We start from the raw sequence: 54690 nt of genomic DNA, 5'->3' as shown, positions 1-54690 counted from the left end.
TGATCGCATCCATGATGGCAATCGATGTGTGGGTCAGGGCGCCGGCGTTGATGATGACGCCGTCATATTGTCCGCGCGCATCGTGAAGCGCATCGATCAGAACGCCTTCGTGGTTCGATTGTAGAAACGCAACGGACGCATCTTTGCTTGCAACGTGCGCCTGACACATGTCCTCGATATCAGCAAGCGTCGTGTGACCGTAGACTTCGGGCTGGCGTGTCCCAAGCAGGTTCAGGTTCGGTCCGTTCAGGATCAGCAGGTTTTTCATAAAAGTCTCCACACGACGTAAAATGCAGAACGTCACGGCACGCATCGGCCAGTGATCATCTTGACGTTGGTTTTATTGATAGGCCTTGTCGGTGCAAGCGTATTCACGCATTTCGACTGTATAAGCGCTGATGGATACGAAAAACGTTATTTTGCTGGATGTAAATGGAACAATAATTTACATAATACTGATTATACGATTTACTGATACGCTGATTTAGCCATCAAGCATCACCAACCTTCTAACAATTTTAGACAATTCTTCACGCACCCATTTGTGCATTGGCGACTTGTGGGTTCGCTCTGTCCAATACGCCATCACATCAAATGGCGCTGGCAAAGGACACGGGATTGTTCTGACGTCGCTGCCCATCGCTGCGGCCACGCGTGCCGGCACTGTCGCGATCAGATCTGTGTCGCGGATCAAATCCGGGATCATCGCCGGACTTGGCACTTCGACAACCGAATTCAACACAAGCCCCTGATCCTCGATCTCAATCAAATACCGTGATCTCCACTGCGAACCATACGTGACAATGATCTGAGGCATCGCTGCATAGGTTTCCACATCCAGCATACCATCTTGCAGCGCGTGCCCTTCGGGAACAATTACGGTGTAATGGTCGGTCAAAAGCTTGCGCCCGAAAAAGCCGCTTTCAGGTACGCGCATCGGACCGATCAGAATGTCGCTTTCACCTTGGCTAAGCCTTTGTCTTCCCGATGAAAATGACGAGATGATCTTCAGCTTCAGATTGGGTGCTTTGGTCCTCATGACACGCACAAGATCGGGAATGATGACCGCGCGTTCATAGTAGTTACAGGCAATCGTGATGACGCCCGAGGCCGTCGAAGGATCAAAATCTGTCGGAAATGTCATACGATTGAACTCGGCCAGGATCATGGCTGCCTGCCCGGCAAGTTCATCGCATTTCTGCGTTGATACCACCTGCCCGCCTTGCCGCACAAACAGCGGATCGTCGAAGGCTTTCCTAAGTCTTTCAATGGTGTAGCTGACAGAACCTTGCGTAACACCCAAGGTTTCAGCCGCACGGCTGAACGAGCCATAGGAATGCACCAGTTCAAGCACGCGTAACGCGGAAAAATCTACGGAATATGGATCGACGTCTTTCATCGGTACAGCATCAGGGATTTTGATACAGCAAACAAGCCCCATCTAATTGCCAGATGCAAGCAGCGTGGCTAAATTCGCAGTCCGTCGATTGGGAGGATGAGATGACCGAAATGACACAAATGGCTGTGCCTGTAGACGACAGCACAACAATCCAGAACCTGTATCAGGATCCCTACCCGATCTACGCGAAGTTTCGGAAGCAAACCCCTGTTATCAAGGTAAATTCCGTCAATCGCATAATGCTGACCAAAGCGTCGGATACGAAGTATGTCAAAGACAATCCGGTTTTGTTCAGCTCGAACGATCCCAACACGCCGATGGAACGCGCATTCCGGGCCCACACGCTGATGCGCAAAGACGGCGAGGAACATTCGCGCGAACGGAACGCCATGGCTTCTGCATTTGGTGGCCGTTCGATCAAACAGTGCTGGGAGCCGATCTACAGGCAAATTGCCTACGATTACGTTACACGCTTGCCCAAGGGCGAAGTGGTTGATCTTTTCCCCGCCTTGGCCGGCCCCTTTGCCGCGCGCTGTCTGACCCACCTTCTGGGCATCACCGAGGCGAGCGACGAAGACATGCAGCGGTGGTCGCAGGTTTTGATCGACGGCGCCGGCAACTTCGGCTGGAAAGACGAGCTTTTCGCCCCCTGTGACGCCGCCAACATTGAGATGGATGAGTTGTTCCGCCTGAAAAGTACTGAGTACAAAAAAGAGCCGAATGCCAGCGCTTTGTCTGTCATGGTTAATGCGGATAATCCGATCCCCGAAAGCCAAATTTTTGCAAATATCAAGATCGCGATCGGTGGTGGTATCAACGAACCGCGCGACGCGTTGCTGACGATTTTGTACGGACTTTTGACCAACCCCGACCAAAAAACTGAAGTCGTTAAAAACGAACTTTGGGGACAAGCCTTCGAGGAAGGCGTCCGTTGGGTTGCGCCGATCCAGGTATCATCGCGTTTGGTGACCGAAGACACCGAAATTAGAGGCTACCACATCCCCAAAGGTGAAGTCGTTATGACTATTCAGGCCTCTGCCAATTGGGACGAAGACGAGGTAGAGGATGGGCATCTGTTCAACGCACTTCGGGACCGTATTGACCACCAGAGTTTTGGCAACGGTCCGCACTTCTGTCAGGGCAAACATGTGGCCCGCCGGATGATCGCCGAAATCATGCTTCCGCTGCTGTTCGAACGCTTCCCGAATATGCGGATAACCGACCCTGAAGAGGTCAAATTTTACGGGTTTGGGTTCCGCGGACCACTGAATTTACCCCTAATTTTAGAATGACTTAGCAATAGTTATTATGTATCATGACTACGATTCTGGTGGGGATGGTTTCTGCCAGTTTTCATCGATGAGGAGGAAAGATGAAAAAGCGCTTTTTCATGAAGACAGCTGCCGCTATCGCGCTTGCTGCTGGCATGGTTCCGGGCATGTTGACGGCCCAGGAAGTTACACTTCGCCTACACCAATTCTTGCCGCCGCCGGCCACAGTGCCGAAGCACATCCTGAAACCCTGGGCCGCCGCAGTTGAAGAAGCTGCCGGAGGCAAAGTGAAAATCGAGCATTACGATGCGATGGCTCTGGGTGGTCCGCCGCCCGCACTGTTCGATCAGGCTGTTGACGGCGTTGCCGATATCACCATGACGGTTGTTGGCTACACACCCGGCCGCTTCCCGCGCACCGAGGTTTTCGAACTTCCGTTCATGATGACGGATCCGGTCGCGACAGCAAAAGCATTCCAGGAAATGGTCGAAACAGACCTGCAGGAAAGCGAATACGGTGACGTGAAAGTTCTGGGCGCATGGGTTCATGGCCCTGGCGTGATCCACACCGAAAACGGTGTTTCCAAACTGGAAGACATGGAAGGTCTGAAACTGCGTGGTCCGACCCGCGTTATCACCGATATGTTGAACGAACTGGGCGCAACACCGGTTGGTATGCCCCTGCCCGCCATTCCGGAAGCACTTTCCAAAGGTGTAATCGACGGCACGGTTATCCCGTGGGAAGTTACACCTGCGATCAAACTGTCGGATCTCGTTTCCAACCACACCGAATTCTCGGGCGACGAAGCTTTGTACACGGCCACGATCATCATGGTCATGAACAAAGACAAATACGAAAGCCTTCCCGATGACGTCAAAGCGGCGATCGATCAGGAATCCGGTATGAAGCTGGCCGAAATGGCATCGCGTATCATGTATGAGTACGATGCACCCGGCCGCGCGATTGCGGAAGGCAAAGGCAACAACATCGTAACACTCGATGCGGCTGAAGTTGCCCGCTTCAAGGAAAAGGCTCAGCCGGTTATCGCGCGTTGGATTGCTGACATGGAATCCAAAGGCATTGATGGCGCAGCTCTGATCGAAGAAGCAAAGGCTCTGATCAAAAAGCACGGCGGCTAAGCCACTGGCAGAGAACAGAAAGCCCGCCAAGTTTCGAACTTGGCGGGCTTTTTATTGGCTGATTTCGAAGTTTTAAGTGGTTAAAGCCCCAAAATCTGACGCGCTTCTGCGCATGTCGCCACGGGGCGTTCGAATTTTTCGCAAAGCGCAACCGCGCGTTCGACCAAAGCCGCGTTCGACGGTGCAAGGTTATCGCGATCCAGACGAATGTTATCTTCCAGACCTGTTCGCGTATGGCCACCTTTGCGAATGCACCATTCATTCACTTCGATCTGATGACGTCCGATCCCTGCGCCACACCATTGTGCATCCGGCGCGAACCGCTTCAGGGTTTCGATGTAAAAATCGAAAACCCGTTCATCCGCGATCATCGCATTTTGAACGCCCATCACAAACTGCACGTACAGCGGGCCTTTCAGCTTGCCCGCTTTTTGAAGCCGCGTGGCTTGGATGATGTGGGACAAATCGAACGCTTCGATTTCAGGCTTCACGTTGTATTCCAGCATTTGGGAACACAGCCAATCAACCAGATCGGGCGAATTTTCATAAACGCGGGTCGGGAAATTGTTCGACCCCACAGACAGCGATGCCATGTCGGGTGACAATGGCAACATACCCCCGCGTTCCCTGCCCGCCCCCGACCGGCCACCGGTCGAAAGTTGCACGATCATGTCGGGGCAATGTTTTTCAATGCCTTCCTTCAAACGGGCAAACCGCTCTGGATCAGATGTGGGTTTGCCTTCGTCATCGCGCACGTGACAATGGGCGATCGAAGCACCGGCCTCATACGCGGCATGGGTGCTTTCGACTTGTTCAGAAATCGTGACCGGAACAGCGGGATTATCCGCTTGGGTCGGGACAGAACCGGTGATGGCGACGCAGATGATGCAAGGATCTGACATGTTTTTCTTTCCAGAGTTTGCTCTGTCCCAGAGTTACCAGTTTCAGATATCGAGGAAAACGGTTTCGCCTTCACCCTGAAGACGGACATCGAAACGGTATTTGCCGTCAGCCGTTTTCTTGGCGATCAGGGTGTCCACACGCTGACGCTGTTCGATCCGGTTCAGCAGCGGGTCATTGCTGTTGTCTTCATCTTCGAAATAGATGCGTGTTTGCAGACCGATGTTGATACCGCGCGCCACGATCCAAAGCGAGATGTGCGGCGCGTGAACCTGACCACCACGACCCGCCATTGATCCGGGTTTAACGGTTTTCAGCGTGTACTCACCAGTTTCGCCATCGGCGGCAAAACGGCAGTAGCCTGATACACCCGGATCGGCGCCGTCTTGGCCCGCGAATTTACCGGACCCATCTGCCTGCCAACTTTCGAACAACGCATCGCGCATTGCCCAACCGGTACCATCGTAAATAGAGCCCACGATCTCGATCACTTCGCCTTTTGCACCTTCGGCGATCGGGCTTTCACCCAGCTGGTTTTCGTAGATATCTGGGATACCTGCAAAGGACGGCATCAGACCGATATGGACGTAAGGGCCCGCTGTTTGCGACGGTGTTTCTTCGTGAATGTCCAGTGGCTGTACCATTGATCACATCCCTTCGAGTTTGTTTTCGAACATGGTCTGGCGACGGCCGCGCAGAACGATGTCGAATTTGTAGGCAAGGAAATCCAGCGGGCGCGAATTGGACATGTCCAACGGCGCAACCAGACGATCCAACTGGGACCGGTTTTTGATCGTCGCGGCAATCGGGCACAGATCGATCAGTGGGTCGCCTTGGAAATACATCTGCGTGATCAGGCGTTGACCAAAGCTGTGACCAAAGACCGAGATGTGGATGTGCATCGGACGCCAGTCATTGCCACGGTTCGGCCAAGGGTACGCGCCCGGGCGGATCGTCAGGAACTGGTAGTTGCCTTCGTCGTCTGTCAGCGTGCGGCCACAGCCGCCAAAGTTCGGATCAAGCGGCGCAAGGTAGCCGTCTTTCTTGTGGCGATAGCGGCCACCGGCGTTGGCCTGCCAAATCTCGACTAGCGTGTTGGGCACGCCGCGGCCACGTTCATCCAGAACCTTGCCGTGCATCAGGATGCGTTCGCCAATCGCAGGCGCCGTCCCTTTGGAGAAATTCATGATCAGGTTGTTGTCCAGCGCACCGAATGTGCCGTGGCCGAATGTCGGACCGGTTTCTTCGGATGCGCCACTTTCCATCGACAGCAGCGGCTGCGACGGAGAGCGCGCGACGCTGGTTTTATAACCCGGATCGTAAGGCACCGGATGAATATCGCGATTGCGCGGGATCAATGGACCAAGATCAGCCATTGCCGTTCTCCATTTCATCGTAGGTTTGTTTCGCAAGCTTCAGCGCATGGTTTGCACGCGGCACACCCGCATAAACCGCGACGTGCTGAAACACTTCGAGCACGTCCTGTTTGCTGGCACCTGTGTTGGCTGTCGCCCGAATATGCATCGGAATTTCTTCGAAATTGCCGCAGGCTGCCAATAGAGCCAGCGTAATCATGGACCGCTCGCGGCGCGAGATCCCGTCAGACGCCCATACAGTGCCCCAAGCACCTTCTGTGATCATTGTCTGGAACGCCTCGTCAAAGGGCGTTTTAGCGGCTTCTGCGCGGTCGACATGGGCATCGCCCAATACGGAACGGCGCACGGCCATTCCGTCATCATAACGTTTGGACATAGGGTATTGGTCCTTCTCCCCATAGTCATACACAAAGCGTAACCGGAAAAAATTATATTTATTCCTTCAATTCATAATCTATAAGTTATGAATGATTGATCGACGCATAAAACTCCGCCATCTTCAGTTGTTTCTGGAAACCGCCAATCTGCAAAGCCTGTCTTCGGCTGCGGATCGTTTGAGTATTTCCCAACCAGCCGCCTCGCAGACGTTAAAAGAGCTTGAAGAAATTCTGGGGGCCAAGCTGTTCAATCGCGAAGGCCGTTCCCTTCGGATCAACCAGCGTGGGCGCGTGTTCCAGCAATTCACAAGCACGGCCCTGCTTGATCTCGAGAAAGGTCAGGACATGGTGCGCGGGGCCAAGTCCCATTCCAAGCGAATTGCTGTTGGCTTGCTTCCCACAGTGGCCACCGACATTTTCCCCCGCGCCGCTATCGAATTTAGGAAGGCCCACCCGCAATGCCATTTGCGGATTTCCACAGGACCGAACTGGAGCCTGCTTCAACAATTGCGAGACGGGTCACTGGATATCGTTGTCGGGCGGATGTCCGCACCGGAACAAATGATGGGGTTGTCGTTCCGCGAACTGTTCACCGATCAAATTCTGGCTGTCGTCCGTCCAGACCACCCTTTGCTGGGCCAGGAACTCGATCCGGCGTCTTTGGCGAACTACCCGCTGATGCTGCCGCCAGCCGGCGCCGTCATTTCATCAGCGGTGCGCGCATGGTTGCTATCGAAAAACCTGCAAACCGTTGAACCCGCGTTCGAGAACGTATCACTCGCCTTCGGGCGTAAAACCGTGATGCTGTCAGACACGGTCTGGTTCATCTCGCGCTCGGTGATCGCTGATGAGTTGGCAAATGGAACGATCAGCGCACTTGATTTGGGCGATCCGCTGCTGGGCGGACCGGTGGGGGTATCGGTGCGCGATCAGTCCGCCATATCAAACGAACTGACCGCGCTAATCGATACGCTTGGCGCACTGGTTAAAAAGGCAACCCCACATAGTTCAGCGCCATAGTCGCGCGCGCCGATGGGATCGTCAGCATCTGGCGAAGTTCGCTTTCCTGCATGCGCTGATCAAAGTCCGACTGATCCGGGAAGCGGTGCAGCATGGACGTCATCCACCACGAGAAGCGCATAGCGCCCCAGATGCGCTGCAACGCAACCTCTGAGTAGGTGTCGAGCCCTGAGGCATCACCGTCCTTGTAAAAGGCAATCAGCCCCTCATAGAGGTAGTGTACGTCACTCATGGCAAGGTTCAGGCCCTTAGCCCCCGTCGGTGGCACAATGTGCGCTGCATCACCCACAAGGAACATCTGACCATAGCGCATGGGCTCGGTCACGAAGGACCGCAGCGGAGCGATGGATTTCTCGATGCTGGGGCCGGTTTCCATGCCCTCGGCCACTTCCTCGGGAAGGCGGCTTTTGAGTTCGTCCCAGAACGCGTCATCGGACCAGTCTTCGACCTTATCGGTCAGAGGCACCTGAATGTAGTATCGTGACAGGTTTTCGTTGCGCATCGACGCAAGCGCAAAGCCACGTGGGTGGTTGGCGTAGATCAGCTCTTCTGCGGCAGGTTTGGTTTCCGACAGGATCCCCAGCCAGCCGAACGGATAAACGCGCTCATAATCTTTGCGGATATCATCGGGGATCGATTTACGGCTGACCCCATGGAAGCCATCGCAGCCCGCAATGAAGTCGCAATCCACACGGTGCGTTTTACCGTCCTTTTCATAGGTCAGGTACGGCGCATCGCTGGTGATGTCATGGGGCGTCACGTTGTCGGCGTCATGGATAATCGTCGCGCCGATTTTGTCCTGCGCATCGTACAGGTCCTTGGTGACCTCGGTCTGGCCATAGACCATGACCTCTTCATCCACTTCATCGCGGAAGGACACGTTGAACATACCTTCGACGGTCGAGAAATAGCAGCCCTGATGCGGGTGCCCTTCCCGGTCCATCCTTTCAGCCGCGCCCGCCTTGCGCAGCATATCGACGGTGCCTCGTTCCAGAACACCAGCGCGAATGCGCGACAGGACATAATCCCGATCCTTGCGTTCCAGCACGACCGTAGAAACGCCCGCCATATTCAAAAGCTGCGACAGCATCAGCCCCGATGGACCGCCACCGATAATCCCGACTTGCGTTTTCATAAACGTCCAATCCTCATCCCGATTTGACGCCAAAATAGCGGACACCATGTCGGGAACAGAATGGACGGAGCCAAGAATGAATGGTACTTTTCGAACATGAATACATCTGCTCAGATCCCGTCCTTCTCGCTTTATGGCGAGGAAAAGGGCTTTCCCGATGTTCTGCATGTCGAACGGATCACCGACCGCGCCGCACTGCATGACTGGGTGATTTCCCCCCATCGCCACCCTGCGATGCATCAGGTCTTTCTGCTTCTCGACGGGATCATCCAAGCGAGTATTGATGGGAAAACGCTGGATTTTTCGAAGGCATACATCCTGTCCATCCCGCGCCAATCCGTGCATGGCTTCACCTTCAGCAAGGGCACCGAGGGTTTTGTTTTGTCCCTGCCGATTCAAGCCCATCCACATGTGTTTTCACCGGATACGGACCTGGGCCGCGCCTTGGTGGACCCTGTCACTTTCGAACCTGATCGAGCGATCATCAATCTGTTCCACCAGCTTGAAGAAGAGCACAAAGCCAATTCCGCTTTGCGCCTGCAAATGCTGCAATCCCTTAGCCAAACCTTGATGGTCCGCATTGCGCGGAACGCCGAAAGGGATCATCAGAAGCCCGGTAAGTCCCGTCATTTTGAAAAACTCGAAGCGCTGCTAACCAACCACATCAAAGACCGCTGGAGTGTCGCGCAATATGCGGCTGCGTTGTCGATCACATCAACACAGCTATCACGGATCACACGGGCCGAGGCCGGCGTGTCGGCGTCGAAATTGATCGACATGTGGCTGTTTCAGGAAGCACAGCGGTCGCTGGCCTATACCCGCATGTCAGTGGCCGAGGTCGGATATACTCTGGGCTTTGATGACCCCGCGTATTTCAGCCGCGCATTCCGCCGCCACTACGGACAAAGCCCCAGCGAATATCGCCAAGGCCTTGGGATCAGTTCAGACGCCTGAGTGTTTAATTATTCAGGAATCGCAAAGACTTGCCCTGGATAAATCAAGTCCGGATCACGGATCAGATCGCGGTTTGCTTCGAACAGACGGACATAGGCGACACCGTCGCCAAACTGTTCGCGCGCAATTGCCCAAAGGGTATTGCCCGGCTGAACCGTCACCGCCTTTGCCCGCGCCCCTTGCGTCTGGGGCGTCGCGGCGATCAGGGTTTGCTGATCATCGCGTCGGAACGGGCTTTCGATGCGTGCCAGCACCTTGCCAGTCACGTCCACGCTATCCATACGCAGCGTGTAGGTGCCAACGTCAACATCGTCCAAACGGACACTCCACGCCCCTGCCCTGTCTGCTTGCGCATTAGCCGACAAGGCATTGTTTAGATACACATTTACCTGACTTCGGGACGTCGCACGACCGGAAACTTCAACCGTGCCATCATCGCCGTAGGTGATCGCATCAAGCGCGACAAAGTCTTGGTCTGCAGGGCTCGTCTGACCACCGGACTGAAGAACTTTCACACCTTCGGGGCCAGACAAAATGACCGCGCCAAGTGCGGGTGCAGTGGCTGCCTGTTCGTTTGGAACTTCGGGAAGCGCGGCAACCTCTGTTGGTGTGTCAGCGTCGGCCGCTACATCGGATTCTGTGCTGACCGTCGCTTCGGCTACGGTCGAGGCCTCAATCTCTGGTGTCTTATCATGAGTTTCCAACATAGCGGTCGTCGTTTCAACGGCGACCTCTTCAGACACCTCTTCGGTGACTTGCGGAGCGGCCTCCTGCCCAGACGTTTGTTCCGGTTTCGCGTCGGCCACAACGGGCTGAGCAATAGGTGCGATGATCACTTCGGAAGGTCCTGTCACATCAGCCCCATCCAAAGAAGCGTTCAGCGTCATGACACGCGGCTCGCTGCTGCTTTCGAGAGTGACAAAGGCTGCGAACTTGCCTGAACGGTCTGCGCTGGCGGTTTCGATGACCTGTCCGTCCAGAAGGATCGAAATGGCCGCACCGGGCGCGGCCTGACCGGCGACCATGCCCGAACCGTTGGTTTCAATCCGCACCAGATCAAAGCTGGGCGCTGTCAACGCGGCTTCCGGTTCGGCTTGGGCGATTTCTTCGACCTCTGCCGGTGTCTCGGTTGCCGTTTCTTCTGCGGTACTCACGTCAGCCGTGGTATCGGCCTGTGTCGGCTCTTCCGTCACTTCGACCACGGCTGGCTCTGTGACCTCTTCTTCCGCCGAGGCCTCTTCAGTGGACGGCTCTTGAGATTGCTCTGCCGGTTGCTCCGCGACCTCGGGTTGATCGGATATAGGTTCTTCGGCTTCTGGCTCTGGCTCAACGACTGGTTCGGCCTGAGGCGCATCAGCCGCGACAGCGTCTGTGCTGGCTGGCTCACTGGCCGCAGCCTCTGGTGCCGGATCGGCAACCACAACAGGCGCCTCGACGATTTTCGCGGTCTCTGTTACAGCGACAGCAGTTTCCGTATTTTCGACTACTTGATCCTTCGTGATGTGCTGTAGGACCAACACACCGCCCACGACAGCAACAATGGCGACAGCTCCCCCAAGAACCGTGCCTGTGGCCCCATTGGCCCACACAAATTTCGACATTCCGTACCTTCCCTGACACCGACCCAAGGACTTTTTCCCCATACGCCCAAGTGGTCTGTTGAGCGTGTATATCAACGGCGCTATCACGGGTCAAAACCCACGTTGAGATTGGACCGGTCATGACAACAACAAAATCTGTATGTGTGTATTGCGGCTCACGTTCAGGCAAAAATTCAGCGTTCGCCGAACAAGCTGATCGTCTTGGCCGTGTCATCGCCGAAGAAAACTGGCGATTGGTTTACGGCGCGGGTGATGTTGGTCTTATGGGCATTGTTGCACGGGCGGCTCAGGAAGCTGGTGCTGATACCTTTGGCGTTATTCCGACCCACCTGATGCGTTGGGAAGTGGGCAAGACAGACCTGACCCGTTTCATCATCACCGAAACCATGCACGAGCGTAAAAAAGTCATGGTGATGAACGCTGATGCGATTGTCGTTATGCCCGGTGGTGCCGGTTCAATGGATGAGTTCTTCGAGGTGCTGACATGGCGTCAGCTTGGCTTGCACGACAAACCCATTATCCTGATGAACGTCGATAATTATTGGGGTCCGCTGGTTGGGCTGATTGACCACATCATCGTCAATGAATTCGCAGACGCCAGCCTGCGGGACTTCATTCAGATTTGTGAGGGTGCCGATGCAGCCGCCGACGCTTTGCGTCGCGCGTTTTCCTGACGCAGCCCGGACAATGTAAAGACCGCCAACGCGATCCAGATTAGAACAAAGGCCATAAACTGCCCGGACCCGAAGGGTTCGCGGAACAATAGCGTGGCCACGAGGAACTGCAGTGTCGGGTTCAGGTATTGGATGATCCCCATTGTCCCAAGCGCGACTCGTTTGGATGCATAGGAAAACAAAATCAGGGGCGTCGCCGTCAGCGGCCCAGACAACACCAGCAAAATCGTCGTGCCGGCACTTTGTGTGAAGTGCGACGAACCTGTGCTGACCAAATACAGCAACCAGATGATTGCAAAAGGCACGAGCATCACGACCTCGGCCGTAACAGAAACCACGGGACCAAGCTCAAGCCGTTTCTTCGTCACGCCGTAAAGCCCGAAGGTCAGCGCCAATGTCAGGGAAATCCACGGCAGATGGCCCAATTGGCTGGACAGGATCAAAACCGCCAGCGTGGCTATCATCACCGCCGCGATCTGCATTCGGGCCATGCGTTCCTTGAATACGATGACACCCAATACCACCGCCACCAGAGGGAAAATGTAGTACCCCAAACTGGCCTCGGTCGCGCGCCCCACCGAAATCGACCAGATGAACAAGAACCAGTTAACAGAGATCATCAGCGCCGCGATGACGACCTTCCATATGTTGTCCGGCAGAAAGGCCGCACGCACGGTGCCGATCCGCCCCTGCACGGCCAGCACGACGGCAAAGAACACAAGCGACCAGATGGTGCGATGCGCCAGAACTTCGTCAGACGGAACATGCGACAACTGCTTGTAATAGATCGAGGACAAGCCCCAGATCACACAGGCCGCAACAACCGCCAGAATTCCCGATTTCATTGAAGCACCGACTTATTGGAAAATGCGCATACCGCGCGTTCAGGTCAGCTAATCATGTGGCCCGACACAATAAAAGCCCCGCCAGTCTGACGGGGCTTTTTTCGTTTGCAACGGCGCGTTTGCGCCAAGCCTGATTAGGCTTTGGACAGACGCTCTGCCACGTTTTCCCAGTTTACCAGTGTGTCCAGGAAGTTGGACAGGTACGCGGGGCGCTTGTTGCGGAAGTCGATGTAGTAGGAGTGTTCCCAAACATCACAGCCCAGCAGAGCTGTCTGACCGAAGCACAGCGGGTTCACGCCGTTTTCTGTCTTTGTCACTTTCAGGCCACCGTCGGTGTCTTTGACCAGCCACGCCCAGCCCGAACCGAACTGGCCCGCGCCTGCTGCTGCGAAGTCTTCTTTGAATTTGTCGACCGAACCAAAGCTCTCAACAATCGCGGCTTCCAGCTCGGAAGGCATCGCGCTGTCGTTCGGTGTCATCATTTCCCAGAACTGGTTGTGGTTCCACAACTGAGAGATGTTGTTGAAGATACCGTTCTGGGCGACTGCGTTGGCGTCGTATGTGCCCTTGATGATCTCTTCCATGGACTTGCCGTCCCACTCGGTGCCGGCGATCAGCTTGTTGCCATTGTCGACGTAGGCTTTGTGGTGGATGTCGTGGTGAAACTCGAGCGTTTCAGCAGACATGCCTTTCGCGGCAAGCGCGTCGTGTGCATACGGAAGATCAGGAAGTTCAAAAGCCATGTTAGACCCCTCTTGGATAAAATTAGCTGGTTCGTTAGGTGATCCGTGATCACCCATACGTCAAGGCCAGTTTTGTGAGAACCGGCCCTTTCAATAACAGAACGCAGCCAAATGGCGCGAGTTCCGGCAATCCTGATAAAAATTAACGGATTTTTCCGTTCTCAGAATACGCCAACCTCGCCGCCGGACTTGGCCCTGTTTCCCGATAGAGTTCTCTTTCTTCTTCGAGATCGCCCGGTTTAGCCCCAGATCCTGCCGGATCACCGGCCAGTGTGCCATCGACCAATTCGATTCCAAAAGTGCGATGCACAATCACGCCGTTCTATTCTTAATCTCGGCCAGAATATCGGCAGGCGGTTCGGCCGATTGGGCCGGATAGGTGCCGTAGATTTCCATCGTCACAGTATGGCGCCAACGTTCAAAGTGCACACCATTGATGCCCTCACGCGTGAACAGATAGGCTTTAACGTCTTCGTCCTACGACGCGGGCCCAAACCGTTTCAGATGAGCCTCACCACCGGGAGACAGCTCGGTTTTTTCGGCTTTCACGCCACAATACTGGCATTCAAACGTCAGCATGGCGTACTTCGGATCCGTCGTTGTGTTCAGGCATTGTGCCCAAAGAAAAACCGCCCTCTGTAAATGCCTGCAAAAGGCCCAGAGAGCGGTTCTGTAATATCGGTTGCGCCACGCCCGAACGGGCAAGGCGCGAGAGCGTATTAGTTGGTTGCGTCTTCGACTGCACCTTCTACAGCTTGGCCGGCTTCCTGGGCTGCTTCACCCGCGCCTTCAATGCTGATTGTAACGTCGTCAGACGAGCCGCCTGTTTCGGCGCCCGAGAAGAACGCCCAGCCAAGAACGGCGACGGCAACGACAAGCGCGCCAACGATGAATGCAAGGCCGGAATTCGAATTGCTGGAATTTGTTTCGTGTGCAGACATGGTGTGTCTCCTGTGTAAATGTTTCTTACACAGACAACACCGTCAGCCTTGGTTTGGTTCCCGAAAATCAATGCGCTACCCCTGCCGCAACACTTTCATAGACAAACCGGCCCCCTTTAAAACGGTCGAGCGAGAGTGCATCTGTCAGCGGTGAATGACTTATAGCGATCAGTTCCGTCATGCCCCTAGCCAGAGCCCGAAATAGCGCGTGATACCAACGTTCTTGCCCAGATAATACGCCGTCGCGAGACCATGGCCACCAGCGCCCACGATAATGACATCGTACTTATTTTTCCGAGTAGCTTTCTTTCAAGCACGTTCCCAGCCGCTGTGATACCGTGCGGCTCCTCAGGCAACTGCGAAACCGGAATAGCGTTTCATACACAAACCCAACCTTAATTTTGCTTCTATCAGTCCAAATCAGCCTGCCCTTGCCATAGTCACGACTGTCATTTCAGACACCACTTGCGACACGCCGCCCCTCACGCAGATTTGCCCTTTTGTCTCAACCCCTGTCGGGCTAGGTGTTGGTGACCTAAAAACGAAAGGCATCGGGCATGGTTTTCTGGCTGACCACCGGCATTCTCGCACTTGCAGTCGCGGCAATTCTCGCATCCGCACTGCTGCGCAATCGAGAGACCGAAGTCGCTCCTGAAAAATATGATCTGAATGTCTACAAAGACCAGCTTCGCGAAATCGAACAGGATGCGGCACGTGGCGTTATCGCCGCGGACGAAGCGGAGCGCCTGAGAACCGAAGTTTCCCGTCGCATCCTTGCGATCGACGCCAAGATGGCTGCCAGCACCCAATCCGAAGGCGGCCCGCACGGCGTTGGTCGCGTAGCGGCCGGTGTCTCGGCAGTGGTTCTGTTGGGCGGCGCGTTTGCGCTTTATTCGGAACTCGGCGCCCCCGGCTACGGGGATTTGTCGCTGAAAACGCGCATTGATGCAGCAGAACAAGCGCGATTAAACCGTCCGTCGCAGGCCGACGCTGAAGCTCAAATTCCGCCCTCGACATCGCTTGAAGCATCTTCAGAATACTCTGATCTTGTCCAGAAATTACGTGGCGCGGTGGCTGAACGCCCCAACGATCTGCAAGGTTTCATGCTACTGGCCCGTTCCGAAGCCGCCTTGGGTAATTTCACGGCGGCCTATGCAGCCCAAGAACGCGTTATTTCGCTGAAGGCTGACAGCGCAACCGCTGAAGATTACGCAGACCTTGCCGACATGATGGTCCTAGCAGCCGGTGGGTATGTATCGCCCGAGGCCGAGCGCGTTCTGCAGGCGGCCTTTGTGCGGGATGAAAACAACAATGTTGTCGCTTATTACCGTGGTTTGCTGATGGCGCAGACCGGTCGTCCTGACGTGGCGCTGCGCATCTGGGACCGTCTGTTGCGCAACTCTGAAGCCACGGACCCTTGGGTCACCCCCATCCTAGAAGCGATCCCTGAAATCGCGGTGCGAGCGGGCGTGACCGATTACTCTCCGCCTGCCTTGGCAAACGCGCCGCTGCGGGGCCCGACCCAGCAAGATATGGAATCCGCGGCAAACATGTCAGCCGAAGATCGCGCCCAGATGATCGAAGGAATGGTTGCCCAACTGGCCGAACGCCTATCGACCGAAGGCGGTTCGCCAGAAGAATGGGCGCGTCTGATCGGGGCGCTTGCCGTATTGGGCCGCGCAGAAGAGGCCATGAAGGTCTATGCGGACGGCCAAGAGGTTTTCAGCGACAACGACGCGGCCCTGCGCACTTTGCGTGATGCAGCGACCGGCGCGGGGATCGGCCAGTGATCTTTGAAACCATAGACGAAGCTGCTGGCGCCCTGCTCCAGTTCACTGCCATCGCTGGTCTGGATCTTGGTACAAAAACCATCGGTGTCGCGGTGTCTGACCGGATGATGTCGGTGGCCACGCCCTTGGAAACGGTAAAGCGGAAGAAATTCACGCTCGACGCCGAGGCCGTTCTGAAAATCCTGAAAGACCGCGACATCGGCGTTGTTGTTCTTGGCCTGCCGCGAAACATGGATGGCTCGGAAGGGCCACGCTGCCAATCGACACGCGCATTTGCCCGCAATTTCGACCGGCTTTGGGACGGGGTCATCACATTCTGGGACGAACGCCTGTCGACAGTAGCCGCTGAACGGGCCCTGTTAGAGGCGGATACGTCCCGAAAGCGTCGTTCCGAGGTCATCGATCACGTGGCCGCGTCGTATATCCTTCAAGGTGCGCTGGACCGAATGGCGCATATCCGCAGGGAACATCAGGAATAGCACACCACATGTCTAACTCTGACGCCGTCTGGAAACGCGACGAAATCGAAAGTCCCTGCGTGAAACTCTGCTCGATCCATCCCGAGGCAAAGCTGTGCGTGGGATGCTTTCGCTCGATTGCCGAGATCACCGAATGGTCACGCATGAATCCCGTGGATCGCCATCGCATCATGGCTGAACTGCCTGATCGTAAAGGTCTGGTCATGAAGCGCCGCGGCGGTATCCACAAAAGAAAAGAGCGGGCCTAACCCGCTCTGTTCCGCTAACAAGTAGATTTTAAAGATCAGAGTGCTTCGGACTGTGCGACCGGAGCCTCAACAATCACGACGTTATCCAACGTAAAGCCGTTGGTTGCTCCATCGGTGATTTCCGCCAGAACAGTGGACGTCGCACCTTGGGTCAGAACCAGTTGCACGTTGGTGGTGCCAGTCACCGGAACAACAGACAGTTCGTCCGCCGCATCACCATCATCCAACAGAACCTGCAACACGTCTGCTTCGTCGCCAGCGACAGTGAAATCGCGGATCACCGAACCGGTCAAAAGCGCATCACCGCTGTCACGGGTCAGATCCAGCGTGAATTCATCACTGCCTTCGCCGCCTGTCATCGTCGATGCGTTTTCGATCAGAACAGCCGTGATGCTGTCATCGCCCAAGCCACCGTCAACAACCTCTGCGCCCGAGATCACATCGTTGCCCTCGTCACCCAGAACCGTATCTGTGCCTTCGCCGCCCGTCAGGAAGTCATCGCCAAGACCGCCGAACAGTTCATCATCGCCTGCACCGCCGGACACGACGTCATTGCCGTCACCACCCAGAGCAGTGTCGTCACCGTCGCCGCCGCTGATCACGTCACGACCACCGACACCGTAAATCAGGTCGTCGCCCGCGCCACCGATCAGCGTGTCGTCATTGGAACCACCATCCAGATAGTCGCCGCCAAGACCGCCTTCGAGCACATCTTCACCAAGACCACCCAGCATAAGGTCAGCGCCGTCGCCACCCAAAAGCGAGTCATTGCCGATGTTGCCGATCAGATCGTCATTTCCAGCAAGACCAACCAGCGTGTCGTCGCCGCCTTCACCGAACAAGGTGTCGTTGCCGTCACCACCGTTGGCATCGTCATCGCCAGGGCCTGCACGGAACAGATCGTTGCCGCCAAAGCCGAAGAGAATGTCGTTGCCCTCGCCGCCCAACAGTTCGTCGTCACCGGACGATCCGACCAGCGTGTCATCACCATCAAGGCCGCGCACCGTGTCGTCGCCACCAGTCGAGTCGTACAGATCGGCGCCATCGGTCAACCGGACCAGATCGTTCGTTTCTTCAGGTGTTTCGGGGGTTTCAGGGTTTGACGAATTGTTATCGTCGTCGCCGTCATCGTCGTCGTTCAGAAGACCTATGGTTCCACCAATCAACAAAAACGGCAAAAGCGTCCAAAGCCAAATCATAACTAAACCTCACAATCCTGCCGCATTTCCTCACGAATTTATGGAGAATTACAAACAAATTCTTTCACTGTTATATGAACTGGAAACAATGCCTTTCCTTCGACACAATTAAGCTCATCTAAAGTTAAAATTAACCACGTCTCCGCACCAGAATTCTCTGGACCTGCACGACCTTGGCCAGCCGCACAGCTGCGAATCCCGGAATGAAAAAGCGCATTTCTAGACGGCTGCAGCCACGCGCATATCGTCCAATGCGCGATCGATCAGGCTTTCGTCGGCACCGTTTTTCACGCCATCCTCGGAAAGCCTGCGACGCCAGTGTCGTGCGCCCGGGCGGCCAGCAAAAAGACCCAACATATGGCGTGTGATCTGATGCAAACGACCGCCTTGCTTCAGGTGTTGCTGGATGTAGGGCTTCATGGCCAAGGCCACTGAAACCGGATCGGGAACGTCGGTATCCATGCCAAAAATCTGACTATCGACCTTGGCAAGAATATCCCATGGCTGATGGTAGGCGGCGCGCCCGATCATCACCCCGTCCAACCCGCGATCCAGAAGATCACAGGCCGTATCGATATCCGTTATGCCCCCGTTTATGGAAATGTGCAGCGCAGGGAACAGTCCCTTCATTTCAGTCACCAGATCGTAATCCAGCGGAGGAATGTCGCGGTTTTCTTTCGGGGATAGCCCTTGCAGCCACGCCTTGCGCGCATGGATCGTGAAGCGGTCACAACCGGTTGCGGCAACGCGCGACAGAAAATCGGGCAGCACTTCGCTGGGCTCTTGATCGTCCACCCCGATCCGGCATTTCACTGTTACGGCGACGTCCACACTGTCCTGCATCGCCTTGATGCAATCGGCGACCAGTCCAGGGTCTTTCATCAAAACCGCACCGAAGGCACCGGATTGTACGCGATCAGACGGACAGCCGACGTTCAGGTTGATCTCGTCATAGCCTGCCTGCGCCCCCAGACGCGCTGCCTGCGCCAATTCCCGCGGATCGGACCCACCTAGTTGCAGCGCGACCGGATGTTCTTCTGGTGCGTAGTCCAAAAGATGAAGAGCCCCCCCTTTGACCAAGGCAGGTGCCGTCACCATTTCCGTGTAAAGCAGCGTTTTCTGCGACAATAAGCGGTGGAAATAGCGGCAATGCCGGTCGGTCCAATCCATCATCGGCGCAACACTCAGGCGTGCGGCGCGGCGCACGTCTGTTTGTCCGATCTGTTTGCTATCGTCAGGCAAGGCCATGTCGCGCGCTCTTTGTCACTTAGTCTGCAAAGCTAGCGCCAAGGGCATTCGGCGCCACCGAGGCCGAGTAACATTTTTTACCTGCGGACTTCCAGCGCTTGTTATGGCCAAGCCGTCATCAGACCGCCGAAGTCTTCACCCTATCAGCCAAATCCCCAGAGAAGCGCATAACAATAGCCAGAGAGACAGGACGCCCATAAACGCAAGCGTTGCCCCCCCAACCTTTAATAGCCGCTTCGGGGCGCTGCTCAGGCCCAAGGCCGCAACCGCAATGATAAGCAGTGTAGAAGATAGCCAACGGCTGGTATCGACCAAGACAGCAGGAATGGGTGCGATCTGGTTCAAAACCATCAGCGCCAAGAACGCAGTGACAAACCACGGCAATCCAAATTTGCGGCGATCGGATTCGTTTGTCCGGCCTTGGGAAAACAGCTGAACGGCCAACAGGACCACAGGCAACAGCGCCACGCGGGTCATCTTGGACAAGGTAGCAGATTCACCTGCGCTGTCGGACACCGAAAACCCAGCCCCGACCACCTGCGCCACATCATGGATCGAGGCCCCCAGAATGATGCCCTCGGCCACGTCGGAAAAGCCAAGAAATTCCAACAAGACCGGATAGAAAATCATCGCAGCCGTCGACAGAGTTGTCGCGGCCAGAATGACAACCAGCGTGTGATCGTCCTTGTCCCGAAAACTGCGCGTAACAGATGACAGCGCCAGCGCGGCAGAGGCCCCGCAAATGGCGACGGCCCCTGATGCGATGATCGTTTGCTCTCGGTTCCATCCCAGAAACCGACCGATCAAAAGGCCCACGCCAATCGTCGTCGCACTACCAAAGGCGATCAGCGCAAAAACGCCCACGCCCAAATCCATCACCAGATCAAGAGAAACCCGCAGCCCCATCAGCGCCACGCCAAATTTGAGCCCGTTAGAGGCGGCAAAACGAATACCAGCGGTCAGCCTAGGGTCTTCGGCCAGAAACGACATGGCCATTCCGAGCAGTAATGCAAACAACATGACAGGCGCGCCGTATCGAAACGCAATGGCAGACGCCGCAAGGCTGATCACCACAGCAACAGCGGCCCCCGGAAAGAGCGTCTGAACAAAAGACACCCGCCATGGCAGCGACTGAACCGCGCCAGACCAGCTCATTCTTCTAGGCTTTCAAGGTTGCGGATTATGATTTCGGTTCGGGTGATCTCAAGCACACCTGCGGATTTCAGTTTGTCCAGCGACTGTGTCACCCATTGTCGCGTGGCGCCCACGATGGCGGCGATCTGTTCATAGGTCAGTGACCTGTCGACGATGATGCAGTCGCCTTCATCCCGCCCATGGGCATCGGCCAGAATAACTAGCAGTTGCCGCAATCTTTCAGAAACCGTTCGCGTCCCCAGCATCTGGATCAGAGCCGAATAGCTTTTGCCTTTGGCCACAAGCCCGTCGATGACAGCGATGGCCACCTCGGGGATTTCCCGCACAAGTGTTTTCAGACTGGTGCCTGACAAAAACAGCAGCTGGCAATCATCCAGCGCATCGCCTGACCAGACATGCCGTCCGCGTCCGAATACTTCGGGGCCGCCAACAAAGTGCCCCGCGCTCCAATAGGCCAGCGTGATCTCTCGCCCGGACGGGCCAGTGTAAAAGGTTCGGACGCGCCCTTTTTCGATGATCCAGACGCCTGTGTGCGCGGTGCCTTGGTGGAAGATGCCTTCACTTTTGGAAAAACTACATCTCGTGCCGTGTCGGCGAACTGTTTTCCGATCATCATCCGACAGGGTGTTCAGGAACCCTGCCCCTTCGTTCAACTCAAGAAAGTATTCGGAAAGGTAAATCGCGCCGGGGCCATCTACGTGAATGTCGTCCTGCATGGTCATTGGCGCGCCACCGATGACAGGTATGCGGCGATGTCTGTAATAGCGTCATCCGTTTCCGGCATAAGGCGCCCATGGGAAATGTCTGCCATGACGGACACACGTCGCCCATCCCTGAAGTCGCGCATCTGTTTGGTCAGATAGCCTGCGTGTTGTGCCGTCAGATGGGGCGCTTCAGGGAACGTCGTGGTTCTTCCATGACAACTATCACACCCCGACTGTTCATAAAGCGCGGCGCCTGTCGCGCTTCCGTCACCGCTAGGTTTTGGTGCGTCCTGCGATGAAAACCACTCCACAACTTCGGGGATTTCGTCCGGCTTCAATTCGGAAACGATATTCACCATCTGTCCACCGTCGTTGTGGCGCTTTCCATTCAGAAACGCGTTGATCTGGGCCGAGATATACCCCGCCTTCTGTCCACCCAAATGTGGAAACTTTGCATTGGCGGATTCGCCGAATAGCCCGTGACACAGGGCGCATCGTTCGTAAGGCGGGAACGCTTCGGCGTCGAAATCCGCAGATGCGGGCAGCGCGATAATCCCGCCCAGAGCCGCAAGAACACTAATCTTGATGCGGTCCGAAATCATTGCGTCTGATCCCGTCGGTACTGGATCTGGCTTTGCATCATGAACTCGGCGCTCAGCCCCGGATCAAACGGCGGCTGAAGCTTCGCACGTAAGGTTCCGTCAGGCGCGATGATCGATACCGACGAACTGTGCTGAACCTCGTAGTAGCCGGTCTTGTCCGGTGGCATCAGGCGATAGAAACTGTCTGTCGCCTCGATCAGTGCATCGATGTTTTCACGATCACCGGTGACACCCTTGAAATCCGGATGGAAGAATTTGGCGTAGTCGTCCACCGCGTCCTGATCGCGGTCCGGATCGACCGAGACAAATACCACTTTGGGCACACTGTCGGGCCGCATGCGCATGCCCATTTCGCTGACCGCAGCCTCAAGGTTGCCCAAGGTGAACGGGCACACATCGGGACAGGACAGAAAGCCGAACATGATCAGGGTCCACTGCCCTTTCAGATCATCGACACCAAAGGTGTCGCCCACATTGTTGGACAATTCAAACGGCGGAATGGCAACCGGATCCTCTAGCCGAACGCCCTGCATCTGGGCGCTGACAGGACCAGCGATAAGGCCGAGTGCAAGAAACAGAGCGCGGATCATGAGTTCTGGTTCTCGAATGCTTTGCGGCTTTCTGCCTTGATCGTATCAAGGCAGAATTGCCGTGCCTGCACGTATTCGGGACTAGACGCCATATCGGTCGAACGCGGTCGTGGCAGATCAATCTTGACGTCTTCGATGATCCGCCCCGGTGCTGTGGACATGATCAGAACGCGGTCGGCGAGGAAAACAGCCTCGTCGACATCATGGGTGACGAACACAACGGTCGTCCCGAATTTGCGCCAGATATCCAGCAGGCTTTCCTGCATCATCAAACGCGTCTGGGCATCCAACGCGCCAAAGGGTTCATCCATCAGAAGGACCGACGGATAATTGGCCAGCGCACGAGCAATCCCCACACGTTGCTGCATACCGCCGGACAGTTCCGCCGGATAGCGATCCCCGAATTTCTTAAGCCCGACGAGTTCAAGAAAGGTGTTGGCCGTCGATCCGGCCTCGACCCTGCTGTGGCCCGCCATTTTCGGACCAAAGGCCACGTTTTCATAAACGGTTTTCCATGGAAGCAGCGAATATTGTTGAAACACCATGCCACGATCGGGGCCGGGTTTATCAACCTCGGTGCCATCGACCAGCAACGTGCCTTCAGTTGGCTTAACATAGCCCGCAATCGCATTCAGAAGCGTGGATTTACCGCAACCCGACGGGCCAAGTATGCACACGAATTGCCCTGCTTCGATTGTAATTTCGGTCGTGTCTACGGCGTGATGGGCGCTGCTGCCTTTGCCGAAGGTGATCGAAACATCCTTCACCTCGATCCGGCCCTTGTCTTTGGTGGAACCGACGTTGGGCGATTTGAATTTCAGAACGTCAAGCATGGGCAAGAACTCCTTCCGGATCGCGGTCATTACGGGCACGGCGCCACGCGAGGCCGATGATCATTGCGGTCAACAAAACGAACCCGGCGCCGGATAGAACCGGCCCGAGTTGTTCAAGAGCGAGAGAGCTGGACACGCCCAACCCCAACATTGCGAGCCCCACAACCCAAGTGGGCGTGGCGCAGCAGACGACCCAGCTCATTGTGGCATTGGTCATTGCGATCAAAAGTGTGCCGACACCTGTTGTGGCGCGTAGCGTGTTTGACATGCCGGCCTGACACGAATCCCGACGGACCATCGCCAGACATAGCGACACCATCGCGCCGACGAAAAACAGAACCAGCAAGCGTGACGGGATGACATTCAGGCTCCATTCGGAAATGCCCGTTCCGTAGTCATAGTTCATGCGCCCGATCTCGATCAGCCATTCTTCCCAAATGATCGGTGCCATATCGCGAATGGACGGCGTCGACTGGATGATGACAGAAACCGCCTCGGGCCAGTTGTAGAATGTCGTGTAGTTGGGAAAGGCCTGAAACCGCACCATCAAAGCGATCAGCATGGCAATCTGGAACAGCAGCGCAAACAGCACGCCATTGACCAGCATGTACCGCCAGTTCTTACGGATTTCAGAACCCAAGACAGACAGCGTTTTCATCAGCGTGTCCTTTTCTGCCAAGCCAGCATCGGGCGCGTCATCAGGCGGACTGCGGCCGTTGATCCGGTACCCAAGAACCCGATCACCAGCATGCCGACCACGATGTCCTGATAGTTGATCAGGCTGTAGGCATCCCACGTGAAATACCCGATGCCGTATTGGCCCGAGATGATCTCACCCGCCAGAAGCGAGAACCAGCTGACACCCATTCCAATGGCCAGACCCGCCGCAATCGAGGGCAACGCCGCAGGAATGACCACGTGCCGGAACACAGCCGCGCGGGATGCGCCTAAGGACTGCGACGCGCGCACCAGCACCTCGGGCGTTTGTTCCACCCCGTGAAGCGTGTTCAGAACGATTGGAAACAGCGCTCCAAGGAATGTGATGTAAATGATCGAGCTTTCTTCGGTCGGCCACATCAGAATGGCCAAGGGGATCCAGGCCACGGCCGGGATCGGGCGGATGACCTCGATATACGGCATGATGAACGCCCGGGCGATTTTGGACCGGCCCATCACCAGTCCGATAGCGATCCCCAGAACGGTGGCGAGTGAAAAACTGATCAGGATCCGGCGCATGGATACGCCGATATGGGTCCAGAAAATTTCGGTCTGCACATGGGCAAAGAAGGCTGTGAACACGCGCGCCGGCGACGGGACGTTTTCGAAGTTTATGAAGAAATCCAGATCAATCGCCGTCACGATGTGCCACATCAAAACGCCAAACATCAAAGACGCCGCCATGATCCCGAAATTGGTCATCTGCGCAGGCGACATTGACACTTTTTCCCACATCCTCGGCCCGGTTTTGGGAGGTTCCGACTCCAGGTCGGGACGTAACCGCGCCGGTTTTTCTTGCGTTTCTTCAGTGGCAGCTTGAGTTTTGAGTGCGGTCGCCATGGGCGTGCCTCCGTCTGGCTTTCAGTTCGCCGGGGCACACCACAGAATGTGCGCCCCGACCCTTTTCAAACAAAGGTTGGATCAGCCTTCGGTCACGAAATCCGCAATGGCTTCGTCAAAGGTGATGACAGCCCCACTGTTCGCAGCGGCATAGGCCTCGGCTTCGCCTTTGCGCAGGAAGGTTGCGTATTCATCGCCCGCCTTGACCCAGAACGCGGTTTTCCCAAACAGCTTCAGGCCGGTTTCGATGTCATAGACATAGGTGGCGTTCAGCTTGGCACCGGTGCCGTTCATCGCTGCGACCGCCGTCAGGAAGTCGGGCATTGTCGGATATGTCGACACACCATCACGCGCATGCCAGATTTCCATCGGAAGACCCATGTTGGCTTCTGCCGGATCAACCACGACGGCTTTGTCCGCCTCGTAATCCAAGCCCATATCGGCATAGGCCGCCTTGATGTAGTCTTCGGTAATCCACGCATCGAAATCGAGCGGCGGGATCGCCTTTTCCTTGACCAGAACGCCATGGTTGAACTTCAGCGCATCAACCCACGCCTGTTTGATCGTCGGTTCAAGCGTCAGGTGGCCGCCTTCCGAGAAATAGAGGTACAGAACTTCTTTCTCGACGCCTGTCCAACCTTCCATTTCGGTCACAGCACGCATCGGATCTTCGCGGATCCAGTCACCGGCTTCGATGACGGCCTTCAGGAAGGCTTCGATGACTTCGGGATATTCCTTAGCAAAGTCTTCGCGGACAACAACGCCGTGAAGGTAAGGAACACCGGTTTCCGACCCGTCATAGATTTTTCGGCCTGTACCACGGAATTCCATGATTTCGGACCATGGGCAGAAATCAGAGTGCGCGTCGATCTTGCCAGCGGCGATATTGGCCGCACCCACTGCTGGGCTTTGGTTTTTCAACCCGTATTCCCCTGTGGGAATGCCGTTGTCCTGCATCGCTTTCAGCAACATGCCCCACGCGGCAGAGCCAACCGGCGTGGACACGTCTTTGCCCTTTAACTGGTCGATCGAATAGATGTCGCTGTCGACGGGCACAACAATCGCGTTGCCGGACCCTTTCAGGTTATAGCCTGTGCCCGCCACAGAGATGGACCGCAGACTTTCTGTTTCCTGGAACTTCGCGCCGTTCACGATCAGCGGGTAGTCCCCCATCACGCCGATGTTCAGCTTATTCGCCATCATCTGGTTGGTGATGGGTCCACCAGAACTGTAGTCAGCCCAGCTGACATCATAGTCGGCATCGGCATACTTGCCGTCTGTCGGCAGATATTTCTCCAGCAGTCCAAGTTCTTTGATGATGATACCAGCAGTGTATGTGTCGGTGCACATGGACTGGTGCCCAATAGCGATGCTGATTTTTTCGGCCATGGCGGCCGAAGCAAGGGGAACGAGCGCGGTAGCGAGAAACGCGCTTTTGAGGATATGTTTCATAGCTTCTCTCCTGTCGTATCGGGCAAATGGCTTACAAACCCAACGACAGTATCCGGCGTGAAACTGGCCTGTGTAAAAGGCGCTCTATGCGAAATCAGAGCGAAAACATGATATGCAAATAAAATGAGCGTAAAAAGTTGGTTTTGGGTGCTTTATCACCGGAGAAAAGATGCCTGAATCCAGAATCGCACAAACTTTAATATCGTTTATAATCAATAATTTAAAACAACTTCTTGGGGCAAAAATACGCCTCCCGGACACTACTCCGAGAGACGTTCAAACTGTTGGATTTTTCAGCCGTTTCAGGCCGGTTTAGGCGGCAATTTTCTCAAGCGCCCAACGCACGTTTTTGCGTACATCAGGATCACTGTCGTCCGCATATTTTTCAAGGAATGGTGCCGTTTCCGCGACCGCCAGTTCCCCAAGAACTGCGGCACATTCCTTGCGTAGGTTGGGAACAGGAATGTCCATCATCGGCGCAATCTGAAGCGCGGCTTCGGATGCCCCCAGTTTACCCAAGGACCGAACGGCCTTTAGACGCACCTGCCAGTATTCGTCATCCAAAACAGCACGCAACGCCGCGATACAGCTGTCGTCACCGGATTTCGCCAGCGTTTCAGCCGCAGCTTCGCGCGCCAGCCATTCGGGATCTTTCAGACCATCAACAAGCGTTTCCTGCGCAGAGGCCGATTTCGAAAAACCCAAAGCAGACAATGCGGTACGGCGCACATTTACATCTTTATCCTGCGTTGCACTGCGCAATGCCGGCAAGGATGTTTCCTGCTGCAACCAACCGATAACACCCACCGCCTGCATCCGGACACTGGGCGATGCATGCGCAAGCGCTGCGATTGCCGGTGCCAATGCCTCGGGACGGCGCAATTCCTTGATACCGGCCAGCAAGGCTGTCAGGCGGACTTCATCCTGATCATCAAGATGAGGCAGGATCGCATCCCCTGCTGCGGGGTCTTTCAATTCCGTCAGACTGACCGCAGCCGCTGCGATCACGTCAGCTTCACTGTCGGACAAAGCAGTGACCAGCGCCGCTGCCGTTTCCGGACCGTCAAAATCGGTCAACGCCTGCGCCGCCTGTTTGCGGACACCTGCATCGCTGTCTGAAATGGCCCGCGCGAGATAAGGGATCGCAGCAGGATCGGCGCTGTCGGCCAGCTCCATTACAGCCATAATGCGGGCCCCAGCAGAGGGATCGTCCAGACCTTCGGCCAGATCGGCAATGTCGTCGAATTCTTCAAAAAGTGCGCTCATGTCGGTGCTCACTTCAGCAGATAGGGAAGGTTTACGGTGACAGCCCCAGTGGGACAGTCGGCCTCGCAGGGCATGCAGTACCAGCATTCATCGTATTTCATGTATGCAGTCTTGCTGCCGTCAGCCTTTTCAGCGATGCGCAAAACATCCAGAGGACAGACATCGACGCAAACGGTACAGCCCTTGTCAGCGATGCAAAGATCATCGTTGACGACGACCGGAACAGTGGTGGCGGTTTGAGCGAGAGGCATTGATTTTCCTTCTTATTCTGCAGCAACCGTCGCGTCGACGCGCTGGTTGTAGTAGGCGTCTTTTTCGTCATCAGCGATTTCGACAACGTAAGGCTGAACAGCTTTCTTGCTGTGCGCGGGCTTTCCATCGTCACCCTTTGTCAGGATGGTGTGGCAGAACCAGTTTTCATCATCGCGTTCGTACTCGACGCGGTTGTGATAAAGGCCCCAGCGGCTTTCTGTCCGATAGAGTGACGCGGCCGCCGCCATATCCGCGCAGTCAAGGATCGACGACGCTTCGAGCGAACGCATCAGCTCATGGGCGTCACGAACATACATGCCCTGCTCCATGTCCTCGCGGACCTCTTCGAACCGCTGCTGTGCCAGCTCCATTTTGGCGGTTACTTTGGGCGGCTGAAGGTAGTCATTCACCAAACGACGTGTTTTGTATTCGATCTGGTTCGGCGGAATGCCGTCATCGCGTTTGGTGGGTGCCAGAACACGCGCTTGTTCGGCGACAACTTCGCCCTCATCGAAGCTCGCGAAATCGACGTCCGCGATAAAGTCCGCCGCATCCAGACCGGCAAAGGCACCGTTGGTGAATGCGCCCAGCATGTAGTTATGCGGAACATTGGCCATATCGCCCGCAGCGTACAGGCCGGGGATCGTTGTGCGCGCATGTTCATCGACAAACACACCGCTTGCCGAGTGACCCGAACAGAACCCGATTTCTGAAATGTGCATTTCGATCATCTGCTTGCGATAATCGGTGCCTCGACCTGCATGGAAATGTCCCCGTGTCGGACGTTCAACGATGTGAAGAACGCGCTCGATCTCGCTGATTGTCTCTTCGGCCAAGTGGTTCAGCTTCAGATACACCGGCCCTTTGCCACCCTGCAGTTCATCAAAGAATTCCTGCATCATCTGGCCGGACCAGTAATCGCATTCGATAAACCGCTCGCCCTTGGCATTCGCGGTGTAGCCGCCCATCGGCCCCGCCACATAGGCACAGGCCGGACCGTTGTAGTCCTTGATCAGCGGATTGATCTGATAGCATTCAAGGTTCGCGAGCCCTGCCCCGGCATGATACGCCATGGCATAACCTTCACCTGAATTCGACGCGTTCTCATAGGTTCCGTACAGGTATCCAGACGTCGGCAGGCCTAAGCGACCAGCAGCGCCCAGCCCCATGATGACGGCCTTGGCGCGCACCACCAGAAACTCTGCCGTACGCGTGTTGACGCAGATCGCACCGGCAATACGGCCTTCGCCTGTCAGCAGACGTGTCGCCATGTAACGGTTTACAATCTGGATGCGGGCCTTTCGCAGTTGGCGATACAGCGCCTTTTTCACGGTATCACCGTTGGGCATCGGCAGAACATAAGTGCCGATGTGGTGCACCTTTTTCACATCGTATTCACCGTTCTGATCTTTCTGAAAGCGGATCCCGAATTCATCCAGTTCCTGAATGATCCCGTAGCATTCCTGCGCATAGCGATAGACCGCCGCCTGATCGCAGATGCCGTCGTTGGCGATGGTGATTTCCTTGGTGTACTGTTCCGGCGTGGCATAGCCCGGAATGACCGAGTTGTTCAGCCCGTCCATACCCATCGAAATCGCGCCCGACCGCTTGACGTTCGCCTTATCCAAAAGAACCACGTTTGCGTTGGGGTTTTTGCGCTTTGCTTTCAGCGCGGCCATCGGGCCGGCAGTACCGCCACCGATCACTAGAATATCGCAGTCGATCTGTGTCAGGCCGTCTCGTATTTCATCCATTGCTCGACTCTCCATCTGGCTGTTTTTGAGTTTGCGCCGCAGCGCAGCGGCCCAATGTCAATTACTTGTCAAAGCGGTCGGAAAGATCGCGAAGAAGGGAAAACGGGTAGATCGCTTTATCGTGTCCGTCCGAGAAATGGATATTCACGCCATAACCTCCGACAGGAAAAACACCTGTAATTTCAATGCCATTCGCGACCTTCACAGATCCATGATCAATCCGTTCACGACGTGAAAAGGCATCCATAGCCTCGGCGCGCAAAAAATGGGCAGGCAGGGTTGATGAGGTTCCGTCTTCCCATGACACAGCAAGGTTCTGCGCGTCGGGGGTGGCATCCATTGTGTTGATCATCACGTGTCTCACTTTGTTGATGAGACCAGCCTGCGACAGCATCAGAATCGGAAATAGCAATTAGTTGACGGACAGGTCCCGCTGCACTGCGGCAGACAAAAGAAAACTGAAAAAAGGACCCTGCCATGACCTTTGTCGTCACCGACAACTGTATCGCCTGTAAGTACACCGATTGCGTTTCCGTCTGCCCCGTTGACTGCTTTTACGAAGGCGAAAACATGCTGGTTATCCATCCGGACGAATGCATTGATTGCGGCGTCTGCGAACCGGAATGCCCCGCCGATGCCATTCGGGCCGACACCGAACCGGATATGGAAAAGTGGATCGATTTTAACCGCAAATACTCGGAACTGTGGCCGGTCATTGTCGAGGCGAAAGAGCCGTTGCCATCCGCCGAAGACCTGGATGGAACGCCAGGCAAACTCGATACACATTTCTCCGAAAAACCTGCCGAGGCCGCTTGATATGGACGCAGCACCACATTCCGAAACACTTGCCACCAAAGCGCAGAAAATCATGCCGGATGCGCAGACGGTAACCTCTGTGCACCACTGGACCGACACGCTGTTTTCCTTTCGGGTGACGCGCCCGCAATCGTTGCGCTTCAGGTCCGGTGAATTCGTCATGATCGGGCTTTTGAAGGACGATGGGAAACCGCTTTTGAGGGCCTATTCCATTGCGTCGCCGTCTTGGGATGACGAACTTGAATTCTATTCGATCAAAGTACCCGACGGCCCCCTTACATCCCGCCTGCAAAAAATTGAGGAAGGCGATCAGATTATTTTGCGCCCCAAACCGGTCGGCACCTTGGTTCTTGATGCGCTTCTTCCCGGAAAACGGCTTTGGATGATTTGCACTGGCACAGGTATCGCGCCTTTCGCGTCGCTTTTGCGCGATCCGGAGACATGGGAATGCTATGATCAGGTCATTCTGGCGCACACCTGCCGGACCAAAGGCGAATTGGCCTACGGGGCTGAAATTGTCGACGCCTTGCCAGAAGACCCGCTGATTGGCGAACTGGTTGGTGACAAGCTGAAGTACTATCCGACCACAACGCGCGAGCCGTCCGGGATCGAGGGACGCATCAGCGACCACATCCGCGATGGTCGCGTTTTCAAAGCGCTGGATGTCCCTGCATGGGCACCTGAAACCGATCGTGTCATGGTTTGCGGTAATCTCGCGCTGAACAAAGACATCATGGCGCTATGCGAAGCCCATGGCTTGCAAGAAGGCGCAAATTCGGACCCAAAGCATTTTGTGGTCGAAAAGGCCTTTATTGACTAAGCCAGACCTTGGCCAGTTCGTCGACATCGGACTGGCCGACGTTCACCGTTTTGGGCGTGATGAATGCTGGCGTTCCAAGGATTTCCAAGGCAATCGCCACATCCCGGTTCAGCGAAATGCGCTGACTGATTTCAGCGCTGTCCATCATGTCAGCGATAGCCTGAAAATCCAGATCATGATCCGCTGCAATCCGTTCGAACGCGGCAATATTCAAAGGCCCCCGGATTGCCCAGAGATCATCGTGAACGTCCGCATAGGCCTTTTTCCCGGCCACAGCGGAAACGGTAAACGCAAACCGCGCTGCGCGCTCTGATCCGGGCGACAAAATGGGCAAATGGCGCATTTCGATGCGTATGTTTGGATTTTTCTGAACCAACGATTTCAGCGGGTCGTGCATCGCTTTGCAGGGCACACATTTATAGTCGAAAAACTCGACCACACGGATTGGCGCATCCTCGGCCCCCAGACCCAAACTCGGCGCATCCGTGAACAGTTCGGGATAGTTCGACAGCGTCTGAACCACGGCCTGTTGCGCTTCGCGTTGCATCAAGACGTCCAAGGCTTCTACTATGACCTCAGGGTTGGACAGCAGAAAGGCGCGCTCTCGGTCTTCGAAATCGTCGGGCTCGTTTGCGACAGCGGGCAGAGCCGCCGATAGAAGGCACGAAAGCGCAAGGCAAACTCGGTTTTTCAGGCGCATGAAGACCCCCAGATCACAATTACCGTTTCAGTCAACCAAAGCGGTCAGTGCAACGCAAATGAGAAGATGATCAAAGAGTTCACAAAGCCTTCAGTGCTGGAAAATCAGGCAATTACAGGTCGAAATGCACATAGACTGGCTTGAAGCTTAGCTTATCTCGGGAATGTAATCTGGCTTACGTCGGCAAAGAAAAACGGAAAATATTCCTCCGTGCCGAAGTGATTGCCTGCCTCGACATGCAACGGCAGAACGAACCCTTCGAATTCTTGGAAGTTTGATAGGTACCCACCAAAAGGCTGCAGCTGATATTTTTTGCGCTTATTGGCGTTGGTCCAGCGTTCCATTTCCACCTTGCGCGGCCGCCCGTCGGGATCAACTGTGATATCAACGGCCTGTTCTAGATCGCCCTTGCGCATGGTCAAACGGGCAACGTTGGGCGATGGGGCGTCCCATGTGATGCCTTCACCTGGCAAGACGGCGGCCGGTGTCCAAAAGATCGCTTCTGCCACATAACGCCCGAATGCGGATCGCCGGTGATCTTGCGTGCCCCCTGCTCGTGCCACAGGAATGAGACCTGCCAACCAAAACCGTGTCCATGTCCCACTGTCAGATCCGCTGATCGAAGGGGATCCTTCGGTGCTGTCCATTTCCCAAACAAAACCTTCCGGCGCGGCCAGAACCTGCTTGGCAAACATCGGGATGTATTTCGGTGTGGTTTTATCGCCCAAGCCGAACTGCCCGCTCATTTCCAAATAGGCCACCGTATAAAGAGGAGTTCCTTCGCGAATGGCGAAAGTCAGAAAACGTTGGGCCGGTTCCGGAAGGCCTTCGACCATATCAGCCGAGAAAAACTCAGGCCGGTCAGGCTGGAATTCGAGCAACCTTTCAATCTCGGTCGCATCGGCACGTCGATCAGCCTGTCGCCATGTGAAAAGGCCGACGATGACAAGAATTAAAAGGACAAAAATTGACACTACAAACATGCGCATCCTTAGCCTTTTTGACTATCCCTTTGCGCGCATTCTGTTTCGATTGAAATTCGTGAAAATCTGAAAGCGCGTCATAAAATCGTTAATTTATGAAACCATCTTACTAGGCGGGTCGAAAAAACACCAATCACTGCCAAATAAGTAACCAAGAAATTCCATTCATTGTGATCAAAGCGACACCAAACTTCCCTTGGGTAAACCTGAACCTGGAAGGATCCATTTCGCGTCGCCACACATCACACTTTTAAAATACAAATGATTACTGGCACTTGTGGCAAATCGCCCATCAGAAAAACCGCAATACCGGTGGATTATGAACGGTTTCCTCTGGTTGCCTATTTCCTGACCATACACGCCAATTAGGAATGAATTATTGAAATTGATACAATAACTTCAACATTTTCGCAGCAAAAATCAAAACCTAGGTTGTCCTCATCGTCACTGAACACAGACGAACAACATAAGGACAACAGACAATGACACGTTTTTCCACACTCCTCTCTGGGGCCGTCGTCGCAACAATTTCCGCCTTCCCCGCTTTGGCTGAAGACAACGCAGCCGTGGCCGCGGCATTGGCTGAGCTGGCGCAATACCAAGCGACAGAAGCCCGCATCGAAAAGAACCTAGAGACTTTCGACACACTGGACTTCGAGGTCTTTTCAAATCAGCGATGGGACCGCCTGCATGAAAGCCACGCACAGGATATCAAAGTGCACTGGCCGGATGGTCGGACGACCGATGGTATCGATGTTCATATCGATGACCTAAAAGCTTTCTTCACCTTTGCCCCTGACACCCGCATTGAAACGCACCCGATCCGCATCGGTCAGGGTGAGTGGACAGGTGTTGTCGGTGTGATTGAAGGCACGTTTTCGGAACCAATGCCTTTGGGTGACGGCACTTTATTGAACCCACTGGCAAGGCATACAAGCTGACGATGGCCACCATTGGCCACTGGACCGAAGACGGCGTTATGGATGAGGAATATCTCTTCTGGGACAACAACGCGTTTTACAAACAAATAGGCTTGATCGAATAAGTCAAAAGCCGGGGCATACCGCCCCGGCTTTCCTTTTCCCACTTAGAAGGATTTGGTCAGAGACACCTTGAACGTCCGCACCGGAGCTTTGCGGGACGAAGAAGACAGGTGACCGACATAGTCCAGATCTGCCACGTTCTCGATGCCCAGACGAACTTCGGTGCCATCCAGCAACGCGATTTCAGGGCGCCATGTGGTGCGCAGGTTATGAAGCGTGATGTCGGACAGATCGTTGCCGGACGAGTCACGACGGTCGTCCGCGTGCACGATTTCCCAGCTCAGATCGACCTTGTCGTTCCACTTCTTGCCAATAGTCAGATTGACCCGATCAGCAGCCGTGTTGCGCCATGTGGCAGATGTGCCGTCCGGATTGTATTCTTTGCCTTCACCAAGATGGCCGGCCAGATCGAAATACAGCCCGCTCTGCAATCCATAAGACGCCTCAAGCTCAAGCCCTTTGGTCTCGACACGTTCAAGTTCGGTAGCAGAAGAGCCTGACACGCTGTAGCTTGTGATGTCCCAGAGGGTTGTCTGATAGACGTTGCCGCGAACCGTCAGGTTATCGCCTTGAGCCACCAGATCGTTGCGCGTGTATTCGGCGCCCAGTTCCAGTGTCCGCGACTTTTCAGACAGATCGATACGACGCTGGGCTGTGGTGCTTGTCCCGAGATCGTCAATGATCGGCAGGCCAACTGTGTAGGCCGCGCTGCCGAACACTGACAGGCCGTTGTTGAAGTCATAGGACATCGCCAGACCGCCCATCACTGCATCATCGGTATAGGTGTCAGGATATGCGCCAAGGTCGGCAGCGGCCTTGATCGTCGACTTTTCATATCGAATGGCCGGAGTGATCGTGAAATTTCCCATCTCCATTTCGTCGATCACATAAAGCGCCACGCGATCATCGGTGCCACCCGGCGCGCTTGCAGCTGTGTTTTCCTTGCGCACACGGCGCTGAACTTCGACACCAGCCAGCAGATCATGATCGATTTGACCGGTGTGGAACAACGACCGGTTGGAAACATTCAGTTTGGTCGTTTCATAGCGCAGTTCCGAATTCACCAGAGGTTCAAGGAAAGCAAACGTCCCCGTGCCTTCAAACGGCGAAGATCCCGCGACATAGGATTGATCGATCAGCTGGTCCGAATAGGACAGGTTTGCGCGCAGGTCGATCAGGTCATTGCCGGGGTTATAGCGGTACTCCAGCGTCGTCTGGGACGTGTCCGTCACGCGGTCCACATTCCCGAACATACCGCCGTCGGTGCCAAACTGGTCATATGGCACATCCTTGTCATCCGCGACGGTGCGCGAATGGCTGAGTGCGATGGAATGGGCGTCATCCTGACCGAAGGTGAATTTACCCTTGGCCAGATAGGACGGTGTGTTGAACGCGCTATTCCCGATCTCGGACCCGTCACCAGCGTTCAGGTTGTCCTGATCACGCATGGTGTAGTTCAACAGAAACTCGGCCTTTTCCGTCGGCATCCACGCAAGGTTGGTCGAGCTGACTTTGGAATTGCCGTTCGAGCCGTATTCGAAGGTTTCGGAGCCGGCAAAGCCCAGCTCGCCGTTGGTGAAATCCGACGCATCCTTGGTTTCAAGCTTTACAACGCCACCAACAATACCAGAGCCATAGGCAAAGCTGCCGATCGTGCCGCGCAGGACTTCGACCTCGCGGTACAACATAGGGTCGGTGAACAACTGCGTTCCGATCCGATACAGTTCTTCGGACCCGACACTTGCGCCATCAATCTGTACGGCGATCTTTTGGTCAGTTCCGAATGTCGTATTCGCACCGAAGCCACGGATGTTGATACCGGACCCTTGCGGCGTGGTGCCATTCACCAGCGTTACACCGGGAACGACGTCAATCAACTGGGCCACCGTGCTGGCCTGCCGATCCTGAATTTCCTCTTCATCCACAACGGTACGCGACAAAGCGGTGCCAAAGCTGAGGTCGCGCTTTCCGACCGTCAAAATCAGCGTGCCCAGAAAACCGGGTTCTTCCTGTGCTGCGACTGGGGTCGCCAAAGACAAGCAAACAAGCGCGGTCGTACCGCGCAAAAAATGAGTAAGCATAAACGCCATCCTTTTGCGTCGTAAGCCGTAGCTTGCACAGGCTGGCGCGGCAGTGAGTGAGTGATACAACGACAATCTTTGCCGTGATGGGTTGCAGCGTTAATATTATCCTAGTAATTTAGTCAAGTAACTTACGACAGCCACGCATCCTGTTTGTTCAGACGCAGCTATCGGATCTCATTCGACTTCCGAGGACGCTTTATGAACAAGCCAACCACCTTTTCTCCTTCCGAAATCCGTGCATTTACTGCCGAGAATACGAAACTGCGCGCCCGCGATGCCGCCGACAAACTTGGCATCACAGAGGCGCAACTGGTCGCTTCATCCGTGGGTCAAACCGCGACCAGAATCACGTCTCATCCCGACTTCATCATCCCCGCTGCCGAAACACTGGGCGATGTGATGGCCCTCACGCGGGTCGAAGCCTGCGTGCACGAAAAGGTCGGCACCTACGGGAATTACCACAGTGGCGACCATGCCTCGATGACGCTGACCGAAAGCATCGATCTGCGGATTTTCCCGTCGCATTGGGTGCATGCGTTTGCTGTCGAAACACCGTCAGAAAACGGACCGCGTCGTTCTTTGCAGATTTTTGATGCAGCCGGAGACGCGGTTCACAAAATCCACCTTCGCGCCGCATCGAACCACGATCAGTGGGAAAAGATCGTCGCAGACCTGAAATCCGACGATCAGACGGACACGATTGCGCTGGACACGCGCAAACCGACAGAGCCCGCGAAATCGCGCTTGGACAAGCTGGACGTTATGCGCGACGAATGGTCGAAGATGACCGACACGCATCAATTCATGCGTCTATGCGCGAAACTGAAAATGAACCGTCTTGGCGCCTACCGGATCGTTGGCGCGCCTTTTGTGCGTCAACTGAACCCGTCTGCCGCTGACGCCATGCTTCACGCCGTCCAAGCCGCAGGGATAGAAGTGATGATATTTGTCGGCAACCGCGGCTGCATCCAGATTCACACAGGCCCCGTCAAAACCCTGCGCCCCATGGGGCCTTGGCAGAACGTGATGGACCCCGGCTTTAACCTGCATTTGCGGTTGGACAAAGTGGCCGAGGTTTGGGCCGTTGAAAAACCGACGCAACGGGGACCAGCCGTTTCTGTCGAAGCATTCGACGCCGAGGGCGGCTTGATCTTCCAAGTGTTCGGCGTCGGAAAAGAAGGCCGCGATTCACGTGCCGCATGGGGTGAAATCGTCTCGAACCTGCCTTCTGCGGAAGAGGTGCTGGCATGATCACGATCGCACGAAAAAACAGACTGCTTCTGGCGGCTGCCACCTTGCTTTTCGGGTCACTGACCGCGTTTGAAGCCAATGCCACTGACGCCAAGGCAGATGTTCTTGCCCTTGGCGGGTCGGTGACAGAAATCGTGGTGGCACTGGGCCAACAGCATCGCCTTCTGGCCCGCGACACGACCTCGACCTATCCACCCGAAATCACTGCCCTGCCCGATGTGGGTTACATCCGTGCGCTGTCACCCGAAGGCGTGCTGTCTGTTGGGCCAAGTCTGATCATTTCCGAAGATGATGCCGGCCCGCCCGAAACCGTTGAGATCATCAAAGAGGCTGACGTGACCTTTGTTCAGGTGCCGGATGCGCTGACGACAGAGGGCATCTTGGACAAGATCACGATTATTGGCGACGCGCTGGGCGTTCCGCACGTCGCAGCTGTTCTTGCCGAAGATGTGCAGGCAAAGATGACCGCCGCAATTGCAGATGCCAACCGCCCTGAGGCCAGCAAGAAACGTGTGATGTTTGTGTTGTCCACGCAAGGTGGCAAAATCAATGCGTCCGGGACAGGTACAGCTGCGGATGCCATTATCCGCATGGCGGGCGGCGTGAATGCTGTGACCGAATACGAAGGCTACAAGCAGATCACAGACGAAGCCGTTGGCCTTGCAGTCCCGGATGTCATTCTGATGATGGATCGCGGTGATCACGGTGCAGCCAATGACGAATTGTTCGCGATGCCATCGATCCAACTGACACCAGCGGCGCGCACACAATCGGTGGTCCGGTTAAACGGCCTACTGATGTTGGGCTTCGGCCCGCGCACGGCCGAGGCAATCCGCGCGTTGAACGCAGCGCTATACACCAGCAACGACGGAGCATAACGCATGACCGCTTTGTCCGACGTCATTGCCACCCCCAAAGATCGCGTGCACCGTGCGCGGTCACTTCATTGGGTGCTTGCGTTGCTACTGGGACTGGCCGCGCTGGCCAGTCTTGAGGTCGGGGCCACTGACGTTTCCCTGTCTGCGCTGTTGCTTAAACTCGTCCAAGGACAAGAGCTGAGCCATATCGAACAAATCGTTCTTTACGATATCCGCCTGCCCCGTCTGGCGATGGGTGTCGTCGTCGGATCGGCGCTGGCGGTCTCTGGTGCAACCATGCAGGGCCTGTTCAGAAATCCACTGGCAGATCCCGGCATCGTTGGTGTCGGGGCTGGCGCTGGGCTTGGTGCGATTTTGTCGATCGTGCTGGGCGCCCTGCTGCCTGCTTCGATCTTGGCAGTAGCGGGTAACCATTTGACCTCACTTGCCGCCTTTCTGGGGGGCTGGGGATCAACGCTGATCCTTTACCGCGTTTCAACACGCCATGGCAGGACGTCGGTTGCGACAATGCTACTGGCGGGCATTGCGCTGGGGTCTTTGGCGGGGGCCGTGTCAGGTATTCTGGTGTATATGGCCGACGACCAGCAACTGCGTGATCTGACATTCTGGGGGATGGGTTCATTGGCTGGCGCCAGTTGGACCAAGGTTTTTGCCGCAGCCCCGTTGATCCTACTCTCAGTCGGCACAGCCTTGTGCCTCGGGCGCGGATTGAACGGCCTTGCGCTGGGCGAAGCGACGGCGGCGCATATCGGGATCGATGTGCAGAAAATGAAATCCATCGCGATCCTCGCGGTCGCTGGTGCAACCGGTGCGGCCGTGGCCGTATCTGGCGGGATCGGTTTTATCGGCATCGTCGTGCCCCACGTGCTGCGCCTTGCGTCAGGTCCCGATCACAGAACGCTGCTGTTGAACTCGGCGCTTTTGGGGGCAACGCTGCTGATCTTGGCCGATGTGATTGCCCGCGTCATCATCGCGCCCGCCGAACTGCCAATCGGGATCGTCACCGCAGTCCTAGGCGCGCCGGTGTTCTTGTGGATCCTTTTGAAACGGCGGGGTCTGGTTGAGCTATGACATTCCAAGCCGGAAACATCCGCGTTTCATACGGGAAAACCCAAGTGTTAAAGGACGTCAGCCTGACGGCTGATGCTGGCCAAGTCACGGCTATTGTCGGCCCCAACGGATCGGGCAAATCCACACTATTGGGCGCAATGACAGCTTCGCTTCCCTACACTGGACGGGTGTCGATCAACAGCACCAACATCAAGGCGCTGAAACCCTGGGAACTGGCGTCGCAACGTGCTGTTCTTCCTCAGGCGTCGCGACTGGCCTTTCCCTTTACCGTGATCGAAGTGGTACGGATCGGGCATCAGGCGGGCAGTTCGGGGGATGATCCGGACGTCCCGATGAAGGCGCTCGCGCGTGTCGGGATGGCGCATTACGCCAATCGCACATTTCAGGAACTCTCTGGTGGCGAGGCACAGCGTGTCATGCTGGCCCGTGTGCTGGCTCAGGTCTGGGTGCCCGTTCTGAACGGCCAGCCACGCTGGCTCTTGCTGGATGAACCCGTCTCTAGTCTGGACATTGCGCATCAGCTGCAAGTCATGGAAATCGCGCGGGATTTCGCAAATGCAGGCGGAGGTGTCATCGCTGTTATGCATGACCTGAACCTAACCGCGCTTTTCGCAGATCGCGTGGCCGCCCTGTCTGATGGCCAGAACATTGCCGAAGGCCCCACGACGGACGTTCTGAACGACGAAACCCTGTCACGCGCCTATGGTTGCACGCTGCGTGTGTCGGCGCTTCCATCAACCAAGGCACCTTTCATCCTGCCCCATACGGCAACCGCATAAACACATCATCTCAAGGAGTTACCGATGTATCTTGCCATGAACCGCTTTACCGTTCCTCTGGAAAACGCGGCCGAATTCGAAGAACTTTGGCTGTCGCGCGAAAGCCGCCTGAACGAACTGGACGGCTTTGTCGCCTTTCATATGCTGAAAGGCCCTGAAGAGGACGGTAAGCTGCTTTATGCCTCGCACACCGTCTGGGAAACCGAGGACCACTTCCGTGATTGGACCAAAAGCGATGCGTTCCGCGCATCCCATGCCCGTGCGGGCCAAACACGCAAACTGCACGAAGGTGCGCCGCGGTTTGAAGGTTTCAAATCCATCCAGTCGATCGCGGCCCTACAACCTGCGTAAACAGCCGAAAACACCAATCATCATGGGGCCAAAGATCAATTCTTTGGCCCTTTTTCTTTTTCATGCTGCATTTCCATAATTTCCCGACAAATTAACTTGACTATTTTCATCGGAAACATTTACTCAAAGACAATACCCGACAAACATAGTCGGAAATAAAAACAACCAGTCCTAGCCACCATTGGAAGCCCGGATGTCGCAACCCAAGGAGATCACCGAATGACACCCGTGGTCGAACACACGTCCGAAGGCCCCTCAACCAGCCCGAACAGTTGGCGCGATTTGATCCAGTCAAACGCAGACGCCGCTGCCATCGAAGGCTTGGCACTTGAACAACTGATCGATTTCCAACGCGCATCCAAAGGCGCATTCGGTCAGGAGAAGAAATCATGATGGCTACCATGATCAAACCTCAGGAAAACCAACAGTCGACCAGCACCGCTGTGTATGACGCGCGCGACCTGATCACAGACGGCATCAAGGCAGAAATCCTGCTGGACGGCCAATCCTACACTCTGCGCATCACACGCGCTGGCAAGCTGATCCTGACAAAATGACCCAGATGTCTGCAATTCCTGGAAATGCGGTTGTCGGTCGCCTGACCGAGGTCGCACCGTGGGAAGCCGATCTGATCATGTCGATGCGGCTTTGGATGGAAAACGCGGACGGGCAACGCGATGTGTGGAACAGCTATGCCCGCTGCTACGGTTCGGCCGAAGGCCACGCCAAGATGCAACAGTTCGAAACCCTTCTGACCTGCCTGTGTTCACATGCGCGCCGTCCGCTGGTGCGCCACGGCCTTGGCTGTGACTGCATCGGTTCAGACGAAGCCGTTCTGCAAACACTTGTTCGCGAAGCGGCCCGTGGTGATCTTGCCGAGGCATCAATGATCGCAAGCCTTCTGGTGCCTGCGAGCCACGCCGAAATGGTCGCGATCTATGCGGCTCAGGTTGGCCAAGCGATGAAGGAAATGTCGCGCCACTACAAGGCCGCGAAAACCATCACCCCCGCAACCGACGATCGCGTTCTGCACTAATCCCAGCCGGGCTGTTTTGCCCTTAGCGAGGTTTCAATGTCCAAAGTTCCCAGCCCCTGCATCAGCGTCTGCAAGTTCAAGCGCGAAGGTCATTGTATTGGATGTTCCATGACCAAAGACCAAAAGGCGATTTCGAAAAAAATTAAGAAAAACAAACAACGCCTTGCCTTTCTTGAACTTGTGATCGCCCAGCAGGAAGTTATGGGCCGCTACAAACACTGGACCGCCGCTTTTGCGAAACGCGCAGCCAAAAAGAAATTCAAACTCTCGCTGATCGAAGGCAACAAAGCCGCCTAAAGCAAAGCCCCCCGACAAGGATCACCCCTATGCCCCGAACACTGCGCAGCACTCAGCAATCGGTACAACTGGACCAGACCAAACTGGCCCCTGTCAGCCCGTTGTTGGATCACCTGCGTCATGCGGCACGGGATGTTCGGTGCAAAAGTTATGTCGATCTGTTCGGGGCCTGCGCCGCGCTATCGGGCAATCACAACATCGCCTCGGCTGCAGCGGCCGATGTTTTGATGCGCTGCCTTTCCCAAGCTCTGGGTCGCCGTCCGGTTCTGTACCGTCGCGGCGAAAGTGAAATGTCGTTTGACGAGAAATGGCTTGTCGCTTTGGCCGATGCCTTACGCAACCAAGATCAGGCAAGCGCCACGTTTCTCCTTCACTCCCGCGTGCCGATCCACGCGCGCAGAAATGTGGTGTTCCTTCTGAACAATGTCGTTGATGGTTTTTATCGGAATTAGAAAGATTCTAAACTACCTTGTCGCCCTCCGACAAAGCTCCTACATTGTTGCTGCAAGCAAGCCATTCGCCAGCCAGCTAACCACACTTTGCAGGAGGCCAGGATGACCCAAACAGCACAATCCCTTTCCACAGACGCAACCACCCAGATCGCAGAAGCGCTGAACCAGTGTGTTGCGGAAACAGCCGTCACAACCATGCTCGCGCAGAATTTCCACTGGAACGTCACCGGCATGGCATTCGGACCGCTGCACGACCTATTCCAGAAAATCTACGAAGACCACTTCCTTGCCCAAGATGATCTCGCCGAGCGCATCAAAGCGCTGGACGCGCATGCGGAAGGCACCCTTGCGGGCATGCTGAAGCGCTCGAAAGTGGCCGAAGTCGACGGTGTTCCCGAAGACAAAGAAATGATCCGCCTGATGAAAGAGGCACAGGAAACGCTGGCCGAAACACTGGCAGGCGCTGGTGAGCTTGCGGCAGAACACGGCGACACCCTGACAGAAGACCTGTGCATCGCGCGCGGCCAGACCCACGAAAAATTCGCGTGGTTCCTGCGGTCGCATCTTCGTTAAGGCACCGGTTACGAAAACCCGCTGCACAACCCGATAAAATACAGAGTATTTTTATCAGGTATTGAATCCTGCTGCGCTGGATGGTAAATTTTCGCCATCCAGCTAAGCGACTCGCGTTCAGCCAGAAGACCGTAACGGAATTCACAGGCTTAACCGATGTTCGTACAATTCGGGCGCACCGCCCTGACCTTTGCGCTGTTTTCAATCGCGACACCAATAGTCGCTCAGGAAACGCAGCCTCCTCACATCTCGATCGAATTGAACGCGCTTGATCCCGTAGACGGCGCGTGCCGCATGAGCTTTGTCATCGAGAACGGGTTTGAAAGCGATATCGACAAGGCGGTGTACGAGGCCGTTTTGTTCGACACTGACGGACGCGTCGCGCAAATGACTCTGTTTGATTTCGGCACCCTGCCCGCAGCCCGCCCGCGCGTCCGGCAATTCGCTGTTCCCGGCCTGACCTGCGCGTCGGTCGCCAGACTTTTGATCAACGGCACCGAAACCTGCGAAGCGTCGACATTGCCTGAAGACGCCTGCGCACAGTCATTAAATCTGTCCAGCAGAACGACGGTTGAGGTCTCGGGATGATCAACCTTCTGTTCGAAAGCCTGCAAAATATTCTGGATCTGGGCGGGCCTGTTGTTTTGCTGATGATCGGCCTGTCCATTCTGGTGACGACCGTCAGCCTCTATAAATTCTGGCAATACGCCGCCAGTGGGGTTGGTCGCCACGCGCATTTGAAATCCGCCGTCGAGGCATGGGATGTTGGCGACCGAAGTACAGCGCAGGCCGCTTTGTCCGCCTCGAAAAGCTATCTGGCACCGGTCGTGCGTATGGCCATTGAAGGTCAGAAAGATACCCAGCGGCTTGAGGCGGAAAGCGAAACACGGTTTGCGAAACTGGAAAGCGGTTTCCGGCTGCTGGATTCCGTCGCGCAGCTAGCCCCGCTTTTGGGGCTGTTCGGCACCGTGCTTGGCATGATTTCGGCCTTTCAGGCGCTGCAAGAGGCCGGTTCTCAGGTCGACCCTTCTTTTCTGGCCGGCGGTATCTGGGTGGCGCTATTGACCACCGCTGTCGGTTTGGCCGTCGCCATGCCAACGGCGCTGATCCTAAGCTGGCTTGAGTCCAGAATGGATCGAGAACGGGTCTTTGCACAAAAGGCGCTGCAAACCATACTGTCGCCCGAAGGCACGGCACCAGCCCCCAACGTCGAATTGGCCCACGCGCATGCGTAGGCAACGGCTTAGACGGCGTCTGTCGATGACGTCCTTGATTGACGTGATCTTTCTGTTGTTGCTGTTTTTCATGCTGTCCTCGACCTTCAGTCGTTTCGCCGAGGTTGAGTTGGCCGCAGAAGGCAGCGGGCGGGCATCGCACCCGACCACACCTGCCTTTTTGTCCCTGAAACCGGAAAGCCTGAGCTTGAACGGTGTGGTGACCGATATCCAAGGCATCGGCCCTGCGCTGGCCACGTATCGATCCGAGGAAGAGGAACTCACCCTCGTAATTTCACTGAAAACAGGCGTAACGGCGCAGCGGCTTACTGACGTCTTGGCCACCCTGCGCCCGTTGCCATCCCTGCGTGTCATGGTCTTGGGGGCTTCATGAGACGCAGGGATGCCCGAAAAGAGCGTGAACCGACCATCGCGCTGATCAACATCGTGTTCCTGATGCTGATCTTCTTTCTGGTCGCTGGCACCATCGCGCCGCCGTTGGACACGGATTTGAACCTTGTGCGCACGGCGGACATAGACACCACCGCGCCGTCCGACGCGTTGGTCGTGCACGAAAACGGCGACATGACGCACAAAGACAAAGCTGTCACGTCTGCGGACGACTATATCGCCCCCCTCAAGGACGAGGCCCGCGCAACGGTGCGCATTATTCCTGACCGCAACCTGCCAGCCGAAACGCTCGTCCGGATCGGGCGCGAACTGCGCGCAGCGGGCGCCGGTCGCGTTCTGATCGTCACAGAAAGGGGGCTTTGATGGGCAAAGCAACCAAACTGGCCAAAGTCACAGCTTTGACCACCGCGCTTGCCGCCCACAGTGCCTTGGCGTTGGTGACGCTGCCCAAGGAACATGCGTCGACCGAAGGCTCTGGCGGGATGGCTGAAGTCAAGCTTGGAACAACGTTTGAGGATATGGTCACAGGTACGCTTACCGCCGATACCCCGACGCAAGCGCAATCAGTTGAACCCGACCGCACCGAAGCTGCGCCTGTGGAACCGACAGCACTGAGTGCCGCACAACAAACGATAGCGGCTCACAACACACCATTGACGGCCGCACCATCGCCGGACGCCGTACTTACTGCGCCCGCTTCGAAACAAACGCTGACCGCAACGGATGAAACAGTGGATCCGCCAGTCAAATCCGTTCGCCCGAAACAGCGCGAAACCCAGACAGCCAAAGCCGCAAAGCCGGTTCGCAAAACGCCCACAAACACGCCTAAGACCAAGGCCATTCCCACGCCGAAAGGCAACGCGCAGAAGGATGCGGTCGCTGGTAAGGCGTCAGGTTCGGACAAAGGAAAGGCCAAAAGCAGCGGCACCGGCACACAAAAATCCGCAGCCGGAAATGCAGCCCAAAGTAACTATAACGGCCTTGTCATGAACAGGATTGCGCGCGCCAAACGCAAAGAGGCCGATGCGCGCGGATCGGTGACAGTTTCGTTTAAAATCAACAATAAAGGCGGGTTGTCTTCGGTGTCGATTGTCAAAAAATCAGGCTCAGACGCACTGGATCGCGCAGCCGTCAAACAAATTCAAAGGGCGGCACCGTTTCCCAAACCGCCGGCCGGCGCGCGGCAGTCATTCACCATCGTGATCAAGGGTATCTGAAATATTTCCGATTGTTTTAATTGGGTATTGTAATTCCTGAGTAAATAAATCAGACAAACCTCATCGACCGCTGGATGATGCAGTTTTTTCTTACGCGTCCCAGCTAATAAGCCGGACGAAAGGGACTTCCTGATGACACGCCTATTTATGACCACTACCGCGATTGCCTTGGGCCTATCTGGCGCCGTACAGGCGCAATCTGCGACCGACGTTTTGAACACATATGCCGATATTGCGGCCGCAAAATACGAAGACAGCCTGATCGCCGCGCGCACATTGGATGCCGCCGTTGACGCGCTGATCGCAACGCCCTCGGCTGAAAACCTGCAGGCTGCCAAATCTGCTTGGCTTGCCGCGCGCGTTCCGTACCAACAGACCGAGGTTTTCCGTTTCGGCAACGCAATTGTTGACGATTGGGAAGGCAAGGTAAACGCGTGGCCGCTGGACGAAGGCCTGATCGATTATGTCGACACCGGCTATGGTGGTCCGACAGACGAAAACCAACTGGCCGCCCTGAACGTCGTCGCCAACCCGACATTTACCTTGTCCGGCACCGAGATCGACGCAACCAACATCACGCCCGCGCTGCTGGAAGAGCAACTGCACGAAGCTGATGGTGTCGAAGCGAACGTTGCGACCGGTTATCATGCGATTGAATTCCTGCTCTGGGGCCAAGACCTGAACGGCCATGGCGACGGTGCTGGTAACCGTTCGTGGACCGACTACGCCCAAGGCGACGACTGCACCAACGGCAACTGCGACCGCCGCGCCCAGTATCTAGCCGCTGCAACCGATCTGCTGGTGTCCGATCTGGAATGGATCGCAGGTCAGTGGACGACCGAAGGCGACGCGCGCACTGCACTGCTTGAAAACGAACAGGCCGGTCTGGCCGCGATGCTGACAGGCATGGGATCGCTGTCTTACGGAGAACAGGCTGGCGAACGTATGCGCCTTGGTCTGATGCTGAACGACCCCGAGGAAGAGCATGATTGCTTCTCGGACAACACGCACAACAGCCACTACTACGATGGCCTTGGCATCCAGAACGTCTATCTTGGCGAATACGTCCGCATCGACGGCACGCTGGTATCCGGCCCGTCGCTGAGCGATCTGGTCGCGGCCAAAGACAGCGCGCTTGACGCCGAAATGAAGACCAAGCTGTCCAACACCATGCTGGCGCTGGGACGCATCAAATCCGCAGCCGAGGCCGGTTTCTCGTATGACCAGATGCTGGAACGCGGCAACGCCGCTGGCGAAGCGCTGGTGATGGGTGGTGTAAACGGCCTGATCGACCAGACACAATCCATTGAACGCGTTGTCGCGACGCTGGAACTTGACCAGATCGAATTCGAAGGTTCTGACAGCCTCGACGATCCGTCGGCGGTTTTCCAATAAACCCCAATATGGGGGGCGCTTTCGGGCGTCCCCTTTACTCATAGGGTAGCCATGACTTTTCTTCGCCAATCCCTTTTGTCCGCAGCCACACTTCTGGCCCTAAGCCCGGTTGCCTTCGCCCAAGAAGGCGCTTCGACGCCATGGGCCGATCTGCGCGACATCCACTTGAACGTGACACCGCGCACGGATGCCGAAAAGGCCCGCATCGCAGCGGTTACAGCCCTGCCTACAGATTTTGGCAAACCCTGGCCGTTCGAGGAAAACAGCGGTGGTGCCCAGACGGTGCGTGCCCGTGGCATCGCCGACGCATTTTCCCAACCCGCCGCCAACCTGAGCTTTCAGCAAGAGCTTGATTTCAAGGTTGGCAACGGGATGTTCAAACGGCTTTGGGTATCGCCGCCAGCGTCCACCATTGCGTCTGATGGATTGGGCCCTTTGTACAACGCGCGATCCTGTCAGCGCTGCCATTTGAAAGACGGTCGCGGCCACACGCCCGAGGGGCCGGAAGACAGCGCCGTTTCCATGTTCCTTCGTATCTCGATCCCTGCCCCCAGCACGGATGAGATCACCCGCTATATCGATGGCACCCATCCAACTGCCCCCGATCCGGTCTATGGCACCCAGTTGCAAGACCTCAGCCTGCCCGGCCATGCCCCCGAAGCACGGATGCACATCACCTACGAGACGATCGAGATCCCCCTTTCCGGCGGAGAAACCGCCGAGCTTCGTAGCCCGACGTATAAAGCCGCCGATCTTGGCTATGGGCCGCTCCATCCCGATGCGATGCTGTCGCCCCGCGTTGCGCCCCAGATGATCGGCATGGGTTTGCTAGAAGCGATCCCCGCAGAAGACATCTTAAGCTGGGCAGATCCGGACGACCTGAATGGCGACGGGATTTCGGGCAATCCGCAAATCGTTTGGTCACGCCTTTACGATCAGCCGATGCTGGGCCGTTTCGGTTTCAAGGCGGGGATGCCTAATATGGTAGAACAAACCGCCAGCGCCTTTGCAGGCGACATCGGCATTTCCAGCCCTCTGTTCCCCGATGCGTTTGGTGAATGCACCGCGTCTCAGGTAGATTGCCTGTCTGCGGTTCACGGCGAAAATGCCGAACAAGACGGCTTTGAAATTGACCAGACCGGGCTGGATCTCGTGACCTTTTACAGCCGGTCGCTGGGCGTCCCTGCACGCCGCAACGTGGACGACCCCATTGTTTTGCAAGGCCGCGAAGTTTTTTTCGACAGTGGATGCGCAGCGTGCCATCGCCCCAATTACGTGACCCATCGTTTGGAGGATGGCAATGCTGCCAGTTTCCAGCTGATTTGGCCCTACACCGATCTTTTGCTGCATGACATGGGCGACGGATTGGCTGACAATCGCCCCGAAGGCCGTGCAAATGGTCGAGAATGGCGGACAGCACCGCTTTGGGGGATCGGGATGACTGAAACGGTTTCTGGTCACACACAGTTCCTGCACGATGGCCGCGCCCGTTCCTTGCTGGAAGCGATCCTTTGGCACGGCGGCGAGGCGCAAGCGTCCCGTGACCGCGTGGTCAATATGGACCCGCCCGACAGACATGCTCTGATCACCTATCTGGAGAGCCTATGAAAACCCCCATTGTCACTCTTTCGTTCTGCGCTCTGGCCCTGCCCGCAGTTGCGGATGTGAACGACGTTCTGGATCAGCACATCCTGCCGTATTTTCACGGCTTCGCCGTGGCGACCGACACTTTGGCCGCCCAAGCGTCAGAGACCTGCGAACCTGCGCTTTTGAAACCGGCCTATACCGACGCGTTCAATGCGTGGATGGCAATCGGCGATTTGCGTATCGGTCCGTCAGAGTCCGGTGCGCTATCGATTTATTTCTGGCCAGACAAACGCGGCTTCACGCCGCGCACACTGACGCGACTGATCGACGAAAAAGACCCCGTTGTTCAGGACGCCACAGCATATTCCGAGGTATCAATTGCCGCGCGTGGGTTCTTTGCGCTTGAACAGATGCTGTACGATCCGGCGTTCGCCGACTACGGCGCGGACAGCTATAGCTGCGCCCTGACGGCGGCGATCACAGCAGATTTGGCCGCGCAGGCCAAAACGTTGGTGAACGCTTGGGCCAAAGAATTTGCCGTGACAATCCGCACTGCAGGCCAGCCAGACAACGGTACCTATCTGTCCGAGGATGAAGCCCTGCGCGCCGTCTACACGCAAATCCTGTCCTCATTGGAATTCACAAGTGTTCAGCGCCTCGGCCAACCATTGGGAACCTTCGATCGCCCCCGCCCTGCCCGCGCCGAAGCGCGCCGGTCCGAGCGGAGCCTGAAAAACGTCTTGCTCGCCTCAGAGAGCGCATATGCCATGGCCGGACATCTGGCAGATTGGGAAATTCCCCACACCGACGCCGCCATGTCACGACTACGCGACGCCGCGACCCGTATCGAAGACCCCGCATTTCAGGACATCACGGATCCGTCCGCCCGCTTCCGGCTTGAAGCGCTGCAAATCGCTGTTCAGGACCTGAAAACTGCGATCGAGGGCGAAATCGGCGGGCGTCTGGGGATCGGTGCAGGTTTCAATTCGCAAGACGGGGACTAAGGCATGACCACCAGACGCGGGTTCATTGCCTCACTATTGGCAGCCAGCGCCACGCCTACGATTGGTTGGGCCGACGTTGGCAACCCCAGCTACATCGCGGCGGCGCGAATTCCGGATGGGACGTTTGCGTTGTTCGGAATTGCCGGCGATGGCACCACAAGATTCCAAGTGCCTCTGCCTGCGCGCGGGCATGCCGGTGCAGGCCATCCCCATCGCGCCGAGGCCGTTGCCTTTGCCCGTCGTCCCGGGAGCTTTGCCTTGGTCATAGACTGCTTTACCGGACAGGTCCTGCACGAACTGACGCCACCAGAGGGGCGCCAGTTCAACGGACATGGCGTGTTTATCGACGACGGCGCCGTTTTGCTGACCAGCGAACAGGCCAGTTCCGACAGTCAGGGCATTATCGGTGTTTGGAATGTGGCCGCCGGTTACAAACGTATGCATGAAATGCCGACGTTCGGCATCGGACCGCACGACATGCATTTGATGCCGGATGGACAAACGTTGGTTATTGCCAATGGCGGGATCGCGACGGACCCATCGGACCGGACAAAACTGAACATTCCGACCATGCGACCGAACCTGACGTATCTGGCCTTGGACGGAAGCATCCGAGACCAACTTGAACTGGAACCGGACCTATCAAAAAACTCTATCCGCCACTTGGCCTTACGCGCAGACGGGCTGGTCGGTTTTGCGATGCAATGGCAGGGTGAAACGGGTATGGCGCTGCCCTTGTTGGGACTTCATCGCATGGGTGAGGCACCGGTTTTGGCATCGGCCCCGCTTGCCGATGAATTGGTCATGCAAGGCTACGCAGGCAGCGTTGCCTTTTCCGGAGCGAACCAATCCGAAATCGCGATCACCTCGCCCCGCGGCGGGCGCATCCATCGGTTCAACGACAAATGCGCGTTTCTGGGTGCGGTGTCACGTACCGATGTCTGCGGGTTGGCACCGATGGCAGGTGGCTTTCTGGCCAGCGACGGATTGGGAGGTTTGATCGCTGTCAGAGATGGCAAGCCCCACGCACTCGCCCGCGAAAACTGCGCATGGGACAACCATATTGTGACCTTATAGGCCCGGCTTAGATCCCGTCGTCAAAGGGCTGGAAGCTCGCCGAACTCGAGCGGCGCCAGCGCATCAGATAGCCCAAACGTTCGTCATCCTCGCGCAGCAGGAACCCTTCGGGCATGTAGGGATACACCTCATCCCCTGTTTGCATGTCGCGATGGGTCACCCGAACCAATAGGTGGCGCGGCAGGAATCCGCTGGGATGCGACAGCCCGGCCGAGCCTGTCATATCGCCAAGTGCTTTCAGCGTGTTGCGGTGGAAGTTGGCCACGCGCTGTGCCTTATCTGGAACAACCAACGCCTTTTGGCGGGTTTTATCCTGCGTGGCGACACCGGTCGGGCAATGGTTGGTGTGACAGGCCTGCGCTTGAATGCAGCCCACGGCAAACATAAATCCGCGCGCCGAGTTACACCAATCCGCGCCAAGCGCCAGCGTGCGGGCAATATCAAAGGCGTGGATAAGCTTGCCCGACGCCCCAATGCGGATCTGGTCACGCAAACCGACCCCGCGCAGGGTGTTGTGCACGAACGTCAGCCCTTCAACCAAGGGCATGCCCATGTGGTTTGCGAACTCAAGCGGCGCAGCGCCCGTCCCGCCTTCTTTGCCATCCACCACGATAAAATCCGGAGTAATCCCCGTTTCCAGCATGGCGCGCACGATACACATGAATTCACGTCGATGGCCGATGCACAGTTTAAACCCGATAGGTTTGCCGCCGGACAGGTAGCGTAGCTTGGCAATGAACTCCATCATCTCAAGCGGCGTATTGAAAGCCGAATGAGAGGCCGGCGACATACAATCCTTACCCATCGGAATGCCACGTGCCTCTGCAATTTCCGGCGTGATCTTGGCCGCAGGCAACATGCCACCCTGCCCCGGTTTCGCACCCTGGCTCAGCTTGATTTCGATCATCTTGACCTGATCAGACGCTGCGGTTTCCGCGAATGTCTTGGGATCGAAATTTCCGTTTTCGTCGCGGCATCCAAAGTATCCGGTCCCGACCTCGAAAATCAGATCGCCACCGCCTTCGCGGTGATAGCGACTGATGCCACCTTCACCGGTGTCATGGGCAAAGCCGCCGATCTTGGCGCCCTTATTCAACGCCGAAATGGCGTTTGCGGACAGTGAGCCAAAGCTCATGGCGGAAATGTTGTAAACCGAAGCATTGTAAGGCTTTTTACAATCCGGCCCGCCAATCAGAACGCGAAAATCGGTATCCTTGATTTTCTTCGGCTGGATGGAATGCGTCAGCCATTGATAGCCGCTTTCATAAACCTTCATCTTAGTGCCAAAGGGGCGTTTATCTTCAACATTCTTGGCCCGTTGATACACAATCGCCCGGGAGTCGCGCGAAAAAGGTACCTCTTCGTTATCCGCCTCAATCAGGTATTGGCGGATTTCTGGCCGGATCATTTCAAAGAAATACCGCACATGCCCAAGGATCGGATAATTTCGCAACACCGCGTGGCGGGTTTGGTAGATATCCCAAAGCCCTAACAGCATAACCGCACCGAAAACCAGCATCGGAAACAGCGGCCAGACGTCGGCAAAATATGCAAGCCACGACACAAAGAACCCAGCTGTCACCAACAGCAAGGGCCAATAGCGAAGCGCAGGAAAATTCATCAGGCCACCCTGTAATTTGCGTCATCTTCAGGCGACGACGTCAGATAATGTACCAATTCACGCACCCGTTCCGCATTGGACGCCGCGCAGGTCATATCCTTGTTTAAACGGTTGTTTTCAAAACCGATACGCATTTTAGCCCCCATACCATGGGCCGCCAGCAAGCAATCCGTTTCCCAGCGACCAAAGGCGCACACAGCCCAGTCGATTTCGGGCAATTCGCAGTTCATCATCGAAACGGGTGTCATCAAGTTATCCGGATGGGCCAATTGGCCGGTTGTATAGCGGCCAAGTACCAACAGACCTTTAAGATCAGCCTGTGGCACCACATCGTCGCGTACCAGACGGGCCAGATGCATGACGTCTTCGGTGTCGTAAAGAATATGCTGAACACCGATACCGGCTTCCACGCATTCGTGATAAAAGCGATGCATATCGGCGTCGGTCGCGTCCGCCATAATCTCGCGCAGCGCGATCGAGACCGCCTTGGGCTGCACATCTCTGACCAGCGCCATTTGCTCGGCAGTCGTATAGCGCCCCAGTGCCTCGGTCGTGATCTGCGTGTAAAAGCCCGGCAGGCTTTGCGCCATTTCGGCAATCAGTTCTTTGTATAGCCCAGCGTCAAGCACATGCTGCTGACCTTCGTCGCGCACGTGGGCATGCAAACCGTCAGCACCAGCCTGCGCACACTCCTGTGCCGTTTCTACAATCTGGGCAATTGTGACAGGCACAGCCGGATGGTCTTTCTTGGTCAGGCGCGCGCCGTTTGGCGCGACCATAATCCTTGGCAGCGGTGTCATGCAGCCAACGCCCCCGTGATCGCACTCGAAAGCTTGGTCACCACTTCGTCGATCTGCGCGTCTTCGATGATAAAGGGCGGTGCCAACAGAATATGGTCGCCGTTAACACCGTCAATCGTGCCCCCCATCGGGTAACAAATCAGACCAGCCTCAAAGGCATTCGCCTTGATCTTGGCATGTAGCTTTCGTGCAGGATCAAAAGGTTTCTTGGTTTCCCGATCCTCTACCAATTCGACCCCGCGGAACAGGCCGCGACCACGGATGTCACCCACGTGCGGGTGCTGGCCGAATTCAGCGCGCAATGCTGCGTCCAGCTTGTCACCTTGTTCGCGCACACGCGACAGAAGGTTGTTGCCTTCGATTTCATCCAGAACCGCGTTGGCCGCTGCTGCCGCCATGGCGTGCCCCATATATGTGTGTCCGTGCTGGAAGAAGCCTGAGCCAGATGCCACCGCATCATAGATTTTGCCTTGAACCAGAAGCGCCCCGATCGGCTGATACCCAGCGCCTAGCCCTTTTGCGATGGTGATCATGTCAGGCGCAACGCCGTCTTCCAGACAGGCAAACAAATGCCCTGTCCGGCCCATACCGCACATAACCTCATCCAAGATCAGCAAGATGCCGTACTGATCACAGATTTCACGAATTCGCTTCAGGTAGCCTGCAACAGCAGGAACAGCACCCGCCGTCGCGCCGACAACAGGTTCGGCCACAAAGGCCATGACGCTTTCCGGCCCGAGACGCAGAATTTCCGCCTCGAGTTCGTTTGCAGAACGCAGACCGTAGTCTTCAAGGCTCTCCCCATCACGACGCTCGCGGTATTCATAGCATGGCGAAATATGCGAGGTCTCAACCAACAACGGAGCAAACTGCGCGCGCCGCCATTCGTTGCCACCTGCCGCCAAAGCACCCAGAGTATTGCCGTGATAGCTCTGACGCCGCGCAATCACGCGGTGGCGTTCCGGCTGACCAATTTCCATGAAGTACTGACGCGCCAGTTTCAGCGCCGCTTCAACCGCCTCTGAGCCACCAGACACCAGATACACACGATCAATGCCCTCAGGTGCCGCCGTAACCAGACGATTCGCCAGCTTCTCGGCCGCATCCGAGGTAAAGAACCCCGTGTGCGCAAAGGCCAATTGATCAAGCTGATCATGCAAGGCCGCGCGCACATGCGCGTTCGAATGGCCAAGGCACGACACAGCCGCGCCTCCTGATCCATCGAAATAGCGTTTTCCTGATGAATCAATCAGATAACAGCCGTCGCCCGCAACGGCTGTTGGCAGCTGTCCCTTCGTGGAACGGCCGAAGATATGGTTGGGCATTGTCAGCTCCTGACGACATATACCGATTGGTTGGCATGTCGGACCACCCGAGCGGCGTTCGGCCCCAACAGGTAATCAGACAATTCTGGACGGTGGGCCCCCATGACGATCAAATCCACATTCAGCTCGTCCGCTGCGCGTAGGATTTCGTCATAGATGGTGCCGTGCAAAACATGCGGTTTTACAGTGACCCCATCGGGCACGTGTTCCTTCACCCAGACAGACAGCTGTTTACCGAACTCTGCCAGATGTTCTTTTTCATACTGGGCCGGAAAAAAACCCGATACCTGCGCCATACCAAAGCTGGGCGCGACGGCAACGACGTGCAGGACGCCCCCGTCACCCAACAGCGGCAGTGCCTCTTTCAGGGATTTCTGTTCGGCCTTCGGGTGGTTGATATC

The 54690-nt window shown here is 56.1% G+C and carries 63 protein-coding genes and 2 pseudogenes (2 of these 65 running past the window's edge); 31 read left to right on the top strand and 34 right to left on the bottom strand.

Annotated elements, in window-relative coordinates:
- Both aroQ and AC4FIA_RS06665 read right to left on the bottom strand, forming a co-directional pair.
- Positions 1 to 268, bottom strand: the 5' portion of a protein-coding gene (aroQ, locus tag AC4FIA_RS06670; protein ID WP_490365194.1) for a type II 3-dehydroquinate dehydratase. The gene continues 170 nt to the left of window position 1, outside the view; the window shows 268 of its 438 coding nt (coding positions 1–268); the start codon lies at positions 266 to 268; the stop codon falls past the left edge of the window.
- A 216-nt stretch (positions 269 to 484) separates the two neighbouring features.
- Complete coding sequence (locus AC4FIA_RS06665) at positions 485 to 1399, bottom strand: LysR family transcriptional regulator (protein WP_490365193.1); 915 nt, start codon at positions 1397 to 1399, stop codon at positions 485 to 487.
- A gap of 110 nt (positions 1400 to 1509) precedes the next feature.
- On the opposite strand from AC4FIA_RS06665, the gene AC4FIA_RS06660 reads away from it, so the two are divergent.
- The gene (locus tag AC4FIA_RS06660) at positions 1510 to 2691 is read left to right on the top strand and encodes a cytochrome P450 (RefSeq protein ID WP_490365225.1); all 1182 of its coding nucleotides are present in this window, start codon (positions 1510 to 1512) and stop codon (positions 2689 to 2691) included.
- 80 nt (positions 2692 to 2771) lie between these two features.
- Positions 2772 to 3809: a TRAP transporter substrate-binding protein gene (locus AC4FIA_RS06655; protein WP_490365192.1), complete on the top strand. Its 1038-nt coding sequence runs from the start codon at positions 2772 to 2774 to the stop codon at positions 3807 to 3809.
- An 80-nt stretch (positions 3810 to 3889) separates the two neighbouring features.
- On the opposite strand, the gene AC4FIA_RS06650 is transcribed toward AC4FIA_RS06655, so the two are convergent.
- Genes AC4FIA_RS06650 through pcaC form a run of 4 tightly spaced genes read right to left on the bottom strand, consistent with a single transcriptional unit; the run spans position 3890 to position 6461 of the window.
- Positions 3890 to 4711: a 3-oxoadipate:acetyl-CoA acetyltransferase gene (locus tag AC4FIA_RS06650; protein WP_490365191.1), complete on the bottom strand. Its 822-nt coding sequence runs from the start codon at positions 4709 to 4711 to the stop codon at positions 3890 to 3892.
- A 42-nt stretch (positions 4712 to 4753) separates the two neighbouring features.
- Positions 4754 to 5353, bottom strand: coding sequence for a protocatechuate 3,4-dioxygenase subunit alpha (gene pcaG, locus AC4FIA_RS06645; RefSeq protein ID WP_490365190.1), 600 nt, complete (start codon positions 5351 to 5353; stop codon positions 4754 to 4756).
- A gap of 3 nt (positions 5354 to 5356) precedes the next feature.
- Positions 5357 to 6085 carry a protocatechuate 3,4-dioxygenase subunit beta gene (gene pcaH, locus AC4FIA_RS06640; protein ID WP_103909817.1) on the bottom strand — a complete coding sequence of 243 codons (729 nt, stop codon included), beginning with the start codon at positions 6083 to 6085 and terminating at the stop codon, positions 5357 to 5359.
- Entirely contained in the window at positions 6078 to 6461 is a 384-nt protein-coding gene (gene pcaC / locus AC4FIA_RS06635; RefSeq protein ID WP_103909816.1) for a 4-carboxymuconolactone decarboxylase, read from the bottom strand. Before pcaC ends, pcaH begins: the two co-directional genes overlap by 8 nt.
- Positions 6462 to 6552: 91 nt before the next feature.
- On the opposite strand from pcaC, the gene AC4FIA_RS06630 reads away from it, so the two are divergent.
- Positions 6553 to 7482: a LysR substrate-binding domain-containing protein gene (locus tag AC4FIA_RS06630; RefSeq protein ID WP_490365189.1), complete on the top strand. Its 930-nt coding sequence runs from the start codon at positions 6553 to 6555 to the stop codon at positions 7480 to 7482.
- Here AC4FIA_RS06630 and pobA read toward each other — a convergent pair.
- Complete coding sequence (gene pobA / locus AC4FIA_RS06625; protein WP_490365188.1) at positions 7448 to 8617, bottom strand: 4-hydroxybenzoate 3-monooxygenase; 1170 nt, start codon at positions 8615 to 8617, stop codon at positions 7448 to 7450. The genes AC4FIA_RS06630 and pobA overlap by 35 nt on opposite strands.
- 60 nt (positions 8618 to 8677) lie before the next feature.
- Between pobA and AC4FIA_RS06620 the strand changes: the two genes are divergently transcribed.
- The gene (locus AC4FIA_RS06620; protein ID WP_490365187.1) at positions 8678 to 9571 is read left to right on the top strand and encodes a helix-turn-helix domain-containing protein; all 894 of its coding nucleotides are present in this window, start codon (positions 8678 to 8680) and stop codon (positions 9569 to 9571) included.
- 8 nt (positions 9572 to 9579) lie between these two features.
- Here the strand turns inward: AC4FIA_RS06620 and AC4FIA_RS06615 are convergent, their stop codons facing one another.
- On the bottom strand, positions 9580 to 11172 hold the full coding sequence (locus AC4FIA_RS06615) for a LysM peptidoglycan-binding domain-containing protein (RefSeq protein ID WP_490365186.1): 1593 nt from the start codon (positions 11170 to 11172) through the stop codon (positions 9580 to 9582).
- 119 nt (positions 11173 to 11291) lie between these two features.
- Between AC4FIA_RS06615 and AC4FIA_RS06610 the strand changes: the two genes are divergently transcribed.
- On the top strand, positions 11292 to 11846 hold the full coding sequence (locus tag AC4FIA_RS06610; protein ID WP_490365185.1) for an LOG family protein: 555 nt from the start codon (positions 11292 to 11294) through the stop codon (positions 11844 to 11846).
- Here AC4FIA_RS06610 and rarD read toward each other — a convergent pair.
- From rarD to AC4FIA_RS06585, 5 genes and pseudogenes are all read right to left on the bottom strand, one after another.
- Positions 11789 to 12691, bottom strand: coding sequence for an EamA family transporter RarD (gene rarD, locus AC4FIA_RS06605; RefSeq protein WP_490365184.1), 903 nt, complete (start codon positions 12689 to 12691; stop codon positions 11789 to 11791). The two genes, AC4FIA_RS06610 and rarD, sit on opposite strands and share 58 nt — an antisense overlap.
- Before the next feature lie 134 nt (positions 12692 to 12825).
- Positions 12826 to 13434, bottom strand: coding sequence for a superoxide dismutase (locus tag AC4FIA_RS06600; protein ID WP_490365183.1), 609 nt, complete (start codon positions 13432 to 13434; stop codon positions 12826 to 12828).
- Positions 13435 to 13746: 312 nt separating this feature from the next.
- A pseudogene (locus AC4FIA_RS06595) lies at positions 13747 to 14013 on the bottom strand (sarcosine oxidase subunit delta).
- Between the two features lie 140 nt (positions 14014 to 14153).
- The gene (locus tag AC4FIA_RS06590; RefSeq protein ID WP_490365182.1) at positions 14154 to 14375 is read right to left on the bottom strand and encodes a hypothetical protein; all 222 of its coding nucleotides are present in this window, start codon (positions 14373 to 14375) and stop codon (positions 14154 to 14156) included.
- Positions 14376 to 14558: 183 nt separating this feature from the next.
- A pseudogene (locus AC4FIA_RS06585) lies at positions 14559 to 14756 on the bottom strand (sarcosine oxidase subunit beta); the annotation flags it as partial.
- 176 nt (positions 14757 to 14932) lie between these two features.
- Here AC4FIA_RS06585 and ccmI point away from each other — a divergent pair.
- From ccmI to AC4FIA_RS06570, 3 genes are read left to right on the top strand one after another with little or no spacing between them, the layout of a single operon-like run.
- Positions 14933 to 16165 (top strand): c-type cytochrome biogenesis protein CcmI, encoded by a 1233-nt coding sequence (gene ccmI / locus AC4FIA_RS06580; RefSeq protein WP_490365181.1) that lies wholly within the window; start codon positions 14933 to 14935, stop codon positions 16163 to 16165.
- Entirely contained in the window at positions 16162 to 16644 is a 483-nt protein-coding gene (gene ruvX, locus AC4FIA_RS06575) for a Holliday junction resolvase RuvX (RefSeq protein WP_490365180.1), read from the top strand. Before ccmI ends, ruvX begins: the two co-directional genes overlap by 4 nt.
- A gap of 8 nt (positions 16645 to 16652) precedes the next feature.
- The gene (locus AC4FIA_RS06570; protein ID WP_103909806.1) at positions 16653 to 16892 is read left to right on the top strand and encodes a DUF1289 domain-containing protein; all 240 of its coding nucleotides are present in this window, start codon (positions 16653 to 16655) and stop codon (positions 16890 to 16892) included.
- 35 nt (positions 16893 to 16927) lie between these two features.
- Here the strand turns inward: AC4FIA_RS06570 and AC4FIA_RS06565 are convergent, their stop codons facing one another.
- From AC4FIA_RS06565 to AC4FIA_RS06500, 14 genes are all read right to left on the bottom strand, one after another.
- Positions 16928 to 18091, bottom strand: coding sequence for a calcium-binding protein (locus tag AC4FIA_RS06565; RefSeq protein ID WP_490365179.1), 1164 nt, complete (start codon positions 18089 to 18091; stop codon positions 16928 to 16930).
- Between the two features lie 219 nt (positions 18092 to 18310).
- Complete coding sequence (gene dusA, locus AC4FIA_RS06560; RefSeq protein WP_490365178.1) at positions 18311 to 19339, bottom strand: tRNA dihydrouridine(20/20a) synthase DusA; 1029 nt, start codon at positions 19337 to 19339, stop codon at positions 18311 to 18313.
- A 135-nt stretch (positions 19340 to 19474) separates the two neighbouring features.
- Positions 19475 to 20494 carry a YeiH family protein gene (locus tag AC4FIA_RS06555; RefSeq protein WP_490365177.1) on the bottom strand — a complete coding sequence of 340 codons (1020 nt, stop codon included), beginning with the start codon at positions 20492 to 20494 and terminating at the stop codon, positions 19475 to 19477.
- Positions 20491 to 21216 carry a Crp/Fnr family transcriptional regulator gene (locus AC4FIA_RS06550; RefSeq protein WP_490365176.1) on the bottom strand — a complete coding sequence of 242 codons (726 nt, stop codon included), beginning with the start codon at positions 21214 to 21216 and terminating at the stop codon, positions 20491 to 20493. The genes AC4FIA_RS06555 and AC4FIA_RS06550 overlap by 4 nt, the downstream gene beginning before the upstream one ends.
- Positions 21213 to 21800, bottom strand: a complete 588-nt coding sequence (locus AC4FIA_RS06545; protein ID WP_490365175.1) for a c-type cytochrome — start codon at positions 21798 to 21800, stop codon at positions 21213 to 21215. Before AC4FIA_RS06545 ends, AC4FIA_RS06550 begins: the two co-directional genes overlap by 4 nt.
- Positions 21797 to 22390: an SCO family protein gene (locus AC4FIA_RS06540; RefSeq protein ID WP_490365174.1), complete on the bottom strand. Its 594-nt coding sequence runs from the start codon at positions 22388 to 22390 to the stop codon at positions 21797 to 21799. The genes AC4FIA_RS06545 and AC4FIA_RS06540 overlap by 4 nt, the downstream gene beginning before the upstream one ends.
- Complete coding sequence (locus tag AC4FIA_RS06535) at positions 22387 to 23223, bottom strand: ABC transporter ATP-binding protein (RefSeq protein WP_490365173.1); 837 nt, start codon at positions 23221 to 23223, stop codon at positions 22387 to 22389. The genes AC4FIA_RS06540 and AC4FIA_RS06535 overlap by 4 nt, the downstream gene beginning before the upstream one ends.
- Positions 23216 to 23881 carry a hypothetical protein gene (locus AC4FIA_RS06530; RefSeq protein ID WP_490365172.1) on the bottom strand — a complete coding sequence of 222 codons (666 nt, stop codon included), beginning with the start codon at positions 23879 to 23881 and terminating at the stop codon, positions 23216 to 23218. The genes AC4FIA_RS06535 and AC4FIA_RS06530 overlap by 8 nt, the downstream gene beginning before the upstream one ends.
- Positions 23881 to 24657 carry an ABC transporter permease gene (locus AC4FIA_RS06525; RefSeq protein ID WP_490365171.1) on the bottom strand — a complete coding sequence of 259 codons (777 nt, stop codon included), beginning with the start codon at positions 24655 to 24657 and terminating at the stop codon, positions 23881 to 23883. Before AC4FIA_RS06525 ends, AC4FIA_RS06530 begins: the two co-directional genes overlap by 1 nt.
- Positions 24658 to 24861: 204 nt before the next feature.
- A complete protein-coding gene (locus tag AC4FIA_RS06520) occupies positions 24862 to 26232 on the bottom strand; it encodes an ABC transporter substrate-binding protein (protein ID WP_490365170.1) in 1371 nt (456 codons plus the stop codon).
- Positions 26233 to 26544: 312 nt separating this feature from the next.
- Positions 26545 to 27498 carry a HEAT repeat domain-containing protein gene (locus AC4FIA_RS06515; protein WP_490365169.1) on the bottom strand — a complete coding sequence of 318 codons (954 nt, stop codon included), beginning with the start codon at positions 27496 to 27498 and terminating at the stop codon, positions 26545 to 26547.
- Positions 27499 to 27506: 8 nt separating this feature from the next.
- Positions 27507 to 27749: a 4Fe-4S dicluster domain-containing protein gene (locus AC4FIA_RS06510; protein ID WP_103909795.1), complete on the bottom strand. Its 243-nt coding sequence runs from the start codon at positions 27747 to 27749 to the stop codon at positions 27507 to 27509.
- A gap of 12 nt (positions 27750 to 27761) precedes the next feature.
- A complete protein-coding gene (locus tag AC4FIA_RS06505) occupies positions 27762 to 29504 on the bottom strand; it encodes a fumarate reductase/succinate dehydrogenase flavoprotein subunit (protein WP_490365168.1) in 1743 nt (580 codons plus the stop codon).
- Positions 29505 to 29565: 61 nt separating this feature from the next.
- Complete coding sequence (locus AC4FIA_RS06500; protein WP_490365167.1) at positions 29566 to 29856, bottom strand: DUF971 domain-containing protein; 291 nt, start codon at positions 29854 to 29856, stop codon at positions 29566 to 29568.
- 125 nt (positions 29857 to 29981) lie between these two features.
- On the opposite strand from AC4FIA_RS06500, the gene fdxA reads away from it, so the two are divergent.
- Both fdxA and AC4FIA_RS06490 read left to right on the top strand, forming a co-directional pair.
- A complete protein-coding gene (gene fdxA / locus AC4FIA_RS06495; RefSeq protein WP_103909793.1) occupies positions 29982 to 30320 on the top strand; it encodes a ferredoxin FdxA in 339 nt (112 codons plus the stop codon).
- A 1-nt stretch (position 30321) separates the two neighbouring features.
- Positions 30322 to 31140: a ferredoxin--NADP reductase gene (locus AC4FIA_RS06490; RefSeq protein ID WP_490365166.1), complete on the top strand. Its 819-nt coding sequence runs from the start codon at positions 30322 to 30324 to the stop codon at positions 31138 to 31140.
- Here AC4FIA_RS06490 and AC4FIA_RS06485 read toward each other — a convergent pair.
- The gene (locus AC4FIA_RS06485) at positions 31130 to 31840 is read right to left on the bottom strand and encodes a DsbA family protein (RefSeq protein ID WP_490365165.1); all 711 of its coding nucleotides are present in this window, start codon (positions 31838 to 31840) and stop codon (positions 31130 to 31132) included. The two genes, AC4FIA_RS06490 and AC4FIA_RS06485, sit on opposite strands and share 11 nt — an antisense overlap.
- A 152-nt stretch (positions 31841 to 31992) precedes the next feature.
- Positions 31993 to 32823 (bottom strand): DUF6544 family protein, encoded by an 831-nt coding sequence (locus AC4FIA_RS06480; RefSeq protein WP_490365164.1) that lies wholly within the window; start codon positions 32821 to 32823, stop codon positions 31993 to 31995.
- A gap of 482 nt (positions 32824 to 33305) precedes the next feature.
- Here AC4FIA_RS06480 and AC4FIA_RS06475 point away from each other — a divergent pair, with 482 nt between their 5' ends.
- Positions 33306 to 33764 carry a hypothetical protein gene (locus AC4FIA_RS06475; protein ID WP_490365163.1) on the top strand — a complete coding sequence of 153 codons (459 nt, stop codon included), beginning with the start codon at positions 33306 to 33308 and terminating at the stop codon, positions 33762 to 33764.
- A gap of 146 nt (positions 33765 to 33910) precedes the next feature.
- Here the strand turns inward: AC4FIA_RS06475 and AC4FIA_RS06470 are convergent, their stop codons facing one another.
- A complete protein-coding gene (locus AC4FIA_RS06470) occupies positions 33911 to 35947 on the bottom strand; it encodes a TonB-dependent receptor domain-containing protein (RefSeq protein WP_490365162.1) in 2037 nt (678 codons plus the stop codon).
- 201 nt (positions 35948 to 36148) lie between these two features.
- Here AC4FIA_RS06470 and AC4FIA_RS06465 point away from each other — a divergent pair, with 201 nt between their 5' ends.
- From AC4FIA_RS06465 to AC4FIA_RS06370, 20 genes are all read left to right on the top strand, one after another.
- A complete protein-coding gene (locus AC4FIA_RS06465; RefSeq protein WP_490365161.1) occupies positions 36149 to 37201 on the top strand; it encodes a hemin-degrading factor in 1053 nt (350 codons plus the stop codon).
- Positions 37198 to 38079: a heme/hemin ABC transporter substrate-binding protein gene (locus AC4FIA_RS06460; protein ID WP_490365160.1), complete on the top strand. Its 882-nt coding sequence runs from the start codon at positions 37198 to 37200 to the stop codon at positions 38077 to 38079. The genes AC4FIA_RS06465 and AC4FIA_RS06460 overlap by 4 nt, the downstream gene beginning before the upstream one ends.
- Before the next feature lie 3 nt (positions 38080 to 38082).
- Complete coding sequence (locus AC4FIA_RS06455; RefSeq protein ID WP_490365159.1) at positions 38083 to 39150, top strand: FecCD family ABC transporter permease; 1068 nt, start codon at positions 38083 to 38085, stop codon at positions 39148 to 39150.
- Complete coding sequence (locus tag AC4FIA_RS06450) at positions 39147 to 39929, top strand: heme ABC transporter ATP-binding protein (RefSeq protein ID WP_490365158.1); 783 nt, start codon at positions 39147 to 39149, stop codon at positions 39927 to 39929. The genes AC4FIA_RS06455 and AC4FIA_RS06450 overlap by 4 nt, the downstream gene beginning before the upstream one ends.
- A 24-nt stretch (positions 39930 to 39953) precedes the next feature.
- Positions 39954 to 40280: a heme-degrading protein HmuQ gene (gene hmuQ, locus AC4FIA_RS06445; RefSeq protein WP_490365157.1), complete on the top strand. Its 327-nt coding sequence runs from the start codon at positions 39954 to 39956 to the stop codon at positions 40278 to 40280.
- A 219-nt stretch (positions 40281 to 40499) separates the two neighbouring features.
- Entirely contained in the window at positions 40500 to 40673 is a 174-nt protein-coding gene (locus tag AC4FIA_RS06440) for a hypothetical protein (protein WP_287474968.1), read from the top strand.
- Positions 40673 to 40837 (top strand): hemin uptake protein HemP, encoded by a 165-nt coding sequence (gene hemP, locus AC4FIA_RS06435; RefSeq protein ID WP_103910310.1) that lies wholly within the window; start codon positions 40673 to 40675, stop codon positions 40835 to 40837. Before AC4FIA_RS06440 ends, hemP begins: the two co-directional genes overlap by 1 nt.
- A 5-nt stretch (positions 40838 to 40842) precedes the next feature.
- The gene (locus tag AC4FIA_RS06430) at positions 40843 to 41316 is read left to right on the top strand and encodes a hypothetical protein (RefSeq protein ID WP_490365156.1); all 474 of its coding nucleotides are present in this window, start codon (positions 40843 to 40845) and stop codon (positions 41314 to 41316) included.
- 36 nt (positions 41317 to 41352) lie between these two features.
- A complete protein-coding gene (locus tag AC4FIA_RS06425) occupies positions 41353 to 41613 on the top strand; it encodes a DUF1289 domain-containing protein (protein WP_490365155.1) in 261 nt (86 codons plus the stop codon).
- Between the two features lie 29 nt (positions 41614 to 41642).
- A complete protein-coding gene (locus AC4FIA_RS06420; RefSeq protein WP_490365154.1) occupies positions 41643 to 42065 on the top strand; it encodes a hypothetical protein in 423 nt (140 codons plus the stop codon).
- 102 nt (positions 42066 to 42167) lie between these two features.
- Positions 42168 to 42638, top strand: a complete 471-nt coding sequence (locus AC4FIA_RS06415) for a Dps family protein (protein WP_490365153.1) — start codon at positions 42168 to 42170, stop codon at positions 42636 to 42638.
- A 156-nt stretch (positions 42639 to 42794) separates the two neighbouring features.
- Positions 42795 to 43226, top strand: a complete 432-nt coding sequence (locus AC4FIA_RS06410; protein ID WP_490365152.1) for a hypothetical protein — start codon at positions 42795 to 42797, stop codon at positions 43224 to 43226.
- Positions 43223 to 43873, top strand: coding sequence for a MotA/TolQ/ExbB proton channel family protein (locus AC4FIA_RS06405; protein ID WP_490365151.1), 651 nt, complete (start codon positions 43223 to 43225; stop codon positions 43871 to 43873). Before AC4FIA_RS06410 ends, AC4FIA_RS06405 begins: the two co-directional genes overlap by 4 nt.
- Positions 43866 to 44246 carry a biopolymer transporter ExbD gene (locus tag AC4FIA_RS06400; RefSeq protein ID WP_490365150.1) on the top strand — a complete coding sequence of 127 codons (381 nt, stop codon included), beginning with the start codon at positions 43866 to 43868 and terminating at the stop codon, positions 44244 to 44246. Before AC4FIA_RS06405 ends, AC4FIA_RS06400 begins: the two co-directional genes overlap by 8 nt.
- Entirely contained in the window at positions 44243 to 44626 is a 384-nt protein-coding gene (locus AC4FIA_RS06395) for an ExbD/TolR family protein (RefSeq protein ID WP_490365149.1), read from the top strand. The genes AC4FIA_RS06400 and AC4FIA_RS06395 overlap by 4 nt, the downstream gene beginning before the upstream one ends.
- Entirely contained in the window at positions 44626 to 45480 is an 855-nt protein-coding gene (tolA, locus tag AC4FIA_RS06390; RefSeq protein WP_490365148.1) for a cell envelope integrity protein TolA, read from the top strand. The genes AC4FIA_RS06395 and tolA overlap by 1 nt, the downstream gene beginning before the upstream one ends.
- 132 nt (positions 45481 to 45612) lie before the next feature.
- Complete coding sequence (locus tag AC4FIA_RS06385) at positions 45613 to 46875, top strand: imelysin family protein (protein ID WP_490365147.1); 1263 nt, start codon at positions 45613 to 45615, stop codon at positions 46873 to 46875.
- A gap of 51 nt (positions 46876 to 46926) precedes the next feature.
- Entirely contained in the window at positions 46927 to 48483 is a 1557-nt protein-coding gene (locus AC4FIA_RS06380; RefSeq protein WP_490365146.1) for a di-heme oxidoreductase family protein, read from the top strand.
- A complete protein-coding gene (locus AC4FIA_RS06375; protein ID WP_490365145.1) occupies positions 48480 to 49466 on the top strand; it encodes an imelysin family protein in 987 nt (328 codons plus the stop codon). Before AC4FIA_RS06380 ends, AC4FIA_RS06375 begins: the two co-directional genes overlap by 4 nt.
- Before the next feature lie 3 nt (positions 49467 to 49469).
- Positions 49470 to 50543, top strand: coding sequence for a DUF1513 domain-containing protein (locus AC4FIA_RS06370; protein ID WP_490365144.1), 1074 nt, complete (start codon positions 49470 to 49472; stop codon positions 50541 to 50543).
- A 7-nt stretch (positions 50544 to 50550) separates the two neighbouring features.
- Here AC4FIA_RS06370 and AC4FIA_RS06365 read toward each other — a convergent pair whose 3' ends face one another.
- The 4 genes in view from AC4FIA_RS06365 to AC4FIA_RS06350 are tightly spaced (at most 2 nt apart) and all read right to left on the bottom strand, a layout consistent with a single transcriptional unit that may run on beyond the window.
- A complete protein-coding gene (locus tag AC4FIA_RS06365) occupies positions 50551 to 52164 on the bottom strand; it encodes an FMN-binding glutamate synthase family protein (protein ID WP_490365143.1) in 1614 nt (537 codons plus the stop codon).
- Positions 52164 to 52964: a beta-keto acid cleavage family enzyme gene (locus AC4FIA_RS06360; RefSeq protein ID WP_490365142.1), complete on the bottom strand. Its 801-nt coding sequence runs from the start codon at positions 52962 to 52964 to the stop codon at positions 52164 to 52166. The genes AC4FIA_RS06365 and AC4FIA_RS06360 overlap by 1 nt, the downstream gene beginning before the upstream one ends.
- On the bottom strand, positions 52961 to 54289 hold the full coding sequence (locus AC4FIA_RS06355; protein ID WP_490365141.1) for an aspartate aminotransferase family protein: 1329 nt from the start codon (positions 54287 to 54289) through the stop codon (positions 52961 to 52963). Before AC4FIA_RS06355 ends, AC4FIA_RS06360 begins: the two co-directional genes overlap by 4 nt.
- 2 nt (positions 54290 to 54291) lie before the next feature.
- On the bottom strand, positions 54292 to 54690 hold the 3' portion of the coding sequence (locus AC4FIA_RS06350; RefSeq protein WP_490365140.1) for a universal stress protein. Its footprint extends 27 nt past the window's final position; the window shows 399 of its 426 coding nt (coding positions 28–426); the start codon falls outside the window, past its right edge; it ends in the stop codon at positions 54292 to 54294.

It is taken from the genome of Thalassococcus sp. (genome assembly GCF_982780845.1).
This window is presented reverse-complemented; position numbering and strand designations above follow the sequence as displayed.

Bases quoted from the DNA above. Each gene is read 5' to 3' on its own strand.
- AC4FIA_RS06385 (WP_490365147.1), top strand. From the start codon at position 45,613: ATGACACGCCTATTTATGACCACTACCGCGATTGCCTTGGGCCTATCT.
- fdxA (WP_103909793.1), top strand. From the start codon at position 29,982: ATGACCTTTGTCGTCACCGACAACTGTATCGCCTGTAAGTACACCGAT.
- AC4FIA_RS06530 (WP_490365172.1), bottom strand. From the start codon at position 23,881: ATGAAAACGCTGTCTGTCTTGGGTTCTGAAATCCGTAAGAACTGGCGG.
- pobA (WP_490365188.1), bottom strand. From the start codon at position 8,617: ATGAAAACGCAAGTCGGGATTATCGGTGGCGGTCCATCGGGGCTGATG.
- AC4FIA_RS06355 (WP_490365141.1), bottom strand. From the start codon at position 54,289: ATGCCCAACCATATCTTCGGCCGTTCCACGAAGGGACAGCTGCCAACA.
- AC4FIA_RS06500 (WP_490365167.1), bottom strand. From the start codon at position 29,856: ATGATCAACACAATGGATGCCACCCCCGACGCGCAGAACCTTGCTGTG.
- AC4FIA_RS06425 (WP_490365155.1), top strand. From the start codon at position 41,353: ATGTCCAAAGTTCCCAGCCCCTGCATCAGCGTCTGCAAGTTCAAGCGC.
- AC4FIA_RS06470 (WP_490365162.1), bottom strand. From the start codon at position 35,947: ATGCTTACTCATTTTTTGCGCGGTACGACCGCGCTTGTTTGCTTGTCT.
- AC4FIA_RS06540 (WP_490365174.1), bottom strand. From the start codon at position 22,390: ATGATCCGCGCTCTGTTTCTTGCACTCGGCCTTATCGCTGGTCCTGTC.
- AC4FIA_RS06545 (WP_490365175.1), bottom strand. From the start codon at position 21,800: ATGATTTCGGACCGCATCAAGATTAGTGTTCTTGCGGCTCTGGGCGGG.
- AC4FIA_RS06665 (WP_490365193.1), bottom strand. From the start codon at position 1,399: ATGAAAGACGTCGATCCATATTCCGTAGATTTTTCCGCGTTACGCGTG.
- AC4FIA_RS06570 (WP_103909806.1), top strand. From the start codon at position 16,653: ATGTCTAACTCTGACGCCGTCTGGAAACGCGACGAAATCGAAAGTCCC.
- AC4FIA_RS06610 (WP_490365185.1), top strand. From the start codon at position 11,292: ATGACAACAACAAAATCTGTATGTGTGTATTGCGGCTCACGTTCAGGC.
- hmuQ (WP_490365157.1), top strand. From the start codon at position 39,954: ATGTATCTTGCCATGAACCGCTTTACCGTTCCTCTGGAAAACGCGGCC.
- AC4FIA_RS06415 (WP_490365153.1), top strand. From the start codon at position 42,168: ATGACCCAAACAGCACAATCCCTTTCCACAGACGCAACCACCCAGATC.
- AC4FIA_RS06450 (WP_490365158.1), top strand. From the start codon at position 39,147: ATGACATTCCAAGCCGGAAACATCCGCGTTTCATACGGGAAAACCCAA.
- ccmI (WP_490365181.1), top strand. From the start codon at position 14,933: ATGGTTTTCTGGCTGACCACCGGCATTCTCGCACTTGCAGTCGCGGCA.
- AC4FIA_RS06510 (WP_103909795.1), bottom strand. From the start codon at position 27,749: ATGCCTCTCGCTCAAACCGCCACCACTGTTCCGGTCGTCGTCAACGAT.
- AC4FIA_RS06660 (WP_490365225.1), top strand. From the start codon at position 1,510: ATGACACAAATGGCTGTGCCTGTAGACGACAGCACAACAATCCAGAAC.
- AC4FIA_RS06555 (WP_490365177.1), bottom strand. From the start codon at position 20,494: ATGAGCTGGTCTGGCGCGGTTCAGTCGCTGCCATGGCGGGTGTCTTTT.
- AC4FIA_RS06590 (WP_490365182.1), bottom strand. From the start codon at position 14,375: ATGTCTGCACACGAAACAAATTCCAGCAATTCGAATTCCGGCCTTGCA.
- pcaG (WP_490365190.1), bottom strand. From the start codon at position 5,353: ATGGTACAGCCACTGGACATTCACGAAGAAACACCGTCGCAAACAGCG.
- AC4FIA_RS06550 (WP_490365176.1), bottom strand. From the start codon at position 21,216: ATGACCATGCAGGACGACATTCACGTAGATGGCCCCGGCGCGATTTAC.
- AC4FIA_RS06380 (WP_490365146.1), top strand. From the start codon at position 46,927: ATGACTTTTCTTCGCCAATCCCTTTTGTCCGCAGCCACACTTCTGGCC.
- AC4FIA_RS06490 (WP_490365166.1), top strand. From the start codon at position 30,322: ATGGACGCAGCACCACATTCCGAAACACTTGCCACCAAAGCGCAGAAA.
- hemP (WP_103910310.1), top strand. From the start codon at position 40,673: ATGGCTACCATGATCAAACCTCAGGAAAACCAACAGTCGACCAGCACC.
- pcaC (WP_103909816.1), bottom strand. From the start codon at position 6,461: ATGTCCAAACGTTATGATGACGGAATGGCCGTGCGCCGTTCCGTATTG.
- dusA (WP_490365178.1), bottom strand. From the start codon at position 19,339: ATGGCCTTGCCTGACGATAGCAAACAGATCGGACAAACAGACGTGCGC.
- AC4FIA_RS06630 (WP_490365189.1), top strand. From the start codon at position 6,553: ATGATTGATCGACGCATAAAACTCCGCCATCTTCAGTTGTTTCTGGAA.
- AC4FIA_RS06420 (WP_490365154.1), top strand. From the start codon at position 41,643: ATGCCCCGAACACTGCGCAGCACTCAGCAATCGGTACAACTGGACCAG.
- AC4FIA_RS06515 (WP_490365169.1), bottom strand. From the start codon at position 27,498: ATGAGCGCACTTTTTGAAGAATTCGACGACATTGCCGATCTGGCCGAA.
- AC4FIA_RS06465 (WP_490365161.1), top strand. From the start codon at position 36,149: ATGAACAAGCCAACCACCTTTTCTCCTTCCGAAATCCGTGCATTTACT.
- AC4FIA_RS06480 (WP_490365164.1), bottom strand. From the start codon at position 32,823: ATGTTTGTAGTGTCAATTTTTGTCCTTTTAATTCTTGTCATCGTCGGC.
- AC4FIA_RS06360 (WP_490365142.1), bottom strand. From the start codon at position 52,964: ATGACACCGCTGCCAAGGATTATGGTCGCGCCAAACGGCGCGCGCCTG.
- AC4FIA_RS06365 (WP_490365143.1), bottom strand. From the start codon at position 52,164: ATGAATTTTCCTGCGCTTCGCTATTGGCCCTTGCTGTTGGTGACAGCT.
- AC4FIA_RS06370 (WP_490365144.1), top strand. From the start codon at position 49,470: ATGACCACCAGACGCGGGTTCATTGCCTCACTATTGGCAGCCAGCGCC.
- AC4FIA_RS06620 (WP_490365187.1), top strand. From the start codon at position 8,678: ATGGACGGAGCCAAGAATGAATGGTACTTTTCGAACATGAATACATCT.
- AC4FIA_RS06600 (WP_490365183.1), bottom strand. From the start codon at position 13,434: ATGGCTTTTGAACTTCCTGATCTTCCGTATGCACACGACGCGCTTGCC.
- AC4FIA_RS06410 (WP_490365152.1), top strand. From the start codon at position 42,795: ATGTTCGTACAATTCGGGCGCACCGCCCTGACCTTTGCGCTGTTTTCA.
- AC4FIA_RS06485 (WP_490365165.1), bottom strand. From the start codon at position 31,840: ATGCGCCTGAAAAACCGAGTTTGCCTTGCGCTTTCGTGCCTTCTATCG.
- AC4FIA_RS06430 (WP_490365156.1), top strand. From the start codon at position 40,843: ATGTCTGCAATTCCTGGAAATGCGGTTGTCGGTCGCCTGACCGAGGTC.
- AC4FIA_RS06650 (WP_490365191.1), bottom strand. From the start codon at position 4,711: ATGTCAGATCCTTGCATCATCTGCGTCGCCATCACCGGTTCTGTCCCG.
- AC4FIA_RS06475 (WP_490365163.1), top strand. From the start codon at position 33,306: ATGACACGTTTTTCCACACTCCTCTCTGGGGCCGTCGTCGCAACAATT.
- AC4FIA_RS06615 (WP_490365186.1), bottom strand. From the start codon at position 11,172: ATGTCGAAATTTGTGTGGGCCAATGGGGCCACAGGCACGGTTCTTGGG.
- rarD (WP_490365184.1), bottom strand. From the start codon at position 12,691: ATGAAATCGGGAATTCTGGCGGTTGTTGCGGCCTGTGTGATCTGGGGC.
- AC4FIA_RS06520 (WP_490365170.1), bottom strand. From the start codon at position 26,232: ATGAAACATATCCTCAAAAGCGCGTTTCTCGCTACCGCGCTCGTTCCC.
- tolA (WP_490365148.1), top strand. From the start codon at position 44,626: ATGGGCAAAGCAACCAAACTGGCCAAAGTCACAGCTTTGACCACCGCG.
- AC4FIA_RS06455 (WP_490365159.1), top strand. From the start codon at position 38,083: ATGACCGCTTTGTCCGACGTCATTGCCACCCCCAAAGATCGCGTGCAC.
- AC4FIA_RS06505 (WP_490365168.1), bottom strand. From the start codon at position 29,504: ATGGATGAAATACGAGACGGCCTGACACAGATCGACTGCGATATTCTA.
- pcaH (WP_103909817.1), bottom strand. From the start codon at position 6,085: ATGGCTGATCTTGGTCCATTGATCCCGCGCAATCGCGATATTCATCCG.
- AC4FIA_RS06395 (WP_490365149.1), top strand. From the start codon at position 44,243: ATGAGACGCAGGGATGCCCGAAAAGAGCGTGAACCGACCATCGCGCTG.
- AC4FIA_RS06375 (WP_490365145.1), top strand. From the start codon at position 48,480: ATGAAAACCCCCATTGTCACTCTTTCGTTCTGCGCTCTGGCCCTGCCC.
- AC4FIA_RS06440 (WP_287474968.1), top strand. From the start codon at position 40,500: ATGACACCCGTGGTCGAACACACGTCCGAAGGCCCCTCAACCAGCCCG.
- AC4FIA_RS06400 (WP_490365150.1), top strand. From the start codon at position 43,866: ATGCGTAGGCAACGGCTTAGACGGCGTCTGTCGATGACGTCCTTGATT.
- AC4FIA_RS06460 (WP_490365160.1), top strand. From the start codon at position 37,198: ATGATCACGATCGCACGAAAAAACAGACTGCTTCTGGCGGCTGCCACC.
- AC4FIA_RS06525 (WP_490365171.1), bottom strand. From the start codon at position 24,657: ATGTCGCCTGCGCAGATGACCAATTTCGGGATCATGGCGGCGTCTTTG.
- AC4FIA_RS06565 (WP_490365179.1), bottom strand. From the start codon at position 18,091: ATGATTTGGCTTTGGACGCTTTTGCCGTTTTTGTTGATTGGTGGAACC.
- AC4FIA_RS06655 (WP_490365192.1), top strand. From the start codon at position 2,772: ATGAAAAAGCGCTTTTTCATGAAGACAGCTGCCGCTATCGCGCTTGCT.
- AC4FIA_RS06535 (WP_490365173.1), bottom strand. From the start codon at position 23,223: ATGCTTGACGTTCTGAAATTCAAATCGCCCAACGTCGGTTCCACCAAA.
- AC4FIA_RS06405 (WP_490365151.1), top strand. From the start codon at position 43,223: ATGATCAACCTTCTGTTCGAAAGCCTGCAAAATATTCTGGATCTGGGC.